We start from the raw sequence: 48,728 nt of genomic DNA, 5'->3' as shown, positions 1-48,728 counted from the left end.
CGGCGCCGCTGTCGGCGGCATGACCGGGCCGGTCGGCGCGGCCGTTGGCGCCGCGGTCGGCGCCGTGGTGGGCGCCGTTGCCGGCAAGGGCGTGGCCAAGGCCGCCGACCCGGCCGTCGAGGAGGCGTACTGGCGCGACAACTACGCCAGCCGTCCCTACGTGACGGGCAGCGCCAACTACGACGACTACGGCCCGGCGTACCGCTATGGCGTGGACTCGTACTCCAAGTACCCGAACCGCTCGTTCGACGAGGTGGAGCCCGAGCTGACCCGTGACTGGAGCCGGGCCCGCGGCCAGTCCTCGCTGGAGTGGGAAAACGCCAAGCACGCCTCCCGCGATGCATGGCACCGCGTGAGCAACGCCGTGGAGCGCGCGGTTCCGGGTGACTCGGACCGCGACGGCAAGTAAGCGTCGATGCGGGAGGGAGTGCCGCGCGCACTCCCTCCTTTTTTTTGGGTCCGCCAACGCGACCCATCCGAACCGCACCCTTCCTTCTTACAGCGGATGAGTTGGCGCGGCGGAATCGCCGGCGTACAGTTCGCCGGCACCCGAGTCGAGTCCACGGCCAGCAGCCCGATCCAGTCGATGCAGGGCCTGCGCGGGTGCGCGGAGGCATCCCATGGCACGCGCGCGTTCGATCCTCACCGGCTTCTTCGTCACGCTCCTGCTCGCGTCGCTCGCGGGCTGCACGTCCCCACCCATGGGCGCTGCGCCATCGGCATCGGGCCTGCAACGCCTGTACATCCTGAACTGCGGAGAAGGGGTGGCCGGCGACGTGTCGCGCTGGTCGCCCGGCGTCAACGTCGGCAAGCCGATGGACTTCGTCGACAACTGCTACCTGCTCCGGCACGCCCAGGGCTGGCTGCTGTGGGACACCGGATTGCCCGACGCGGTCGCCGGCATGCCCGACGGACTGAAGCCCAGCGATCCGCGTGCCGTGCTCTGGCGCCGGCCGCGCACGCTGGCGGCGCAGCTCGCGGAGATCGGCGTGAAGCCCTCGGACATCCGCTATGTCGCCGTGTCCCACAGCCACCCGGACCACACGGGCAACGTCGCGATGTTCCCGGACGCCATGCTGCTGGTGCAGAAGGCCGAGTACGAATGGCCGCAGGCCTCCGGGCCGCGTTTCCCGCCTCAGCTCCGCGTCACCGAGCTGGAAGGCGATCGCGACGTGTTCGGCGACGGCAGCGTCCTGATCCTGGCGACGCCGGGACACACGCCTGGGCACCAGTCGCTGCTGGTGAAGCTGCCGCGCACGGGCGCGGTGATCCTGTCGGGCGACGTCGCCCACTTCAAGGACAACTGGGACGCGCGGCGCGTCCCCGTCATCAATGTCGACAAGGAACGAAGCCTTGCCTCCATGCAGCGGCTGGCGGGGATCATGGCCACGCAACCGGCGCAGCTCTGGATCAACCACGACAAGGCGCAGCGCGACGCCCTGAAGATGGCGCCGGCCTTCTACGAATAAGATGAAGCGACCGATCCGGTAGCTGCTTCGGCCAGCCACCCCGCAAGCGCAATCGCTTGCGCTTGCGGGGCGGGCTGCCGTTACAGCAGGGTCGTCGTGGTCGGCGCGTCGGCGACCAGCTGGATCTGGATCTCGCCGTTGGTCAATACGTCGTCGCCGGGGCCGCCGATCAGCACGTCATCGCCGGGGCCGCCATCCAGCGCGTCGTTGCCCGAGCCGCCGATCAGCACGTCGTCGCCGGTACCGCCGTTGGCGGCGATGCCGATCGGGTCGAGAACGCCGGAAGCGTCCACCACGTCGTCGCCACCCAACCCGTTGATCACCAGGTGGTCGAAGGCGGATTCGAAGTTCTCGATCACCACCTGCTGGGCCAGTCCCTGGATGACCAGCGAGGTGCCGCTCGAGAAGATGACAATGACGTCGTCCCCGGCAGTGGCATTCAGGGTCACGGTGTCGGACTGGCCGTCGCCCCCGCCGCCCGCGACGCCCAGGTTGACGCGCACGCCCGTGACGTCGGTGCCCGACAGGTCGTTCACCACCACGTTGTCGGCCCCGCCCAGGGCGTTGAAGTCGATCTGCTCGACGCCGTTCAGGTCCATCGTGACGTTGGCGATGTCGCGGAAGAAGCGCGCCCGGGTGCCGTTGGCGGAGATGTCGATGTTCTCGGCGATGTTGGCGCCGTTGAACTGCAGCGTGTCGAAGCCGTCCTGGCCTTCGACGGTGTCGTTGTCGTCGCCCGGGTTCCAGACGAAGGTGTCGTCGCCGGCGCCCATCAGTGCCAGGTCGTTGCCGTCGCCGCCATTGACCAGGTCACCGCCCTTGCTGCCGATCAGCGTGTCGACACCCAGGCCGCCATTGAGCGTCAGCGACACGGCGTCGGCCTGCAGGCCGCTGGCATCGATCACGTCGTCGCCGCCGAGACCGTTGAGCACCAGCCCGTCGCTGGACTCCTGGGACACGATCTCCGTACCGGCTGCCAGCCCCGTGACGTGCAGGCCGCCAACGCCGCCGGTGACCTTGAAGACATCGTTGCCCTGCGTCGCCTGCACGGTGACCGTGTCGACGGCGCCGTCGCCGCCGCCGCCGGAGGCGCCCAGGTCCACGTCGACCTCGGACACGCCGGTGCCGGTCAGGTCGCCGACCACGACGTTGTCCGCGCCGCCCAGTGCGTGGAAGTCGATGCGCTCCACGCCGTTCAGGTCCATCGTGATGGCGGCGATGTCGCGGAAGAAGCGCGCCCGCGTGCCGTTGGCGGAGATGTCGATGTTCTCGGCAATGTTGGCGCCGTTGAACAGCAGCGTGTCGATGCCGTCCTGGCCCTCCACGGTGTCGCTCCCGTCGCCCGGATTCCACTGGAAGAGGTCGTTGCCCGCGCCCAGGAAGGCGAGGTCGTCGCCCCGGCCGCCGAGGACCAGGTCGTCGCCGTCGCCGCCGAGGAGGGTGTCCGCGCCCTGGCTGCCCAGGATCGTGTCGGCGCCGGCACCGCCATCGATCGTGAGCTTCATGACGCCGGTCGGCAAGGTGGCCGCGCTGATCAGGTCGTCGCCGCCGCCGCCGTTGACGACGAGGGTGTCGTTGGCGCCCTCCGCACCGGTGATCGACACGACGGCGGGAAGACCCACCACCGCCGCCGACGTGCCGTTGCCGATCACGTCGATGTGGTCGCCGCCGTTCGTGCCCTTGACGGAGACGGTGTCGGCCGCGCCGTCGCCGGTCGTTCCGCCGATGGTCGACCCGAGGCTGACGTCCACCTGCGTCACGTCGGTCCCGCTCAGGTCGTTCACGGTGATGGCGTCGGCGCCGCCGAGCGCGTTGACCTGGATGCGCTCCACGTCGTTCACGTCCATCACGATGCCGCCGATGTTGCGCGTGAAGCGCGTGCGGCCGCCGTTGGCCGAGATGTCGAAGGTCTCCGCGATGTTGGCTCCGTTGAACACCATGGTGTCGGCGCCGTTGCCGCCTTCGACCGTGTCGCTGCCGTCGCCCGGATCCCACTGGAAGATGTCGTCGCCGTCGCCCATCAGGATGGTGTCGTTGCCCTGCTGGCCGTCGATGAAGTCGTTGCCGGTTCCGCCGATCAGGAGGTCGTTGCCGTTGCCGCCCGAGATCGTGTCGTTGCCGTCGCCGCCGTCGACGGTCAGCTGGATCAGCGTCGACAGGTTGCCCGAGGCGCTAAAGCTGTCGTCGCCTCCGTTCATGTTCAGCACCAGTTTTTCGGTGGTGCCAATGTCCAGGAAGAAGGGCGCCGGGGACACGCGGTCGAAACGAACCCGGGTGCCATTGGCGGTGGCGCTGAAGATCTCGGCACCGTTGCCGCCGTTCACCTCCGCCGTGTCGGTGCCGTCGCCCCCTTCCATGAGGTCGTTGTCGTCGCCCGGGTTCCAGATCATGCGGTCGTCGCCCGCCTCGCCGAACATCTGGTCATCTCCGTCGCCGCCGGTAAGCACGTCGTTGCCGGCGCCGCCGAACAGCAGGTCGTTGCCGCCCTTGCCGAGCAGCGTGTCGTTGCCGGCCTGTCCGAACAGCTTGTCGCCCCCGGATCCCCCGGTGATGGTGTCGTTGCCGGCACCGCCGAACAGGTTGGCTGCGGGCAGCGCTCCGTTGACTTCGCTCAGCGTGATGATGTCGTTGCCGCCCTGGCCGAAGACCTGGATCAGGCTGGTGTTGGCGACGGTGGGCTTGCCGCCGATCACGTTGACGGCGCCCCCGTTGACCAGGATGTTGCCGGCCGCGTCGCGGCTGGTGACGATGTTGTTGTCCTGGTTGTCACCGAATTCCGTGAGGGTTCCGGTGCCGGGAGTGAATTGGGCTGTGACGGCCATGAGTCTCTCTCTCTAGGGTGGGTTGGGAAGGAAAGGAAGGACGCGGGGTGCCGGCTCAGGGCTCCCGCATCGCGCGGGTCGCGAACAGGGAAAGGGGTTTCGCGAGGTATTCGATCGGCGTGCGCTGCGCCGTGGTGACGAACAGCTCCACCGGCATGCCGGCCTGCAGCCGGACGTCCGGGCGTTGCCGGAGTGCCGTGGCGTCGACTTCGACGGTGGTGTCGAACCACGCGTCGCGCCCGTCGGGGCTGCTCATGCGGTCCGGCGACACGAAGGTCACGCGCGCCGGCAGCGGGCGCAGCGCGGAGGCCTCGTCGCCCAGCAGGCGCACTTCCGCCGAGCCGCCCTTGCGCACGTGCTCCACGTCCTGCGGCCGCACCCGCGCCTCGACCACCAGCCGCTCCTGCTCCGGCACCACGTCCAGCAGCGGTGCGCGCGGCGCGATCGCCTCGCCGACGGCCGCCACGCGCAGCGCCATCACCTCGCCGGCGACCGGCGAGCGCACCAGCTGGCGCTCGGCCTGGTCGCGCGAGGGCAGCAGCTTCTGCTCGGTCTCGCGCACGCGGGTGGAGGCTTCCTTCAATTCGTCGGCCGCCTGGCTCTGGTACTGGTTGCGCAGCTGCGCGGAGTGGGCGTTCATCTCGCCGATGCGCTGGCGCACGGCCGCCAGCTCGCCGCGAAATTCGGCGAGGCGGGCGCGGTAGTCGGCCGCATTGCGCTGCAGCGCCAGCATGCGCGTGCGGTTGATGAACCCCTCCTTGACCAGCTGCTCGTTCATCTGCAGTTCGGAGGCGGCGTACTGGTTGGAATCGTCAGCGGCATCGATGCGGGCCTGCAGCGCCTCGGCCTGCGACTGCGCCTGGTGCACCTGCTCGCGCAGCGACGCGACCTGGTCGTCGAGCGCGCGGCGGCGCGCGGCGAACAGGGCCCTCTCCCGGCCGACATGGTCCGCCGCATCGGCGCCCTGCAGTTCGGGCGGAATCGTGACCCCGGGCTGGAGCGCGGCTTCCGCCGTGGCGCGCGCGCGGGCGGCGAGCGCGGCCCGCAGGGCATCGCGGTGCAGCGCCAGCTCGGCGTCGGTGCGCAGGTCGCCGACCACCAGCAGCGGGTCGCCGGCCTGCACGTGCTGGCCTTCGCGCACCAGGATCTCGCGCACGATGCCGCCCTCCTGGTGCTGCACGGTCTTGCGGTTCAGTTCGACCTTGATGCGGGCGGGCGCCACCACCGCGCCGGCGATCGGTGCGGCTGCGGCCCAGAAGATGACCGCGGCGCCAGTGATCGCGAGCGTGACAGCGCCCTGGCGTGCCAGGCGTCGCCACTGCGGGCGGTCCGTGGCGTGGTCGCGATCGTTCAGCAAGTCGGCGATGCTGCGGGTGCCTGCGGGATTCATGCGGCGGCTCCCAGCGCCGTGACGGGGGTGGCGGTGGGTTTGCGCTGTCCGGGCGCGGCGCTCGTCGCGAGCTGGGGCAGCAGCGCCGCGGCGGCGGCGAACGCCACGACGGCGCCGTCCTTGAGCACGGCGATCTTGTCCAGGGAAGCCATCAGCGCCGGCCGGTGGCCGACGACGATCACCGTCGTTCCGCGCGCCTTGAGCGTCTGCAGCGCCGCACGCAAGGCCTCGTCGCCTTCGGCATCGAGGTTCGCGTTGGGCTCGTCGAGGACCACGAGCTTGGGATCGCCGTACAGCGCCCGGGCGAGCGCGATGCGCTGGCGCTGGCCGCCCGAGAGGCGCGAGCCGCCGTCGCCGATCGGCGTGTCGTAGCCTTGCGGCAGGCGCAGGATCATGTCGTGCGCATGCGCCAGCCGTGCCGCCGCGACGACGCGCTCGTCGTCCACCGCCCCCAGGCGCGCGACGTTCTCGGCGACGGTGCCGGCGAACAGTTCCACGTCCTGCGGCAGGTAGCCCAGGTGCGTGCCGAGCGCGTCGCGGTCCCAGTGGCCGATGTCGGCGCCGTCGAGGCGCACGGTGCCGGACTGCGGTCGCCAGATGCCCAGCAGCAGCCGCGCCAGCGTGGTCTTGCCGGACGCGCTCGGCCCGATCAGGCCGAGGCTCTCGCCCGCTTCGATGGAGAACTGCGCGCCCTTGATCAGGGCGGGGCGGTTCGCCTCATGCCCGAACACGACGCGCTCGACGTCCAGCCGCCCGCTCGGTGTCGGGAGCGACAGCGGCGGCTCGGCCTGGCTGGTCGACCGCCGCTCGTTCAGGCGGCGCCATGCGCCACGCGCTTCGAGCTGCTGCTTCCAGCCGCTGACCAGCAGTTCCAGTGGCTGCAGCGCGCGGCCCAGCAGGATCGTCGTCGCGACCATCACGCCCGGCGAAGCGCCGGCGCCGATCACCAGCCAGGCGCCCACGCCGAGCATCACCACCTGCAGGCCCTGGCGCAGCATCCGCGCCAGCGCGGCCAACCGCGCGGAGCGTGCCGCAAGCTGGGTCTGCAACTGCAACTGCGCCTCCTGGTCGCTGCGCCACGCATTGACCGCGGACCGGCCCATGCCCATTCCGAAAATCACCTCTGCGTTGCGCGTCAGGGCGTCGGCCCTGCGGCTGGCAACGCGTGCGCTCTTCAGCAGGCGTTCCTGCGGCTTGCGCGTCATGCGTTCGGTGAGCACGCCGAGCGCCGCGAGCACGAGCGCGCCCAGCGCGGCGACGCCGCCCAGCACCGGGTGCATCAGCGTGATGACCAGCAGGTACACGGGCAGCCAGGGTGCGTCCATCAGCGACTGGATCGCCGGGCCGCCCAGGAAGGCGCGCAGTCGTGCGACGTCGCGCAGCGCTTCGGTGTCGGCGCGGCCGCTGCCGGGACGGACCGCATCGCGCAGCGCATCGGCGAGCGCGACCGGCGCCAGGCGCGCCTCGAGTACGCGGCCGGCGTGGGCCAGTGTGCGGGCGCGCAAGGTGTCCATGCCGTACATCAGCACGAGCGCGAGGGCTGCGAGTGCCGACAGCATCACGAGCGTCTCGACGCTGCGGCTGGAAAACACGCGGTCGAACACCTGCGACATGTAGAGCGCGGGCACCAGCATGGCGACGTTCAGCAGCAGGCTGGCAACGGCCGCCAGCAGGAGAAAGGGACGCAAGCGCGAAGCGAAAAGCCAGGTCATGGTGGTTGTCCTTCTCGCAGGGGGAGCGCGTCGCGCAACGGTGGATGCCGGCCCCGCTCCTGGAGTGGGCACAGCTTGGCCGGCCCGTGTATCGCCGCGAGCACGCCCGGCGGCCGACGTGTCGCGGCCTTGTATCCGGCTCGTATCGCGAAAAGGTCGTGGCGCCACGCGGGGAGCTGGCGGGAACTTCGGGACGCATTCGTGATCGCTGCGATCCGCGTTGTCGTCATCCCGTCGGATGCTGCGTGGGTTCCATCGGGCGGCCGTTGCAATCCATCCCCGGCGCTGGGCATAGTCGCCGCAGACAACGAGGGAGAGGGATGTGATGAAGAACGAGCGCTTTCGTATGCGTGCAGTGGTGATCGCCATTGCGCTCACGCTCTCGACCCAGGCCTGGGCGAACTACGCAGCAGGAATGGACGCGTTGGCGGTCAAGGACCATGCACGCGCCCGCCTCGAGTTCGAGGGCGAACCAGCCAATGCCCAGGCGGTCTACCAGTTGGCCCGCATGGCCCAACTGGGCCTGGGCGAACCCCGCAACCCGGCACGCAGGGCCAACCTGCTCCAGCGATCGGCGGACCTCGGATTCCCGCGGGCCAAGTACGAATGGGCACAGGTGCTGGCAAATGGTGCCGGCGTCCCGGCCGATCCTGCTCGCGCCCTGAAGCTGCTGGAGGAACTCGATGCAGCCAACCAGCTGGACGCGACCGTCTACCTTGGAAGGGCCTACCGGTTCGGGTGGTGGGGCATCGCCAAGGATGCAGCGCGCTCCACCGCCTTGATGCGCAAGGCATCGGAAGCGGGCAGCACCACCGCCACGACCTTGTATGCCTCGGCGCTGATCGAGGGCCTGGGCGTCACGCCCGACGTCCCGCGCGGCACCGCGATGCTCAAGGACCTGTCGGACCGTGGGCTCACGGATGCCCAGATGGAATACGCACGCTATCTCAGCTTCGGCATCTCGGGCGTGACCAAGGACGAAGCAGCGGGTACGGCCCTCTACCGCAAGGTGGCGGACCTGGGCGACGCCAATGCGCAGTACGGCGTCTGCCTGGCCCTCCTGAACGGGCGCGGCGTCCCGCGCGATGAAGCGGCCGCCGCGCGCTGGTGCGACGCCGCGGCACGCCAGGGCGACGAGTGGTCCCAATTGCGGCTCGGGGACCTGTACCGCAACGGCACCGGCGTGCCCCGCATGCGCGGCTATGCCTACTACTGGTACACGCTGGCCGCGCGAAGCGCGGGGTCGGCCGGCGAGCAGGCGCGCGAGCGGCGCGCGACGCTGGCGCGCGAGATGACCGCTGCGGAAATCGACGGCCAGGTCAAGCGCGCGGCGACATTCGAACCGCAGCCGGGATTCCGTCCGCGCGCCGAGCCCCTGCCCGCGCTGGCCCACGGCGACCGTGTCACGATGGGCCCGGTCTCCATCGTGGTTCCGATGCCGTCCGGGTACATGAACAACGCGGAGTTCGTCGAGTACCTCCAGCGTGCCTCGCCCAACGACCCCGACCTGTCGCCACGGCTGATGGTGCTGTCCCACCAGGACGACATGAACCGGATGAAGTTGGGCGTGCCCGGCACATTGCGTTCCGTGGAGGTCGGCCGGCATCTGGGCGACGACGTGACGGTCACGCCGGCGCTCTTCGCCGAGATCCGCAAGCAGATGCGCGCCGGCATCCAGGTGGCGCAGGCCGCGGGCCGCTTGAAGATCGAGACGCTGCGGGACGATGACACGGTCTTCTTCTTCGTGCGTTCATCGCAGATCGGCCAGAACCGGGCGAGCGCGACGGCACTCGTCCTCGTGAGCGGCCGGGTCCTGTCCGTGACCTTCAGCGGCTTCGAGCTCGAGCAGTTGCCGGAGTTGCGCGAGCTGGGGGAGTCGTTTGCCAAGGACATGCTCGCGCGCAACGGGCGCGGCGCGCCCAACGTGTTCGGGTCCAACAACCAGTAGCCGGCGCGCCTGCGCCATCGGGCCGCGGCGCGATGGCAAGCCCCCTTACATCCGGAGCCGTAACTGCACGTTTTCGTGCGCGCGCTTCCGGAATGCTCACCTAGAGTGGGGCGATGCACATCAAGGAGTTTTCCACCCGCGTGGTCACTTTCAAGCTGGCAGCCGCCCTGGAGAAATACGAACTGGACCTGCGCACGCTGGCCGATTCATGGCTCGATCCCGACCTGTTCCGGCGCATGCAGGAAGAGTTCGGCGAGCTGCGGATCCTGGGCGCGTCGCTCCCCAGGCTGTCCGTGAGCTGGATCGCCGTGCTCGTCTCGCGGTCCCGACTGCTGAATGCGCTGTTCAGCACGGCATCGGCCGCACCCGCCTTCGAGGAGCACCTGCGCGCCGTCGAGGGCTTGAGGAAGCGCTGCCTGCGCGCCATCGGTGCGCAGACCGTGGCCTTGACTTAAGCGGCGACGGGCGAGCGGGCCGGAGTCTGCGCGGGCCCGCGGTCCGCCTTCACGCTGCGACCCTCGGCGCCGATCCCTCGTCAAGCCGCATCGCCCGAGGACCAGCGCGGCAGGGTGAACCCGGTCAGCAGCGCCAGGACGCGCAGGCCGGTGGCGCAGGCCGCCGCGAACAGCAGCGCCAGGCCTGGGGGCGTACCCGCATGCTGCGCAAGCACCAGCACCCAGCCGCCCACGAACGCGCAGACGGCATAGGGCCGGTGGTCGTGCAGCGCGGTCGGGATCTCGTTGCAGACGATGTCGCGCAACACGCCGCCGAAGGTCGCCGTGATCACGCCCATCAGCACCGCGACGATGCCCGGCAGGTCCTGGGTCAGCGCGAGCTGCGTGCCGCTGGCGCTGAACAGGCCCAGGCCGAGCGCGTCGGGCCACTGCATCGCCCTTTCGGTCGGCGCGAAATGGCGCGCCCGCAGGAACGCCATGGCGACGACGCACAGGGCCAGCAGGATCCACAGCCATTCGGAGTGCGCGACCCAGAAGAACGGCCGCCGGTCCAGCAACACGTCCCGCAGCGTGCCGCCGCCGAAGGCGGCCAGGCCGGCCACCAGGCAGACGCCGACCGCATCCAGCCGCTTGCGCGCGGCTTCCAGCAGGCCGGACAGGGCGAAGGCGAGGGTCGCCGCGGCCTCGACGACCGTCAGCAGGATGGAGAGGAAGGGCTGATTCGACATCCATCGATTCTCGCGCGCTCGCGCAGGGCCCCGTTTGCACCCCGTGGACCTCGCACGCATTCTCGTTGAACCGCAGCCTCGGGCTTCGGCCACTGCGCGGCGCGGCCAGCCGTGTCCACGTCCTTGACCAGAGTATTGCTCTGGAGTGATACTCCAACCCATGGATCCAACTCCGACCCGGGAAAAAGTGCTCGACGCCGCCGCGGCCTTGTTTTTGGAGCTCGGCTATTCCGGGACTTCCATGGACCAGGTGCGCCAGGCGGCGGGTGTGAGCAACGGCAGCCTGTACCACCACTTCCCCACCAAGGAGGAACTCGCCGATGCGCTGTACGTGCAGACGCTGCACGACTTCCACGCGGCCTTGCTGGGCGCCATCCGGGGCAATGTCGGAGCCGAGGCGGGCGTGAAGGGTCTCGTGCGCGCCTACGTCGGCTGGGTCGTGAAACACCCGGACCGGGCGGCGCTGCTGCACAAGCTCAAGCGGGGAGGGGACGTGACGGACGCATCGGAGGGCATCAGCGCGGCGAACGCGCAGGCCTTCACCGCCTTGATCGCCTGGACCGAAGCGCAGCGCGCCAACGGCCACATGCGCGACCTGCCGTTCCACCTCTGGATGGCGCTGGTCTTCTCGCCCGCGATGTCGCTCACCGCGCGCTGGGTGAAGGAGGCCCGTCCCTCGGTGCCGCCCAAGGTGCGCGCCGCCCTGGAACACGCGGCCTGGATGGCCGTCGCCCCCTGAACGCGAAGGAGAAATCGATGCACGTCGTCAACGTCCACCACCGGCTGCTGCACGCCAGCCCCGCGCGCGTCAGCGAACTGCTGGCGTCGCTGGGTTCCCCCGACGACGGCCTGTGGCCGCGCAACGGCTGGCCGCGCATGCGCCTGGACGGCCCGGTCGCGCCCGGGGCCGCGGGTGGCCACGGCCCGATCCGGTACCGCGTCGAAGCCTGGCAGCCCGGCCGGCTGGTGCGGTTCCGTTTCGCCGGGATGCGGGGCGTCGACGGCTGGCATGCCTTCGAGATCCTCGACGCGACGCCGCATCACTGCGTGCTGGAACACCGCATGGATGCACGACTGACCGGCATGGCCGGACTGAAGTGGACCTTCCTGATTGGTCCGTTGCACGATGCCTGCGTCGAGGACGCGCTGTCGCAGGCCCAGGCGTCGCTGGGCGAGACACCGCGCGCGGTGTCGTGGTCGCCCGTGGTGCGCCTGTTGATGCGCTGGCTGTCGCGCGGGGGCCGCGGTCGCGGCGGCCGGAAGCCCCATGCCCCCGCCTGACCTGCTCGCGCTGGGCCGCAAAGTGCTGGGGCGGCAGGCCTTCAGCGTGCTGCTGGGCGCGCGGCTCGATGCGTTCGAGGCCGGGTCGGCCCAGCTTTCGCTGGCCCTCGTGCCCGCGTTGCTGCAGCAAGATGGCTTCGTGCATGGCGGCGTGCTTTCCTATCTCGCCGACAACGCGCTCACGTATGCGGGCGGCTCCGTGCTGGGCAAGGTGCTGACCTCGGAATTCAAGATCAACTACCTGCGCCCCGCCGTCGATGCGGAGCGGCTGGTCGCGGTGGCGACCGTCGTCGCCAGCGGCAAGTCGCAGGCGGTGTGCCGTTGCGACGTCTTCCTGGACCGCGCGGGCCGGCGCGAGCTGTGCGCGGCGGCGCAAGGGACCATCCGCAAGGTCGGCTGAGCCGCTGCCCCTTCGTGCGCGGCTAGTGCCGGACGCCCGTGTCGGAGGCGGCTGGCACGCTTCTCATGTCGGATCCTTGCACCGGTACGAAAGACGGGCCACGCGACGGCAAGACCATACTCCACTACAAGCCGCGCCCGCCGTCGCACTCCGCACTGCGGGCTGGCACGAAGGCTGCATGCCAGCCGTCATCTGGAATGCCCGAGGACCCTCCCATGGAACTGCAATCCCACCAATTGACGATGACGGTGCTGATGACGCCGGACACCGCCAACTTCGCCGGCAACGTGCACGGCGGCCACCTGCTGAAATGGCTGGACCAGGTGGCCTATGCCTGTGCCAGCCGCTACGCCGCGAAGTACGTGGTGACGGTCTCCGTCGACCAGGTGACCTTCCGCGAACCGATCTTCGTGGGCGAGCTGGTGACCTTCCTGGCGAGCGTGAATCACGCCGGGACCAGTTCGATGGAGATCGGCATCAAGGTCCTCGCGCAGGACATCCGCAGCCAGGCGGTCCGGCACGTCAACAGCTGCTTCTTCACGATGGTGGCGGTGGACGACGCCCGCAAGCCATCGGCCGTGCCGCCGCTGCGGCCCTCCACGCCCGACGAGAACAGGCGTTACGAAGCGGCGAAGCTGCGCAAGGCCCTGCGCGAGGAAATGCGGACGCGCTTCGAGGAACTGCGGTCCCGCGCCGCCTGAGGCAAGACTCGCCGCGCCTTAGTCGGCTCGGCGCGGCCGCTCTGCGCGCCGATGCAACGCCTTTCGGCGCTATGCCTCGCGCTGCAGGTAGCTCTGGAACACGCCCACGTGCACCAGGGCCGGATCGCACGCATCCGGCCACAGGTCCTGCGCGCGGAAGCGCACGTCGTACGTGGGTTCCTCCTGCGCCTCGATGCCATGGGCATGCGCGTCCGGGAACGGGTAGGCCGGCGACACGCCCACCACGACGCCGCTCTTGCCGCGGATGTAGCCCGGCATGCGCACGTGGCCGGGCACGTGGTCGTCGCGCACGCGAACCCGGTCACCGGGTTCGAAGCGCTCGCGGGCCGCGACGTTCGCGCGCCCCGCAACGCCCGGCGCGGAGAGCGGGAATGCGCCCTGGGCGCGCCGTTCGAGCTCCTCGCGCGTCGCCAGTCCCTTTTCCACGCACAGCGTGGCCAGTCCCGTGAGGGAGCGCTCGTAGTAGCTCGCGGACAGGTAGTGGCGCGGCTCCATGCGCTCGATCGCGTAGCGGTACTCGTCCATGTTGAAGACTCCGCAGCGCACGGCGAAGGCGTACAGGGAATTGGCGCGCACTTCCCACTCGGCGTGGAAGGCGGGGGCGTCCAGGGTGTAGCGCACCTGGCCGAAGCCCTGCTTGCCGCCGAGATCGTGGATTCCGTCCATGGCCGGTCCTTTGCGCTAGAGGCGCGCGACGCCGATCATCGCGTCGCGCGTGACGAGCGATGCGAGCCGGTCTTCGGGCCAGTCGATGCTGGCGGGCGGCTGCAGCGGCAGCACCATGTAGCGCGTGTCGGCCGTCGTGTCCCACACGCGGATCTCGATCTCCGGCGGCAGGTCGAGCCCCATCTCCCGGAGCACCGTCCTGGACTCGCGCACGACGCGCGACCGGTACTCGAAATCCTTGTACCAGTCCGGGGGCAGGCCGATGAGCGTGAACGCGGTGCACGAGCACAGCGAGCAGCAGATGACGTTGTGGACCGTCGCGGTGTTCTCCAGCACGACCAGGTGCCGGTGGTGCTTGGGCATCGGCAGCCCCATCTCGGTCACCGCGGCCCGCCCATCCGCCAGCAGGCGCGCCCGGAAGGCCGGATCGCTCCAGGCCCGCGCAACCACGCGGGCGCCGTTCTGCGGCACCCATTCTTCCTGCGCCAGGTGATCCAGTTCCTGCACGCCGGCGCTGGCGTCCAGTCCCCGCGCGTCGAGCACGGCCTGGATGGCCTGGACGCGATCGTCGATGGCCGCAGTGCGGGTGAAGTGCTGGGCGTTCGCTGCTTCTATGGTGCCTCCGGTGGTGAGGGCGCTCGGCCGGAACGGTTCGTCGCGGGCGCCGCGTGGGATCGCCGGTCGTCTGCCGCAATGCATGCGGGGTAGGAGAAATGTACCGATTTGCTTGAAACGGAATCAAGCCGCGCCCAGGCTGAGCTTCGGCCAGGGCGACACCGCGCGACTGGACGCCTACCCCACCGACTGGAAGCAGGGCGGTCCCTGGGTGATGTGGAAGGGACGCCGTACGCCCACATCATGGTCCCGCTCACCGGGGCGCCCAAGGCATCCGGCAAGAAGTCGGCCGAGAAGAAATAGCGGCAGGGGAGGGGCTCGACCACCGCAGCCCGGCACCACCACGGTCCAGCTGACGGTGTGCGGGCGGGCGCCACGCTCGTGTCGCATTGCTTAAGCGACGCCCCTCAGCCTTGGATATTCCTCAGGTGCCAACGCAGCCTTCATGCATTGGCACTAAGGGACCCATTCGACGAAGTGCACCCCATGGAAGAGGCAACTCGCCTTAGATTGAAGTCCCCTTCCTCCTTTACCTCTTCCGGGAGCTTCCAATGAAACTGAGATCGCTAGGTGCCCTCGTGGCATTCGCAGGAGTGGCGCTGGCCAATGTCGGCCACGCAGCACCTGTGGGAATCGAGCAGAGCATCACCCTGCTCAACCCCGAGAACGCACTGGTCTACAACATCGCGACCAATGGATCCTCGTCGACGAGCACGCAGAGCTTCTATGAGCTCATCGTCGATCCCTCCTGGAGCGGAACGAACACGAAGTTCACCACCTTCTCGACTGAGCCGCTGGGCACCACCGCGTCGTACTCGCTGTTCGCCGACACGAACGGGGCCGTCGGGGCGGGCAACACGGGCGCCTTGCTGCAGGCTTGGTCGCAGACGGACGTGCCGGGCAACAACCTGATCCCGTTCTTCAACTTCCTGCTCACGACCGGCCAGTACGTCCTGCAGATCAACACCCTGCAAGGCCAGATGAACGTGTCGACCAACATCGCCGCCGTGCCGCTGCCCGGCGCCATGTGGCTGTTCGGCTCGGCCCTGCTGGCGTTCCTCGGGGTGTCGGCGCGCCGCAAGCTCTGACCCTGTAGAAAGCCCGGATGCCGGAGGGTCGCATGCGCCAGCTTCGTCCCTCCCGCCCTCCCGGCCGGGTTGTCTCCGGTCCACTGCGGCCCGCCGCGCCGGGCCGGCAGGCCGGACGCAGGCGACTCCACGCACGCCCCCGCTGGCGCGCGGCTTCTCCCGGGCCCGTGCCACGCTCCACCGCTGCCCACGCACGCCAGCCGCGTGCCCATCGGGCTGCCGCGTCGCTCATTCCGAGATGGCTGGATGGATCGCTACGCGCACCGACATCGTGTCTGCGCGATGGCCGCTTCTCCGTGCGGGCTCGCGCCCGCCGGGTTCGTTTCCAAAACACTCTCCGCAGGATCTGCAGCCGCTGACGCGGCCCTGTCGGCCCCGCACGCACAGCCCGATCGCCTGCCGGAAGATCGGCGCCGTCCCATGCGCCACGGTCCAGCTCAGGGCAAGCCCGAGCTTTCCAGTTCGCGAAACTGCCGTGCCGCAAACGCCCACAGCATGCGGGACGCATCGGGGCCGCGCCCGTCGCTGAACCGCTGGTTGGCGGCTCCGCCGCTCCAGGCATGGCCCAGGCGATCGATCTGCACCAGCTGCGCCACGGTGGCGCGCTTGCGCTTGAAGTCGGTCACGGTCATCGGGTAGCGCTGGCCCCGTTGCACCTCGCGCGCAACCGAAGCCCTGGCGCCCGACGCTTCCGCCCAGACCTGCACCGCAGCGTGGGCATTCACCGACGACACCACGCTGTCCTCCCGGCCGTGGATCACCAGCAGCGGCGGCCAGGCCTGCGCCATCGTTTCGGCCGTGGCGTCCAGCGCACGCGGAACGCGCTTTCCGTGCATGGCGCCGATGGCCGACAGCGTGGAATGCGCAGCGCCGGGCGCGATGCCCGAATGCATCATCAGCGCCTTGAAGCGCTCGGGGTGCTGCGTCACCACGAACGCCGCCATGCTGGCACCGGCCGACAGTCCGGCGACGGCGACGCGCTGCCGGTCCGCCGCATACAGCGAGCACACCTGGTCGATGGCGCGCATGATCAGTTCCGCCTCGCCCTGCGCGCGTCCGGAGCGGGTGTCGAACCAGTTCCAGCAACCCTGGGCGTTGGCGTAGCGGTCCTGCTCGGGATAGAGCACCAGGAAGCGATTGCGGGCCGCGGTCCGGTTCATCCGCGTGCTCTCGGCGAAGCTCTTCGCGTCCTGGCCGCAGCCGTGCAGCATCACCAGCAGCGGCAGGCGCTCGCCGGCCTGCAGGTCCGGCGGGCGGTACAGGCGGTACTTGCGGGCGCCTGCGCGCCCGATGGAAATCCCCGCGACCCAGTCGCCCTCGCCACGCGGTGGCTTGCGCGCGGCGGCCGCTGCGACCGTGGCGGAGAGGGCATTGGCGCGCGCACCGGCGCGCAAGGTGGTGCGCACCATGGACACGTAGCTGCGCCCCAGGGCCTTCACCCACGCGTTGGAACGCCTTCGTCTTGGCATCGGCCATTCTGCGCGGGTCGTGCCCGCCGTGGGCTGACGTGGACCTGTCGTGTGTTTTTCCCATGCTGCGGCCCGAAAACGCCGCGCGGGCGGATCCCGGATGAGCTTATGGCGATATGCAAGTGAGAACTCGATCGTTCTCCCGGACGCAGGAGCTCTCCAGAATCGGCCGGTCCATCGCCTCACCGGAGTCGTCATGATCCTTCGCCGTGCCTTCCAGAAGCCCCTGCCGCTGCGTGTGCAGCGCTTGCTGGACCTCACCGCCGCCGCATGGGGGCTGGCGGCACCTCGCCCCCAACCGTGGTCCCGCTGATCGTTCCCGGCTGGCGCGACTCCGGCGCCGGTCACTGGCAATCACTGTGGGCCCGACGCCTGCCCGGCGCGCTGCGCGTGGCGCAGCAGGACTGGATCAATCCCTCGCGCGATGCCTGGGTCTCCACCCTGGCACGCACGATCCTGCAGGCGCCCGCGCCGGTGGTGATCGTGGCGCACAGCCTGGGCTGCATCGCCAGCGTGCACCTGCCGCGCGAAGCTGCGCGACGCGTGCACGCGGCCTTGCTGGTGGCTCCGGCCGATCCCGAGCGCCGTGCGGTGCTGCACGACTTCGCGCCCGTTCCGTGCGAACGGCTGCCCTATCGCAGCATCGTCGTGGCCAGCAGCAACGACCCCTACTGCCCGGCGCGCCTGGCCGGCGCCTATGCCAGGGCCTGGGGCAGCGAGTTCCTGCGCCTGCCCGATGCCGGCCACATCAACGTGGAGTCCGGGCACGGCGAATGGCCGCTGGGGTTCGCATTGCTGCAGTCGCTGCTCGCTTCGAATGTTTCCCCGCTCGCGGCGCTGCACGAATGAATTCACGCCGGCATATGCATCCAAGTTTTTGTTCGTTCACTTCCTGCGGCAGCAGCGCGACAATGCCACGCATGAGTCCTGTTTCCACCTCCCTGCAAATGCGCCCGCGCGCGCGATGTAGCGGCTGAGCGCTTCCGCGCTCCCGCTTTCCCTCCCCGGTCCCTGCATCTTCCCGTCGGCCCCGCGTGGCCGGCCGGGCGCGGCGTCGGCCGCACGAAAGACAAGAAGAAATGATTCAACTGCAAGGCATCACCCAGGCCTACGGTGCGCACGAAGCCCTGCGCGGCGTCGACCTGGAAGTCGCGCCGGGCGAGATCTTCGGCATCATCGGCCGCAGCGGCGCCGGCAAGAGTTCATTGGTGCGCACCATCAACCTGTTGAACCGGCCCAAGGCCGGCAAGGTGATCGTCGGCGGCCGCGAGCTCACCGCACTGCCGCCGTCACAGCTGCGCGAGGCGCGCCGCGACATCGGCCTGATCTTCCAGCACTTCAACCTGCTGTCGTCGCGCACCGTCGCGGGCAACGTGGCGCTGCCGCTGGAGCTCGCCGGCGTCCCGCCCGCGGAGATCCGCCGGCGCGTGCGCGAACTGCTGGACCTGGTGGGCCTGGCCGAACTGCACGACCGCTATCCCTCGCAGATCAGCGGGGGACAGAAGCAGCGCGTGGGCATCGCCCGCGCCCTGGCCAACCGGCCCAAGGTGCTGCTGTCCGACGAGGCGACGTCGGCCCTCGACCCGGAGACCACGCGCTCGATCCTGGGCCTGCTCAAGCAGATCAACCGCGACTTCGGCCTGACCATCGTGCTGATCACGCACCAGATGCAGGTGATCAAGCAGGTGGCCGACCGCGTCGCCGTCATCGAGGCCGGGCGCATCGTGGAGCAGGGCCTCGTCATCGACGTGTTCACCCGGCCGCAGCACGCCACCACCCGCAGCCTGATCGAGGAGATCGTGCCGCAGGCGCTGCCGGACAGCGTGCTGGCCCGCATCCGCGCCTTGATGTCGGACCGCTCGGACCAGGAAGGCCAGCTGCTGCGCCTGGCCTTCGCCGGCATCGGCGCCGACCGGCCGCTGCTGTCCGACGTGATCCGCCGGCACGGCATCGACCTGAGCATCGTGCATGGCCAGGTGGACGAGGTGCAGGGGCAGCCGTTCGGGTCGCTCGCCGTGTTCGCCCGCGGCGCGCGCGAGAAGCTCGATGCGGCGACCGCGCAGCTGCGCGGCGCCGGCGTCTTCGTGGAGGAGGTGGCCCATGTGGGATAACTTCACCCCCGCCATGCTGGAGCTGTTCGCGGGCTCGCTGGGCGAGACGCTGCTGATGGTGGGACTCTCCGGCGTGGCCGGTGCCATCGTGGGCATTCCGCTGGGCGTGCTGCTGCGCCTGACCGACCAGGGCGGCGTGCTGCAGAACACGCACGTCAACCGCGTGGTGGGCGGCGTCGTCAACGCCGTGCGCTCCACGCCCTTCATCATCCTGCTGGTGGCGATCATCCCGTTCACGCGCCTCGTGACGGGGTCCTCCATCGGCACGGCCGCCGCCGTCGTTCCGCTCACCATCGCGGCCGCTCCCTTCATCGCGCGCCTGGTGGAAGCCTCGCTGCGCGAGGTCGACCACGGGCTGGTGGAAGCGGCCCAGGCCATGGGCGCCACGACCCGCCAGATCGTGTTCAAGGTGCTGCTGCCCGAGGCGCTGCCCGGCATCGTGGCCGGCTTCACCATCACGCTGGTCAGCCTCACCGGCTATTCGGCGATGGCCGGCGCCATCGGCGGCGGCGGCCTCGGCGACCTGGGCATCCGCTACGGCTACCAGCGCTTCCTGCCGGAAATCATGCTGGCCGTGGTCGTCGTGCTGGTGGCCTTCGTGCAACTGGTGCAAAGCCTGGGCGACTGGGCGGTGCGCCGCCTCAGCCACAAGTGAATCCCTTTCCCCTTTCCGTTCTTCATCCAAGGAATACAAGCATGAACAAGCGCAAGTTGCTCCAATCCACCCTCGTGCTGGCGCTGGCCGCGGCCGCGAGCGGCGGCCTGCTCGCGCAGGACAAGCCGATCAAGGTCGGCGCGACCGCGGGTCCGCACTCGCAGATCCTGGAGCAGGTGAAGAAGGTTGCCGAACGCGACGGCCTGAAGATCCAGATCGTCGAGTTCACCGACTACATCCAGCCGAACGCCGCGCTCGCCACCGGCGACCTGGACGCCAACAGCTACCAGCACAAGCCCTTCCTGGACCAGCAGGTCAAGGACCGCGGCTACAAGATCACTTCGGTGGGCTACACCGTCAACTTCCCGATCGGCATCTACTCGAAGAAGGTCAAGAGCCTGAAGGACCTGAAGGAAGGGGCGCGCTTCGGCCTCCCGAACGACCCCACCAACGGCGGCCGCGTGCTGCTGGTGCTGCAGGACCAGGGCCTGATCAAGCTGAAGCCGGGCGCGGGCCTCAAGGCAACGCCGTTGGACGTGGTGGAGAACCCGAAGAAGCTGAAGTTCGTCGAGCTGGAAGCCGCGCAGCTGCCGCGCTCGCTGGACGACCTGGACGCTTCCGGCGTCAACACCAACTACGCCATTCCCGCGGGCCTGCATCCGGGCAAGGACGCGATCGCGCAGGAAAGCGCCAAGAGCCCGTACGTCAACCTGATCGCCGTGCGCGAACAGGACAAGGACAAGCCCTGGGTCGCCAAGCTGGTGAAGGCCTACCAGTCGGACGAGGTGCGCAAGTTCGTGCAGACGGAGTTCAAGGGCGCGGTCATTCCGGGGTTCTGAGGCCCTCGGCGGGGGAAAGGCAGCGCGCGCATACAAGGCGGCAACAAACCGGCGTGCGCATGACGCGAGCCGGTTACGCGCGCGCCGGAGACTGCGTCCATGGCCCCAGGGCCAGATGCCAACCCTTCGCGTAGGAGCCCGCCATGCACACCCTGTCCACCACGACCCACCGGACCTTCGATTGGCACCGTCGCGCGTTCGCTGCGGCTGCGCAGTGGTGCGAGCTGCTGCTCGCCGGATGGCGGCGGGCCAGCGAACGCCGCCGGGCCGAGCGGCAGTTCGCCAACCTCGATGCGCACGCCTTGCGCGACCTGGGCCTGCACCGCAGCGAGCTCGGTTCCTGCTGGGCCGAAGCGCACCGGCAGGCGCCGCTCACGCGGCGTCGCGTGCGTGCCGGCGCGTCGGCGTCATGAGCGGCCGCTGCCGCCCTGGGCCGGGTGCGGCGAAGCCTGCCCAGGCGCGCTCGCGTCCGCTGCCCCCCGCCGGGTCGCCAGCAGCGCGCTGAGCTCGGACCGCAGCTGGCGCGTGTCCACCGGCTTGCGCAGAACGCTGGTGACGCCGCCCGCGCGCAGGCCGGCTTCGTCGAGTTCGCCGCCGTGGCCCGTGACCAGCATCACGGGCAGGCCGGGCCGCAGCCGCTGCACCGCCTGCGCGAGCTCGCTCCCGTTCATGCCGGGCATGGTCAGGTCGGTCAGCACGATGTCGGCGTGGTTCGCCGGCTGTTCCAGCCACCGCAGCGCCTGCCCGGGATCCGGCACCAGGGTGACCTCCAGTCCCCACGCCGCCAGCTGCTCCTGCAGGTAGGGGCCGACCTGCGCGTCGTCTTCCACCACCAGCAGCCGCCCGGCCGGCAGGGGCTGCCGGACCCGACCGGAAACGGGGGCGGCCTGCGGCGCGTCCGCATCGCCCTCGGCCACCGGCAGCAGCACCGTGAAGCGCGAGCCGCCGTTCAATGCGGTGTCCACCAGCAGGTGCCCCTGGTGGTCGTGCACGATGCCGTGCACCATCGCCAGCCCCATGCCCGAGCCGCTGCCCGGTGCCTTGGTCGAAAAGAACGGATCGAAGATGCGGTCGAGCACGGTCGGCGCGATGCCCGTGCCGTCGTCCGCCACCTGCAGGGCGACCCAGGGACCCGCGGGGATCGGCAGGCGACACGAAGCGCACAGCCGGGCCGGCTCCGTCGCGCTTTCCAGTCGCACCGTGATGCGACCGACACCCGCCATCGCGTCGCGCGCGTTGATGCACAGGTTGAAGAGGATCTGCTCCAGCTGCACCGGATCCGCCATGACCAGGGTCGGGGCGCCCGAGGCGTCGGCATCGAGCCACTGTGCGTCCAGCGAGATGCTCGAGGGCAGGGTGCTGCGCAGCAGCCGCAGCGTCTGTCGCACCAGCGGCGTGAGTTCGAGCCGGCGCGGATCGCCCTTCTGGCGCCGCGCGAACGCCAGCATCTGCGCGATGAGGTCGCGCGCGCGCTGCGCGGCCAGGTGGGCCTGCCCCAGTTGCCGCACCAGCGCGCCGTCGCCCAGCGAGTCCGCGCGTTCCTGCGCCATCACGACGTAGCCGACGACGCTGGTCAGGATGTTGTTGAAATCGTGCGCGATGCCGCCGGTGAGTTGTCCGACCGCTTCCATCTTCTGGGCCTGGCGCAGCTGCGCCTCCAGCGCGTTGCGCTCGGCCTCCGCGGCGCGCCGCGCGCTGATGTCGCGCAGGTGGCCGACGAAAATGTTGCCCTCGGGCACTTCCGCGACGCTGATCGCCAGTTCGACCGGGAACTCGGTGCCGTCCGCGCGCTGCGCCGTGGTCTCCACCAGCCGGCCGATCATCGGCCCGCGGCGGACGGCATGGAAATTCGCCAGCCCGTGGTCGTGCGCGGCGCGGTGGCGCTCCGGCAGGATCAGTTCGGACAGGCGCCGGCCCAGCGCGTCGGCCCGGCCGTACCCGAACACGCGTTCGGCCGCGGCGTTGAACTCGAGCACCCGCCCCTTCTCGTCGATGGCCACCACGGCGTCGAAGGCCGCTTCGACCGTGGCGCGCAGCCGCGCCTCGCTGCGCTGCAGCTCGCGTTCGCGCTGCCGCCGCTCGCCGATGTCGCGCACCACCGCCAGCGCGTGCGGCCTGTCCTTGTGCATCGCGGGCATGATGCGCAGCTCCGCATCGAAGGTCGTGCCGTCCTCGCGCACGGCGGGCAGCTCCACGTGCACGTTCTCTCCCGCCAGCGCCCGGCCGATCCACTCACGGCGCTTGCGCGCGTGCTCGGGCGAGACGTTGTGCGCGTAGCTGGTGCCGATGGCCTGCTCGCGCGTCAGCCGGTAGAGCGACAGCCCCGCGGGATTCACGTCGACGACGCGGAACTCCCCGTCCCACAGGAACATGCCGTCGGAGGAGGACTCGAAGATGCGGCGGTACTGCTCCTCGCGGGCCTGCAGCTGTTCGGCCGCCAGCTTCCGGTCGGTGATGTCGCGCGCCATCACGAGCAGCAGCCTTCGGCCATCCAGTTCCACCGGCTTCACGTTCACCTCGTCCCAGTGCAGGCTGCCGTCCCGGTTGCGCCGCAGCCATTCGAAACGCGGGCAGCGGCCTTCGCGCGCCAGCGCGAGGTAGCGCTCGGCTTCCGTGCGCGTGTAGGGCGGCTCGCCGCCGCTCAGGTCGTCGGTGGAGAGCGTCTTCATCTCCGCCGCGGTGTAGCCGTAGGACTCGCACGCCTTCTGGTTGACGTCGAGTACCGCGCCGGACTCCCAGTCCAGGATGAAGATGGCGTTCTCGGACGCGTCGAAGATCGTGCGGTAGCCCGCCTGCGATCGGTCGGGCGGCACAGGGTCCGGCGCGGGCAGCGGGGAGGCCATCGCGCCGAGTCTATCGGCGCTCGTGGCGGGGCGCGCGCTGCGCATTCGACGCTGCCGCTTCAATCCTCCAAACGGCTGAGCCAGGAAGGATGTAAGCTCTTGTTCGCGCTGCCCCGCCGAGCTGTGGTCGCGGGACGGAGGTGGAGGAAACTTGGAACTCGCTGTGCCGCTTGAACCGTGCCGGCGGACGCGCAACCGCGCAGCCGGCCACGAGAACATGACGACGAGGAGGCCGATGCATGGGCCTGCTTGACCTGTTGTTCGGGCGCAAGCCGGCGCCCGCGAAGAAGTCCCGCCTGTTCCTGACCTCGCAGGGCAGCACGTCCTTCGAGCCGTCGGACCAGGCGCCGCAGTCGCAGAGCCGCATCCGCAAGGACCTGTTGCGCCTGGTGCTGCGCGACGTGCTGGCACGCACCGGCATCCCGTCCGAATGGCTGACCGCCGAAATGGTGAGCAGCGCGAGCCCCCGGCGTGGCGACGGCATCCATGTCCGCTTCCTGGTGCGGCACTGGTCGCCGCGGCTGCTGGAGCACGGGCCCGCCTTCCAGGAGGAGTTCACCTTCCGCCTCCTGATGCTGGATCCGCGGGCCCAGGACTGGCTGCATGGCTTTTCCTGGCAATTCAGCCTGCCCGATTCCCAGGCCTGCCCCCGCCTGCCACCCCCGGCCTCGTGGAACGGCAAGGTGCTGGTGACCGAACCGACGGAGCGGCTGCAGATCAAGCCGATCGATGTGGTCACCAAGCCGGCGGAAGGCCGGGCGGGAGAACCCAAGGTCCTCGACAAGGTCTCCCAGCGAGTGGCCGAGCAGGGCGCCGAGCTGAAGCGCCGCCGGCAGGGCATCGAACGTTTCGGGGCGCAGCGGTCGTCGTCGCAGCCAGCCGCGAAGTGAACGGCCCCGCAGCGCGCGGGCCAGTGGCGTTCACCCGGCCAGCAGGCCACGATCGCCATCAGCACGAGGGCAATCCCTGACCGGAACCAAGGAATTAGGGCGAAAACTTAGTGCCATCGTCCGCCAACACCACCATACTGCGCGGACAGTAAGAAAAAGAGTTGCGCGGGGCGTCGTGGAATCACTTCAAGGAGAGGGGATCACCATGGCATTGCCCCACACCGTGGACTTCGTCGGCATGGCCCGCTCGAACGAGCTCGAGTCCGACGTCCAGCAGCAGGTCGCCGACCTCCAGAAGACCTGTCCCAGCATGACCGGCTTGCGCGTGACCTTGCACCAGTCGCGCCAGCCGGCCAGTGAGCGCACGGTCGCGGTGCGCGTCGATGCGGCTTTCCAGAACCGGGACCTCGCCGTGCTGCGGCAGCACGACGAGGACGTGCGGGCGGCGCTGGTCGACGCCTTCGACGCGATCACCCGCAGCGCCCAGGCCATGTTGCGCAGGCCCTTCGATTCCCCTGGCGGTTGCCCCACCTGAGGGCATGCAGGGCGCTGTCGCCGCAAGACGCGCCCGTCGCGCGTTCACTTGGCACCGAGCGCGAGCTTCAACGGAACGGGCCCCTTGGCGTCCACCTCGAGCTTTTCGGCTGCGCCGGTGGAAAGGCGTGCAGGCTCGACCCCCGCGTCCTTCAGCGCAGCCAGCACGGCATCGGCGCGCCGCGAGCCCAGCACCGTCATCGCATCGGCCGGCAAGGCCTGCGTTTCGTTCAGGCGCAGCAGCAGCGCGTCGTAGAAAGCGGCGGCGTCGGGCACCTGGGGCTCACCCTGCATCACCTGCCCGAGCCGCTTCCACAGGGGCACCAGCTGTTTCGAGGACGAACTGCCCGCTGTGCTCGCTGCCGCCGTTGGCGGAGGCGCGCTTTCGGCGGCGCGCTTTTGCCGGTCCAGTTCGGCGTCACCGAAGCGGGCGACGTACAGCTCGCGCACGGCCTTGCGGACGTCGCCGTCCCCGAAGTCCACCGGCGGTGGCGCGTCGTCGGGCGCCAGCGGGATGCCGGCCCGGCGTGCCACTTCCAGCCGCACGGCGCGCGCCTTGAGCGCGGCGGGGTCGGCCGGCTCCGCAACCTGCGGCGGCACCGACAGGCTTAGCTGCGGGCGTTTGGCGAGCAACTGCGCCACCTGCTGGAGCTTCTCGCGTTCCGGCGGCAGCAGGCGCGCGCTGCCGGGATCGAAGTGGATGGCCTCCAGCTTCTCGCCACCGACGCCGAGCATCGCGCCCAGCGTCCGGAACGGCGCGGTGACGATCTTGGTGATCAGCGCACCGATCGCCTTCCAGATGATCGCGCCGTAGCTGAACTGCGGGTCGCTCAGGTCGCCCGTCACCGGGAGCCCCAGCTCGATGCGGCCATCCTTGTCCTTGAGAATCGCAATGGCCAGCTGCAGCGGAAGCTTGAGCGCGTCGGGGCTGTCCACCCGTTCGCCCAGCGTGAGGCGGTCGATCACGATCTGGTTCTCGCCCTGCAGCTGCCGGTTGCGCAGCTTGTACTGCAGGTCCAGCGAGATCCTGCCTTCGGCCACCTTGTAGCCGGCGAACTTGGTCGAGTAAGGCGAGGCCGGGACCATGTCGATGTTCTTGAACACGACGTTGACGTCCGTGTTGGCCGTCGGCGCGAACACGTTCAGGTCGCCTCGCGCGCGCACGGTGCCGAACTCGTCGACGCGGCCATCCAGTTCGATCTGGGTGCGCGATGCCGGATCGGTCGACAGGCCCGTGACGACGCCCTGCAGTTCATGGATCCTGGCCGCGAACTGCGGACGCAGGCTCAGGTCGGCGAACTCCAGCTTTGCGTCGTGCAGGCGCACCCGCCGCACGCGAACCGGAAAGCTCGCACTGGCAACGGGCGCGGCGGCCGAAGCAGCAGCCACTGCCGGCACCGCGACGGCTGCGACCGTCGGTTTGGCACCGGCCGAACCGGCCGCGGTCGCCGGCTTGGCACCGGCTGCGGCCGGTGTTACCAGCAAGCGCGCCGCATTGAGGCTGCGGTCGTCCTCGATGATCAACTTGGCATTCAGGCCGTCGACGCGCAGGTCGGGGATGTCGAGAAGGTCGGGAGCCATGCTGGCCGTCAGGCGTTCAGCCGCCACGTTCTTCCAGGCGACGAACACGTCGCCGTCGTCCTCCTTCAGGGTCAGGCCCGCGACGTTCAGCGAGCCGAGGTAACGCAACCCCGCGTCGGCTGATTTCCCCTGGACCGTCGCGAGGCGTCCCTGGGCCGAGACGCTGCCTTGCGCGATCTTCAGCTTCAGCGCCTGGCGCAGCAGCGGCTCGAACGGCACCAGGCTGAATTGCGCGACGCGCAGATCGGCCTGCAGCACGCCGGTGCCCGGCACCACCTGTCCCTGCGCAGCGAGCCGCCCGCCGTCGCCCATCTGCAGGCCGGCCTGGAACGCGAGGGCACGCGTCAGGTCGGTGCCGGCGCCCTCCAGCATGGCTGTGGCATCGGCCACGCGCAGCTTCACGCCGCTGGCCTCGTCGTGCACGTCGGCATGGAATCCGCCCAGCTCCACGCGCCGGACAGTGGCCGTCCAGGGCGCGCCCGGCTCCACCGACGCCACCACGGGTGCGCCGGCGCCGGGCAGCATGTCGACCACGTTGATGCGGCCCGCGCGGTCGCGCGTCACCTGCAGCGTGCCCCCGCGTGCATGGACGCGCGCGACGTCGATGACGTGGGCGCCGAGGTCGATGGCGGCGTCGTCGAATCCCAGCTCGGCGAGCCGCAAGGGCGTGGCGTCGCCCCGCGACAGCGAGATGTCCTGCGCGGCGCCGCTGGCCTGCTCGATCCGGATATCGGGGTTGGGTCCGGCCAGCCGGCCGACCAGCTTCGCCTGCACCCGCAGGTTGCCGGCGGCCACGCGCAGCGGCGGCTGCACGGTTTCGTCCACCGCACTGAGGACGACCTGGTCGAGCGCGATTCGCTGCAGCGCGAAAGTCCATGCTTCCGCGAGTTCGACAACCGCCGGCGGGGGCTCCTTGGGTGCCGCCGCGGCGATGAGCAGGCTGCCCAGGTCCAGCTGGCCCTTGGCATCGCGCAGGACGGCGAGCTTGCCTGCGGTGGCGCGCAGCTCGCCCACCTGCACCTCGCGCGCGGGCCACCCGGCGTTGATGTCCTTCACGTCCAGTTGCGCGAGCGAGGCGAACGCGTCGCTTGCGCCCGCGCGTGCCAGGGCCACGTTGCGCAGTGCCATCTGGCCGTTCGCAAGCCGGGCATCCCACCGGCCCCCTTCGTACGAGAAGCGGTACGGCAAGGTCATCGACACCTGCCCGGCCGTCAGCCTGGCGTGCGTGTACGCCTTCAGGTACACGGCGGGTTCGGGCAACGGAACGTTCTCCAGGGTCAGCTCGCCGCTGCCGCGCATCGGGTTCAGCGTTGCCGTTCCCTTCCAGCGCACGACGCCGCCGCGCGGCGACATGGCGATGAAACTGTGCGAATCGGCCTCGCCGGGCAGGGTGCTGAAGTTCGCCAGCGTGAAGTCGATCGGCGTGAGCACGTTGCCGTAGCCGACGCGCCGGTCCTGGAACTCGACCTTGCCCCGCTCCACGGCCATCCGGTCGATGCTGAGGCGCGGCGGCCCGCTGTGGTCGTCCGGGTCCGGCGGCCATCGGCGGGTCACCGTCTCCAGCAGTTCGGCGACATTGAAGCGCCCGTCCGCGGCGAAGGTGAGGAAGGCCTGCGGATCGGCGAGGCGAACTTCGGCGAAGCTCCAGGCCCTGCGCACGATCGACCGCCATTTCAGTTGCACCGCGAGCTGGCCCGCGGAGAACAGGGGCTCGCCCGAGGCTTCGGCCAACCTCAAGGAGCCGGCCTCGAACCTGAGCGTGAACGGGTTGAAACGGACGTTGTTGACCGAAGCCTGGCGCCCCAGTTCCGCGGCGGTCCAGCGGGGAAGCTGGCGCTCGACCAGGAAGGGCACGCCCCAGAAGCCGAGGGCGGCATACGTCGCCAGCACCGCGGCGATGACGAGCAACCAGCGCACCCAGCGGGCTGACCTGATTTGCGATCTCCAGTCCACTGTCGTTTCCTGAAGGCGCAGGCCGCGAAGTGCTGCCGGCAGCTTCAGCCCAGGGGCTTCGCGACCTTGATGGGATCGACCGCAGGCACCGCGCCGGCCGTTGCGGGATGGGCCGCTGCCATCGCGGCCATGCTCTCCATCGGATAGATGCGCACCGGCCGCGTGGCCACGGGGAAGCCGGCGGCGCCCAGCGTGTCGGCGATGGCCATGTTGGTGTCGAAGTAGACCTGCCAGTAGTGGTCGTTGTGGCAGGAGGGGCGCACCGCGAGCTTGGGCCCGAACTCGTTGAATTCCAGGATTTCGACGACCGGGGCGGGCGCCGTGCTGGTGTTGGCGACCCGGGATACCGCGGCCTTCAGCAGCAGCATCGCCTTGTGGACGTCGGCGCCGCCGGCGAGCTGCGCGGCCAGATCCACCCGCCGGTAGGGATTGGCCGCGTAGTTGCGGATGTCGTTGCCGATCACCTTGCTGTTGCCGATGACGGTCTTCACGTTGTCGGGCGTGTTGATCGTCGTGCCGAACATGCCCAGTTCCAGCACCACACCCTCGGTGCCGCCGATCATCACGTAGTCGCCGACCTGGTAGGGCCGCAGCACCAGCAGGAAGATCCCGGACGCGAAGTTGCCGAGCAGGCCGCTCCAGGCCGCGCCGATGGCCACGCCGACGCCCGCGACCAGCGCGGCGAAGGACGTGGTCTCGACACCGAAGTAGCCGAGGATGGCCACGACCAGGACGATGTTGAGGGCCGCCGTCAGGAAGTTGCCCAGGTACCGCTGCACCGTCGCATCGACCCGCTGGCGGGCCATCGCCGCGCCGATCATGCGGGTCGCCATGCGGATGAGCCAGCGGCCGACGACGAAGACCGCCACCGCGCCGATCGCCTTGAGCCCGAACGCCACGAGCAGCGGCTGCGCCTGTTCGAACCAGCTTGTCACCTTGGACGTGTCCATGTCGGTTTCCCTTTCTGCGGGCTGCGCATGCGTGCGCGGATCACTCTAACGACGCCAGGCACCATTGCGCCTTGACGTGACGCAAGCCGGTGTGCGGATGAATGCACGGTGCGACGTGCTTCGCGCGATCGCGGATGCACGATAGTCCCGGAGCAACGCGCGTGCAAGGTGCGGCAGCGGCACGACCGGAATCGAAATTCGCGCGTTCGCATGGCGCGCGCAAGCGCAGGTCGTCAGCTTGGAACAAGAGAGCCTGCATCGCGAGGCGCGGCGCGGTTCCCATGCCTGAGCTTGGCATCGCTGGAGGCGTTCTGCAGCCGTCCCTGTCCAAACGGGGGATGTTGCTGCAGCTCGCGCAAGACCACACTTGCGGTGTTCCTTCAGAGAAGATTCCATCGGTCTGGCGAACCCGACACGCTCGGGTGCCGAACGAGTCGGTCCGCCTTTTCTGCAGAGCCCTGCCTGTCCGGAGAACCCTGCATGCCTTTCCAAGCCCGCGGCCTCGCACCTGTCCTGTGCAAGAAACTCGATGACTTCATCGCGACGCACGACATGCCGGCGCTGTACCGCAGTTTCGCCTGGGGCAACGACTTGCACGCGGAAGGCTTCCCGGACATCCTGAAGCTCGAGACCGCCTTGCGTGCGAGCGACCAGGGCAGCGGCGTGTCGGCGCAGGATGCGCAGGACGTCGCGCGCTGGGGCGCGCTGCCGGGTTGGCCGCGCGTCAGGCTGGCGGGCAACGCGGCGTCCGCACTGCCACCGCTCACCCTGCGAGATACGGCCGGCAACACGCAAGCCGCCTGTGACGGCAACCCCGAAGCGGTGATGCGCCTGCTGGCCACCAACACGGTGGGAATCGGTCCCGTCTACGACAGCAAGGTGCTGCGCTTCGCCTGTCCGGAGGACTTCGGTGCGATCGACACGTGGGTCGTCCGCGTGTTCGGTCGGGGCGATCCGCTGTTCGCTGCCGAGGGCAAGTGGCTGGCCCTGAAGGTCACGCAGGACCGGGACAAGCGCTGGGCGATCCCCGAGGACCAGCGCGGCTGGCTCGCCGAGTACGCCCACTGGATCCAGGTCCTGCGCCACATCGCGGCGCGCCTCAACGAGATCGGCATCGCCTGCCCGCACCCGCCTTCCTTCGTGCGCGCCGGGCTGCGGCGGTCTGGCGAGTGGTTCTGTGCGGACGTCGAAATGGCGCTGTCGTCGCATGCCCTCGCGCTGCGCGCGACGCGCGACCGGCCCGACGCGCGGCATTCCGAAAGCCTGGCCGGATCCAGCGCGCTCCAGTAGGCAAGGCCGCGTGGCGTGGGGCGAAACCCCTGCGGCCAGGAGATCTTTGGCCGGCGGCGGAACGGCAAAGCGCCTAGGATGAAGCCATGCCGGCCACCTTGCCGAGTCCCGTGCTCGCGGCAGTCCGGTCCGCTGCCGCTCGCCCGCCATGGGCGATGGGCATGGCTGTGCTGGCGGTGCTGGGCGTCGGCGTGCTCGTCTTCCCCGACGGCGTGAAGACGATGGGCCGCGAGCCGGCGCCGTCGCAGGCGGTGCAGGAGTGCATGGAGGCCGCAGGCCTGTTCCATGACGTGCGCTGGGCGGCCGCCTGCAGCGAACTCGCGGACCAGGGGCAGACCGACGGGACCACGGAGTGCGACCTGCCCAATGCGAGGGCGGGGCGGCTCTACGCCATGCTGGGGCAGGCCGAACAGGAATGCATGGCCGACGCGAGGCCGGCGCGCTGACGCTGTCTCCGATGCAGCCTTGCGAGGCAGCGGTCCGGCGGCTTGCGCGCCCATCTCTTCCGTGAGCGGGGTTACTTCCGCGGTTGAGTTGACGGTTCCGTTATCCTGTCACCAGCCATGATTCAAGCCCTCACGCTCGGGTCGTGGTCAGGGGTCGGTCGGGGGTGATAGGGGACCGACCGGCTCCGCCTCGTTGCGCAGCCAACCGTCCGAAGGAACCCGGCGACGCGCTGTCCAGCTGCACGCCCCGGCTCTCCATGCCGATTTCTCGCGCTGCGTCACTTTATTTTTCGCGCCGCCCGGCGCTGCCTGCGAAAGCATCACCGGCTTGCAGGCCGCGCCCGCGCTCAGGACGCAGCGAACGCGACGGCTTTGTCCACAGCCTTCTCCACGGCTTCTGTGCGCAATCGGCCCACGCGCTTGTGGTAAGGCGCGTGGGTCACAGCATTGCCAGCGGCACGGGCCCCTGCGGCGGGGCAAACAGGCGGTCGAGCTCGTCGAGCTGCTCGCGCGACAGCGGATGCGCCAGGGCGCCGGCGTTCTCCTCCAGCCGTTCACGATGGACCGTCTTCGGGATCGCGATCACGCCGTCCTGCGCCAGCAGCCAGCCCAGAGCCGCCTGCGCGGGGGTCATGCCGTGCGTCTTGGCGAAGTCCACGAGCGCTCGTTTGCGCAGCAGCAGGCCCTGGTCGAAGGGCGAGTACGCCATCACCGGAATGGCGTGCTCGCGCAGCCAGGGCAGCAGGTCCCATTCGATGCCGCGTTCGCCAGGGTGGTACAGCAGCTGGTTCACCTGCATCGCGGTGCCGCCGGGGGTGCGCCACAGCTTGCGCGTGAGGTCGAAGTCCAGGTTGCTCACGCCCCAGTGCTGGATCTTGCCCGCGGCTCGCAAGGCCTCGAAGGCTTCCACCGTTTCCGCCAGTGGCACCGTGCCGGCCCAGTGCAGCAGGTACAGGTCGAGCGTGTCCACGCGCAGTCGCCGCAGGCTGGCCTCGCAGGCGCCGCGCATGGCCGCGCGCGACGCGTGGTGCGGATACACCTTGCTCACCAGGAACACCTCGTCGCGCCGGCCCGCGATCGCCTCGCCGACCAGGTCTTCGGACCTGCCGTCCCCGTACATCTCCGCGGTGTCGACCAGCGTGAGGCCGAGGTCGATGCCGCGGCGGATCGTGGCGATCTCTTCCTTGCGTCGCTCGGGGTGGTCCCCCACGTGCCAGGTCCCCTGGCCCAGGGCGGCGACGCGTTCACCCGAGGGCAGCGCGATCAGCTTCATGTCCGCCAGTATGGCGCGGGGAGGGCGCGCGTGGCAGTCCCTCTTTCGGCCAGCCAGCGAAGGCGACGGTGGCTGCGGCCGCTCGCTCAGCGGGAAACGCGGTCGGGCGCAGGAGCAGCTGGTGCCCCGCGCCTCTCGTCGTCACGCGTCAGCAGCTGCCAGCGCTCGGCACCGAGCCACTGGCGGAATGCGACCGCCCCCGCGGGCATGAGCTCGAGGCTTCGGGTCCCGGGCCTGCGCAGCAGCCAGCCGCGCTCCATGCAATGCGCGCAGAGCAAGGTGCCCAGCCTGCCGGCCAGGTGGACGCGTCGCTCGCCCCAATCCAGGCAGGGCCGGCAGGGCGGCCGCTCGCCGTGCGGCTGCAGGGCCGCCTGCAAGCCCAGGCCTTGCAGCGCCTCGCCAGCGCGCTCGGTCACCACGGCCGTTTCGCCCTCGATCCGCACGGCGCCCAGTTCGACCAGCCGGTCGGCGAGTGCGACCGCGAGGCGTCCCGCGAGGTGGTCGTAGCAGGTGCGCGCAAAGCGCAGCGACGCATCGCGCGGTCCTGTCAGGGGCAGCGGCGCGCGGGGCTGCGCCACCGCCAGCTGCAGGATCCCCTCGAGCATCCGCGCCACCTCGGCGGACGCGAGCTGGTGGTAGCGGTGCCGGCCTTGCTGCCGCACCCGCAGCAGGCCGGCCTCCACCAGCAGTGCGAGGTGCCGGCTGGCCGTGGCGGACGCGATGCGCGCGACCGTCGCCAGTTCGGTCGCCGTGAGCGCGCGCCCGTCCATCAGCGCGAGCAGCATGCCGGCGCGCGCGGGTTCGCCCACGAGGCCCCCGATGCGCGCCAGCTGGTTCGTGTTCATGGCGGCAGTGTGCACGAGCCGCGGCGGACGATGCTTCGTTCCCCAGCGAAACGTTTGCGGGATCCCTGGCCGCAGCATGCCGGCATGTTCAAACCGGAGGCGCCATGCGCATCACCTGCTTCATCCGTTACCAGATCGATCCCGCGCAGCAGGAGGCCTTCCGCGCCTATGCGGCCCGCTGGATGCGCATCATCCCGCGCTGCGGCGGGGACCTGCTCGGCTACTTCCTGCCGCACGAGGGCACCAACGACATCGCCTGGGGGCTGGTCGGCTTCGAGAGCCTCGCCGCCTACGAGGCCTATCGCGCGCGGCTGCGCGACGATCCCGAAGGACGTGAAAACTTCGCGTTCGCGCAGCGCGGTGGCTTCATCCTTCGTGAGGAGCGCAGCTTCTGCGAGGTGGTGGCGCCGGCGACAGCGGATGTCCAGGCGTAACAGTGCGCATCATCCCGGGCCGCCGTCCGCATTGACGCGAAAATTGCCTTTCTATGAAGATCATGTATGCGGCGAATGACGGGGCGGGCCCGACGTACGAGGTCGAGTCGGACCGGCAGGGCAACTACACGATACGGCGGGAAGGCAAGGTCCTCAAGCGCGTCTCGTCCGTGACGAACTATGTCGGCAAGCCACGATGGGGCAGCAAGAAGCTGGAACTGGCCGCGATCGACGACGCGAAGGCCGTGATCGACGCGCACCACGCGCAGGAAGCCTGATGCGCCCTCAGTGGCGCTGATGGTGCGCGGGAGGGCTAGCGTCCGGGTGCAGCGTCCACCGCAGGTCGCCCGAGTCGTCCCCCGCATCCGGCACCGCCGCGAAGTGCTGCGCCAGGAAGCCCGACAGGCGAAGGGCGGCCTCGCCTCCGCTGTGCGGCTGCAGGAGTCCGAGCGGTTCCAACTGGGCGTCCTCGGTGGTCGGCACTTCCACCAGCTCCCCTTGCTCCAGCAGCTCGCGGACGAGGCTGTAGGGAACGAAGGCGAGCAGGTCGTGCGCATGCAGCAGCCACCAGCTCATGGCGGGCACATGGGTGATGACGCCGTAGCAGAGCGGTTCGCTGCGCGTGCGTGCCGTCAAGGCGTCGAAGTGGTCCCGCGCGGGTGAACCGGCCGGAGGCAGCAGCCAGACCTGCCGCGACAGCTCGGACCAGCGCGCCCGCTTGCCATTGGCCAGCGGATGGTCCGCCGCGCACACGACGACGAACCGGTCCGGCTGCAGTTCGCGGAAGCCCCATCCCGCGGGCACCACCAGAGGGCGGCGGCAGGCCACCAGATCGACTTCGCCGCGCGCGATGGCGTCCAGCGGATCGTCTTCCTCGGCCTCGCCCAGCTGGACCTGCACCTGCGGATACCGTTCCGCGAAGGCGGGCAGCACCTGCTCCACGAGCCCGTTGGCGTCCGCCCCGGAGGCCAGCACGCGCACCAGGGTCCGGCCGCGCCGGTCGTGGGCGACCAGGTCATCGGCAGCTTCCGTCAGGCCCCACATCACCTGGCGCGCATGCGGCAGCAGGGCGGTGCAGGCCGGGGTCGGAAGGACCCCGGAAGTTCGTTGCTGGAACAGCTTCGTCTGCACGAGGTCCTCGAGTTCGGCGATGGCCTGCGTCACCGACGCAGGCGTGATGCCGACCGCTTCGGCAGTGCCTTGCAGGCTGCCGCACTCCGCCAGCTTCAGCAGCACCTGGACCTGCCGGAACTTGCCGCGCGCAAGCACGCGGTTGAGCAGGAGGGTGGCGGATGGGTTCACGGGGGCGCAGGCGTGCGGAAGACCGCTTCATCTTAGGGGGAAGGAGGCGCGCGGGTGCTCATCCGCAGCGCACTTGCATGAAAGAACTGAAACCCTTCCCCCACACTCTTCACGCAGCGTTCGCATGCGCTGTCCTCGGCCGCAGCGTCTGGACCGTTGAGGGATGGTCCTCACTGCGTGGAGACGCCGATGACCCCGTCCACGACCGCCACGTTCCAGCTGTGCTTCCGGTCCCTGTTCCAGAGCGGCCGCGGCTATGCGTTTCCCTGCGACGGCGACGGACACGTGGACCTGGACGCACTGAGCGACCGCGCCCGCAACAACTACTTCTATGCCCGTGCGATGGTGGGCCGCGAACTCTCCGTGCCGGCCGTGGAGCTGGAGCCGCACTGACCCTCAGGCATCGACCCTCCTCGCCGCCGTGCGGACCAGCGCTTCCGCCTCAGCACCCAGCTTGAAGGCTCGCAGCAGGTTGTCGACGCCGTAGCCCGCCTGCGCCCGCCGGATCGCGGCCGCGAACTCCCCGGCTTCCCGCATCCGCCCAGCCAATGCCAGGCAGACCATCGCGATCGCCTGGATGTGGACGTGCGCATTCGGCCGCGCGGCGGACCGCACGCCCCAGTCGGCGGCCTCCTCGTAGCGGCCCAGGCGGATCAGCGCCAGGGCGCGCGAGGCCAGCATGCCGAACAGCAAGGGGTCCAGCGGGCTCAGCGCGCGCGCGTGGTCGCATTCCACGATGGCCGCCTGAGGATCTCCCGATTGCGCATGCACGAAGCCCAGCGTGTAGTGGCCCAGGGCGAAGTTGGGGCTCAGGTCGATGGCGGTCTGCAGCTCGCGCAGGGCTTCCTGGTGTCCGTCCTTCAGCCACATCGCCCGGCCCAGCGCCCAGTGGGAGGCGGGATCGCGCTCGTCGGCCATCACGCCGTCGGCGGCCGCGCCATAGGCCTGCTCGATCGCGTCGGCGCGCTCGCGCCAGCCCAGGAAGGCATCCTGGAAGTGGGTGAACGACAGCCCCGCCCGCGGGCGCGCGAAGGTGGGGTCGAGGCGGACGGCCGCCTGGAAGAAATGGCGCGCCTGCTCGTTGTCCTCGCGGTTGAAGCGGAACATGTGCCAGAGGCCGCGGTGGTGGGCCTCCCACGCATCGAGCGAATCGGGGTTCTTCAGGATCGCGCGGTTGCGCTCGGCCACCTCGATCTCGTTGGCGATGGAGGTGACGATGCGGTTGCCGATCTCGTCGAGCACCGTGAAGGTGTCGTCCAGCCGCCCGGAAAATTCCTCGGCCCAGGCCACCTGCGCGCTGCGCGTCCCCACCAGCTGCACCGCCACGTGCAGCCGCGCGTCCGGCCCGCGCCGCAGGGACCCGCTGGCGACGTAGTCCACGTCGAGGCGGCGGCCGGCATCCTCCGAGTCGACCCGCCGCTCGGCCAGCGCGAACATCGTGCCTTCGGCGATCACGAACATGCTGCGCAGCTTGGACAGCCGGGTGATGATGTCGTGCGCCATGCCATCGCCCAGGCCGCCGCGCAGCGCCACGCCGGGTGTGCGGTCGGTGAACGGCATGACGGCCAGCGAGGCGCGGCGGGTCGGCGCCGGCGCTGGCGGCAGCGCTGCCGGTGCCGGTGCCGCCGTCTCCGCGACAACGGTCGCCGCGACGGGCACTCCGCCGGCATGGCCTGACTTGGCGGCCCGCCAGGCATGGCCGATGGGCGCCCAGTCTTGCCCCTCGGCCTCGTATTGCCGCGCGGTCGCGGCCAGGTGCTCTTCACCTTCGCGCAGGCGCCCTTGCGACGCCAGCGCCTGCAGCAGACGCACGTGCGCCTGCCGGTCGAAGGGCGCGATCGCGAGCCAGCGCTCCAGTGCAGCCAGCGCCTGGCCGCTGTCGGGCGGCAAGGCCTGGACCCAGTGTTCGAGCACTGCCGCGTGCGCAGCGCGAAAGTGCCGGCGCTCCGCCACCAGCCAGCCGGAAAACGCCGGGCTGCGGGGCAGGTCCAGGCCGTCCAGGAAGTCGCTGGTGCCGAAGCGCGCGGCCAGCGCCTCCAGCCGGTCCGCGGGCAGCGCGGCGATGCCTTGCTGCAGCACCTCGAGCATCTCGCGTGCGTCGACGCTGCAACCGGCCAGGTCGAGCGCCACGCAGTCGCCGCTGGCGATGACGCGGGGCCGTCCCGGCTCGTCGAGCACGCTCCGCAGCTTGCTGAGGCACCACCGCAGTTCGCCCCGCGGGTCGGTGGGCAGGTCCCACAGCAGTTCGCACAGGTGGCTGCGCGTCGTCGGGTGCCGGGCCAGGGCCAGGTAGGCGAGCAGCGCCCGGACCTTGCGCGAGGGCGGCAGCACCTGGGGCAGGCCGTTGCGGTGGACGGCCAGGGGGCCGAGCAGCCGCAGCGCCATCCCGGAAGCCGGCTGCAGGTCTCCTTGCATCTGTGCTCGCATTTCCACGTGAATTTCCACGCCGTCCACCACGAGGCCTTCCACGTCCGCGGCAGACAGTTCGATCGGACGGCCGGACCGCGACCGCAGCGGCCGTCACGATCCCGCCCGGCGGGTCACTCCTTCAACCTCATCCCACGGGAGCCCATGCTCATGACCGCATCGTCCGCCACCCTCGCGCGCCCGGAAGCCGCCGCCGCGCCCGACTTCGCTGCCATCAAGACCCGCCAGAAGGCCACCTGGGCGTCGGGCGACTATGCCGTGGTCGGCACCACCTTGCAAATCGTCGGCGAGACGCTGTGCGAGGCCGCCGACCTGCGTGCCGGCCAGCGCGTGCTGGACGTGGCGGCCGGCAACGGCAACGCCACGCTGGCCGCCGCCCGCCGCTGGTGCGAGGTCACCTCGACCGACTATGTCCCGGCCTTGCTGGAACGCGGGCGCGAGCGCGCGGCGGCCGAGCGCCTGCACGCCATCGACTTCCGCGAAGCCGATGCCGAAGCCCTGCCGTTCGACGACGCGAGCTTCGACGCGGTGCTGTCGACCTTCGGCTGCATGTTCGCGCCGAATCCTCCCCGCGTCGCCGCCGAACTGCTGCGCGTCTGCCGGCCCGGCGGCAAGGTCGCCATGGCCAACTGGACGCCGGAGGGTTTCATCGGCCAGGTGTTCAAGACCGTCGGCAAGTACGCACCGCCGCCGGCCGGCGTCACGTCGCCGGCCTTGTGGGGCGCCCAGAGCCGCATCGACGAGCTGTTCGGTACCGCAGCCGCCGACATCCATGCCGAGAAGCGGCACTTCGTGTTTCGCTACCGCTCGCCCGAGCACATGCTGGAAGTCTTCCGTGGGTACTACGGCCCGATCCTCAAGGCGTTCGGTGCGCTCGACGCCGACGGGCAGCACGCGCTGGCGGAGGATCTGGTGGGGCTGATGAACCGCTTCGACCGCGGTGGCGGCGCCGGCATCGCGGTCGCCAGCGAGTATCTCGAGATCGTGATCACCCGCCGCTGAGGCGGACGCTTCAGGTGCTCGCGCGGCGCCGCGGGTGCTCGCGGAAGAAGCGCAGCATCTGCTGGGTCGCGTCCGGGCCGGCGGGGTCGGTGTAGGAACCCTGCCGGCTGCCGCCCGACCAGGCGTGGCCGCTGCCATGCACCACCCAGTGCTCCGCGAGCACTTCGCCGTCGTGCGAACGGTGGACGCGGCGGGTGTAGTCGCGTCCGCCGTCGGCCTGCTCACGGTGCGCCTGCGGGTCGCGGTCGCCGCGGCCGGCGCTGGCGCGGATCACGTGGTGCCCGTTGTCCGGGTGCACGGTGGCGTCCGCATCGCCGTGGAAGACGATGGTCGGCACGCCTGCCACCGCGGACGCGGCAGCGTCGGCGCCGGAGCGCATCGCCGCCAGCGCGGAAGGCAGGTCCTTCGCGGAACCCGACGCGAGCCCGGAGTGCACGCCGATGGCGGCGAAGAGGTCGGGGTAGGTCTCGCCCAGGATGGCCGCCATCGCACCGCCGGCGGAGAGGCCGGCGACGTACACCCGCGCGGGGTCGATGTCGTGGCGTTCCATGACCTGCCGCGTCATCGCGGCCAGCAGCGCCGGTTCGCCGCGACCGCGCTCCTGGTGGCTGTGCTTGAACCAGTTCCAGCAGCGTTGCGGGTTGGCCTGCTGCGACTGCGCGGGATAGAGCACGAAGCAGCCTTCGGCGCGGGCCGCCTCGTTCATGCGCGTGCCGGCGGCGAAATCGTCCGGGTCCTGGGTGCATCCGTGCAGCATCACCACCAGGGGCAGCGGCCTGCGGCCGGCCTGCGGCGGGACATACAGCTTGTAGTCGCGCTGTGTGCGGCCATCGCCGCAGCGGCCCGCGACGAACGTGCCGTGGGCCGAGGCGACCGGGCCTTGCGGCTCGGCCCGATGCGGCTCGCTGGCCTCATGCGGCTCGGCCGCTGCGCGCGGGAGCGCTTCGGAGGGAATCTCCCTTGCGGCGACGTCGATGGCGATGTCGCCGGGGGCAGGGGGCACGCCGGCGGCGGTGCGCTCCGGCGTCGAACCCTTCAGGGCGGCCTGGATGGCGGCGGTTGCGGCCATCAGGTCGCCGCCGCGCACGAGTCGGGCGGCTTGCTGCATGAGGCTCTTGAAATTGGGGGGCATGGTGGGTCCTCGTTCAGCGGATGCGTTGGCTCAACGCCTTCTTGACCGCGGGGCTGGCGTGCAGGGCGCCCAGCACGGTCAGCGAAGAGATGGTGGCGAGCGCCAGTTCGGGCGTCACGTCGGGGTCGATGGTGGCCAGGCCGAGCACGCGGATGTCGAGCGTTTCGCCCGCCGCCTTGCGCGCCTGCAGGTCCGCCTTCGTCACGTAGAGCACGCCCAGCGACAGCGTCTTGCGTGCGGCCGCCTGGCGCACCGAATCGGCATGCACGGCCAGCAGGTTCCTGGTCGCCGTGCGGATCAGGTCGGTGCGGTTGGCATAAAAGCCTTCCTGCACCAGCAGGTCGATCTGCCCGAGGTCCACGCAGCCCAGGTTGATGGTGACCTTCTCGTCCTGGGGCTTGGGCGCGGAACTCGCGGACTTGGTGCTGGCTCTCGGCATGTGGCCATCTTAGCACCATCCACTTGGATGGTGGAAGACTCCCCTTCGATCGGCCTTTCACGGCCGGGTCACCCCGTGCAGCGCTGCCGAGCGTGATGCGCCGCCCATGCGACGCGCTGTCCCGGGACGGAACCCGGCGATGACCGAGAATCGACCGGTTCCCCCCGAATCGCGGATCCGCTTGACCCTTTCCACCTTCGTCCACTCGCCCGCTGCATCGCCGGCCGCCTCGGCGCCCCTGCTGCACACCCTGGCCAACGGCGTGACCGTGCTGGCGGTGGCCATGCCCCAGCTGGCCAGCGCCAGCGTGGCCGTCTTCATCCGCGCCGGCTCGCGCGACGAAAGCGCCGACAAGGCGGGCGTCAGCCACTTCCTGGAGCACATGGCCTTCAAGGGCACGGCGACGCGCTCGGTGCAGGCGATCAACCTGGCGGCCGAGTCGCTGGGCGCCGACATGAATGCCTACACCGACAAGGACGCGACCTGCTACTACGTCGAGGGGCTGGGCCAGCACGCGCCGCAGATGCTGGCACTGCTGGCGGACATCGTGCTGGAGAGCACCTTCCCGCCGGACGAGATGGAACGCGAGCGCGAGGTGATCCTGCAGGAGTGCACCGAGTACGACGAGGACCCGCAGCAGCTCTCGTACACCTTGCTGGACGAAGCCTTGTGGGGCGAGCACCCCATGGGCCGGCCCATCATCGGCACGGCGGAAACGATCGCCGCGATGACCCGCGAGGACCTGGTCGCGCACGTGAAGAAGCACTACGTTGCCGACCGCATCGTCGTGGCGGCGGCGGGTAACTTCGACGTCGATGCCTTGTTTGCCCAGGCCGGGCGGCTGTTCGCCGGCGTTCCGGGCACCGGTGGCGCCGGCGCTCCCGATGCCCCGCGCCACGTCGGCGCACCGAAGGCGAAGCGCCTGCCCGGCGTCTCCCAGACCTACCTCAACATCGGCTGGCCGGCGCCCAGCCGCCGCCAGCATCCGCACCTGGCGAGCCTGGCGGCGACCCTGTTCGGCGGCGGCATGAGCGCGCCGCTGGTGGATGCCGTGCGGGAACGCCTGGGCCTGGCGTATTCGGTGGGCGCCACGGCCGACGTGGGCGATGTCCACGGCGCGCTGGTGATCGATGCCACCACCACCCCGGACAAGGTGCCTGCTTTCACGCAGGAACTGACGCGGCTGCTGGCTGCCCAGGTCGCATCCGTGTCGGCGACCGACCTGTCGCGCGCAAAGAATCAGCTGTCGGTGTCGCTGGTGCGCACCGTCGAGCGGCCCTTCCGCGTCCTGCAGCGCTGCGTCGAGCAGCTCTGGGCTGCGGGCACCGTGTTCGACGTGCGCGAATCGATCCAGCGCGTGCAGGACCTGGACGCCGCGACCGTGCGCCAGGCGTTCGAGGACATGCTGGCGTTTGCGCCGGCCACGGTCCTGGTGGGTGCGGGCGCCACCGCCAGGAAGGCCCGGGAGCTGCAGGCGCAGCTGCGGACGGGCCAGGTTTGAAACGGCGTCCGAACGCGGCGCCCCAGGACTGTCGTGATGGGTGAGGCGCCGGGGCGGGACAATGCCGGCATGCGCTTCGAGATTCCCGAGCACGAAGTCGAGATCACGGCGATCCGGGCCCAGGGGCCGGGCGGCCAGAACGTCCACAAGGTGTCCAGCGCGGTGCACCTGCGGTTCGACATCCGGGCCTCGTCGCTGCCGGCGCACGTCAAGCACAGGCTGCTGGCGCTCGGCGACCAGCGCATCACCAAGCACGGCGTGATCGTCATCAAGGCGCAGACCGCGCGCAGCCAGGAACAGAACCGGGCTCAGGCGTTGGAGCGGCTGGCGGAGCTGGTGGACGAGGCCTCGCAGACGCAGGCGGTGCGAAAGCCGACCAAGCCCACGTTCGGATCGAAGCAGCGACGGCTGAAGGCCAAGACCCAGCGCGGGCAGGTGAAGGCTTCGCGCGGCAACGAGCCGGTTTAAGGAGGGCTGCGGTCGGCCTGCCTTTCAGGTGTCGGGCCCATGGGGAAACGGCCCGTCACGACCAGATGCTGCGGTGCTTCAGGGCCAGCTCGTGGCGGCGCAGCACGATCTTCGAGACGTCGGGGTGCATCGGGTCGATTTCGCGCAGCGCCCAGCGGTAGAACGCTTCGGCGACGACGAGGTACAGCAGGTTGAGGACTTTCATGGGGCGGGCTCCGGTGTGCGCTCCTGCCTCTGGCGCCGGCCCTTGGGGGACAAGGGGCGGGGGGTCGGTGTGCGAGGGCGCCTGGCACCGTCTCGATCACCGCAGAGGTAGGAACGTCTGGACACATTTTTCCGGAGCCGGCACGAAGACGGTAGGGCTCCATAGTGCCAATGCACGAGGGGATGAAACGCGCAGCTCGCCGCCGGACGGTCGTCGGGAGGGTCGCGATCCCCTCACGGATGGGCTGGCGCGTGGCTCTTCCGGGCTATTGCGCGGCTGCCGGTGCCAGCTCCACGGCGCCGAACCAGTCCGCGCAACCCTCTCACGCCGAGAACACGAGCAGCAGGTTGTTGGCGGGCATGGCGTGCCGCTCGCGCAGCGCGAGTCCGGCGCGCCGGGCTTCTGCTTCGACGTCCTCCCGGCGGCGGATGCCCCAGGCGGGATGGCGTTCCCGCAGGCTCTGGTCGAAAGCCACGTTGCCCGCCGCGGTCGGCACGTCGTCTTCCAGGTAAGGACCGTAGGTGACCAGCAGCCCGCCGGGCACGAGCTGCCGCGCGGCGCCGCGCATCAGTCCGCCGCAGGCCTCCCAGGGGGCGATGTGCAGCATGTTGGCGCAGAAGATCAGGTCGAAGCGTTGGGCAAACGGTGCGGCAGGGGGCGCCGGCCAATCCGCGGCCATCACGTCCAGTTGCACGGGGGCGCGGACGTTGCCCAGCCCGGCAGTGCGCGCGGCGATGGCGGGCAGCATGGCGGGCTCGGCCTCGGTGGGCTGCCAGGTCCAGTCCGGCAGCGCCCCGGCGAAAGCGGCGGCATGCTGGCCGGTCCCGGAGGCGATTTCCAGCGCGATGCCGCGCGGTTGCAGCACGCGCTGCAATACCGCAAGGATCGGTTCCTTGTTGCGCTCGGCCGCGGGACTGTGGGGAAGATCGCTCATCGGTCCGCTGGCGCGGCGCAGCGCCCGGCGGGGCGCGCCGCAGGCCAGGAGCGCATCAGCTCTTCTTGTCCTGCTTGTCCTTCGGCGGCAGCCCGGCCTTGCGGCGGATGTCGCGCTGCACGTGCTTGAAGATGTCCTTCACGCCTTCGCCGGAGCGATCACCGGGCAAGCGCGATTCTTGCCAACCGGTGTCGGGCGGGGTGTCTGGCTTCCTTCCGGTTTTCATGAGCTTGGTCCCCTGCTGGTCCCGAGTGTCCACCTGTTTCCTCGACAGGACCGTAGGAATTTTCAATCATGCGCGCGCCGGCGTCGAGCACCACGAACGGCTTGAGCGTCAGCCCTCGCTCCAGGTGAAGGACACCTTGGCGGCGCCGGTGCCCAGCTGCACGTCCTTGTGCTGCGCCTTGCCGCCGTACGCGGCATCGATCCGGTAGCGCCCCGGCGCCGGAACGTCGAGCAGCATGAGGGGACCCTCGCAAGTTCCCTGCAGCACCACCTTGCCGTCCTGGCCGGTCACCTTCACTTCGACGCCGGCGACGTAGGCACCGCTGGTGCTGGAAAAGGTCACCAGGGCATGGTGGGCGGCGGCCTCGCTCTTGAAGCGGTCCTGTTCGCCCTGGCCCACGCCGCCGCAGGTGAATCCGGCCGGCGCCCGGTCGGGCCGGCCGGAAGCCGTGCCCTGGGCAAAGGCGAGCAGGCCGGCCTGGCACAAAAGGGCACCGATGACGCACCGCTGGATGAAAGTCTGCATGACGAGGTCTCCTGTAGCCCGAGCGTGCGGCCGTCCGCCGTGCCGCGCCGTCAGCGGCGGGGGAGCGATGGGGTAGGAGCCGGCCGATGGCAGCGCAGCGGTCGCCAGCGCGACCGTCGCCGCGCGCGCTATTTCTTCGTCTTCGGCGATGCGCGGGTGCCGCGCCGGGCGGCCTTGGCGGCTTCCCGCGGCAGTGGCCCGCCCGCGCGTTCCAGCCATTGCAGCGTCTCCACGCCGGCCACGAAGCGCCGCAGGTAGTCCGGCGACAGATCGCGCATCAGCGACAGGGCCTGCAGCACCAGCGCGTGCGAATTGAGCGGGCCCGCGTTGGCCGGCTTGCGGACCAGCGCCCGGTCCAGCTGTTCCAGGGACCGGCCACCGGCCCAGGCCCGGCGGAACCCCCGCACGCTCGCCAGTTCGTCGGGATCGTGGCTTTCCCCGGGCAGGGGCGACTGCACCCGCGCTGCGGCGGCCGCGCGGACGTGCGCGTTCAGCTGCCCGAGCGGCGTCGGGGCGGGCCGATCGCGCCGCGCCTGCGGGTCCGGCGCCACCGAAGTGGAGTGCTGTGCCTCCCGGGTCCTGGCCTGTTCCAGCTTCTGCTGCAGGAGCCGGCGGACCGGCTCCGGCAGCGTGGCCATGCGACGTTCCATCGCCTCATGGATGCGCGCGTGCACCGGGCCGACGGATGCGGCGCTGCCGTCGTCCACCGCGGCCGGCGGCTGCGGCTGCAGCGGGCTCTGCACCGGCGCCTGCGCGGGATCACTCACGGGGCGACGCAGTCTTCGCGCCGGCGGCGCCGGCCGCCCTCGGCACGGGGGCCATCTCCACGCGCCGGTTCAGCGCGCGGCCCTTGTCGCTGGCGTTGGACGCCACCGGCTGCTCGGCGCCGAAGGCCGCGGCGAACACCTGCGGCGACGGCATGCCTTCGTCGATCAGCGCACGCGTGACCGTCAGCGCGCGCTGGGCCGACAGTTCCAGGTTGTCGGTGAAGCGGCGGTTGCCGTCGCCGATCGGCTTGTCGTCGGTGAAGCCGCTGACCATCAGCATCTCGTTGCGTTCGCCCAGGTAGACGCGCAGCGGCGGCACCAGGCTTTGCAGCAGCAGGCGGCCTTCCGGGCGCAGCTGGTCCGAGTTCACCGGGAACAGCACGCTGCCGCTGATGCCGATGCGTCCGTCGCTCACCGTGATGCGGCCCGAGGCCAGCGGAATGGCCAGCGCCTTTTCCAGCGCGATGCGGCGCTGCTCCTCGATCCGGCGCTTGTCCATTTCGGACTTCAGGTTCGCCACCAGGTCCATCTGCACGACGAGCACGCCCAGCAGGATCAGCACGAACGCGCCCAGCAGGCCCGCCATCAGGTCCGCGAACACGGTCCAGATGGGCGCGGCGTCGTGCGTGCCCGGTTCGCCGTCGTCCAGTTCCATCATCCGGCGGCCTCTTCCGCGAGGGCGGCGGGCTTGCGCTGCCGGCCCTGGAGTTCGCGCAGGTTCTCGACCAGGCCTTGCTGCGACGCGATGCTCAGGTCGATCACCTCGCGCGCCTGCGCCACGTAGTAGGCGAGCTGTTCGTCGCTGCGCGCGGTGGAGCGTCCCAGCGCCGCCTCGATGCGCTGCAGGCCTTCGATCATCCGGTCGTTGCTGGCCTGGAACTGCTGCACGCCCTGGCCGAAGGCCTCGGCCACGCTGGACAGTTCCACGGCGCCGGCCGCGATGTGCGCCGCCATGTCGGCGGCCTGGTGGCCCTGCGCGTCGAGCGATTCGGTGAAGCGCGCCCCCGCCTGTTCCAGCACCGAGGACGCGGAGGCCACGAGCGCCTCGGTGGCCACGCTCTGGTCCTTGCTGGCCTGGTTCAAGGTCTGCAACAGGGCATTCAGCCGCTCCAGCAATTCGGTGCGTTCCTGCAGCGCGAGGTTGTCGCGCTCCGCCACGCGGCTCATCTCCTCGCGCAGCTGCGTGATCACGCCGGCGGCGGCCTGCGGCACTTCGGCCGCCGTGTTCAGCAGCCGCGTGATCGGCGCTTCCAGCGCGGCGCCCAGCGTCGCGAGATGCTGCGCGACCGAGGCCTGCAGTCCCTCGAGGCGCTGCACCGCGGCGTCGCCGTGCCGTTGTTCCACGTCGCGCAGCGCGGCCAGCTCGGTGCGCCACACGTTCGCGAGATCGTCCATCCGCTGGCCATGCTGCTGCAGCCAGTGCGCCTCCGACTCGCGCCGCACCCGCACCAGTTCCTGCGAGTCGTCCAGCAGCCCCAGCACGCGCTGCAGCGCCTGGCCGCTCTGCGCGCTGGTCTGTTCGGCGGATTGCCGCCACTGGTCCTGCAGTTCGGCGGACAGCGCCTGCAGCGCCTGCGTCCAGGCCTGCAGCCTGTCCCGTTCCGAGAGCACCTGCGCCGATTGCGCGCGCGCGGCGCTGTCGTCGACGCCCTTGAGCAGCGCGGCGCTGCGTTGCTCGAAGGCCCGCGCCAGGCGTTCCTGCAGGCCTTGCGCTTCGCCGACGACCTGGGCCATCGCCCGCTCGACGACCGGCCGGATCGTGTCGCCCGCCGCCTTGGCGCTGCCCGCCAGGCTGTCCTGCAGCGACGCGCCCACGCTGCGCGCGAGTTCGGTGTAGGCCAGCCCGGCTTCGCGCTGGAACTGGTCGTGCCGCTGCAGCAGGTGCTCATCCAGCTGCTGGCTGCGCGCCTCGATGCGTTCCATCATCGCGTGCAGCGCATCGACCACCGGCGGCAGCGCGGCGGCCTGCGCCTGCAGCGCCCGGAAGCTCTCCTGCCGCTGGTGCACCAGAGAGAACGGCTTCAGCAGCGTGGCGATCGCCTGTTCCAGCTGCCGCGCGACGTCCAGCCGCTCGCGCCGCGCGATGGCCGACATCAGCCCCAGCATCGCCGACGCGGCCACACCGGCCACCGAAGTGCCGAAGGACAGGCCCAGCCCGCGCACCGGCTCGGCCAGCGCGCCGCGGATAGCCTGCAGGTCGGTCGAGCCTTCCAGCGCGAACACCGCGCCCTTGAACGTGACCACCATGCCGAGGAAGGTGCCCAGCATGCCCAGCATCACCAGCAGTCCCACCAGGTAAGGCGTCAACGCGGGACCGGGCAGGACGCCGCGCTCGCCCTCGACGCGCGCGCGCACCGCGGTGCGCAGCACGGGCGGCACGCGCTGCAGCCAGTCCTCGAGCGAGGAGGGCGGCTGCGACAGGCCATCCAGTGCCGTGCGCAGGTCCGCGGTGGCTGCCCGGAACTGGCGCAGCTCGAAGGCGCCCAGCAGGTAGGTGGCGAGGATCACGGCGGTGACCGCGAGCGGCAGCCAGCCGCCGGCGGAAAAACCGGCGGTGATCCAGGCCAGCACGGCCACGCCGGCGGCAAAAGCCACGGCAAAGGAGAACTTGGTCATGGTCGCTTCTTCAATTCAGTGCCGAGCGCATCGATGAGGCCGGCCACCGGCTCCAGGCGCAGGTCGAGTTCGGCCAGCAAGGCTTCCTGCCAGTGGCGGGCGAAGGCCCCGTTGCCGTGGTCGTCGTCGGAAAGGTGCGACTGCTCGAAGCGCAGCTTCAGCAGCGCCGCCGCCTTGGGCAGCAGCGCCTGCTCGCGCGGCGCCAGCAGCGGTTCCAGCGTGGCATCCAGGGCCGCCAGCTGCCGCAGCCGCGGCGACATGCGCGAGACGGCCTGGCGCACGTGGCCCCGCAGCGCGCCGATCATCTGTTCCATCTGGCGCTGCAGCTCCAGGTGGCGGCGGTGGTAGGGCGCGTAGCCGGGATCCGTGCCGTCGGCGGCCTCTTCGCCGGACCCCGAGAGCGGATCCTGCGCGATGGCCTTGGCCAGCACCGAGCGCACCTTCCGGAAATCGTCCGCGAGGTCCGGCGTGCGGAGTCCCCGCGCGGCCGCCGCCTTGCCATCCGCCGCGGTGTCCAGGCCGCGGATGGACTGCAGCGACGCCTGCAGGCCGATCGCGTCGAAGGCGTTGACCCACAGGCTCAGGCGCTCGGCAAAGTCCATGGCGCCGGCTTCGTCGTCCACGGGCACTCCGTCGCCGATCAGGCGAACCAGTCTCGAACTGCCGAAAGTGCTGCGCAAGAAACCGTCCTCGGCACCGCAGGTGCCATCCACATCGTCCAGGGAGGGGCGCCGGCGGCCTGGGGGGCGATGTGACCGACTGAAACAGCCGGCGCCCCACTCCCGGATCCCGGGAAGCCGCTGCGCGACCCGTATTAGAAACGATCCGGGCCGGCGATCCTGACAGACGCGGCGAGGCGGCCGGCCGGCCCCTGGCTGGCAGCGGACCCAGTTGCGCCGCGGGTGCGCCGCCGTGTCTTTTTCCCGTGCCCCGGGCGGGTGGTTGCATCGGCCTCCCGCGTACTTAGGTTCCGCTTGCGCCGCCGTGGTGCGAGGGGTATGAAGGAACAAGAGGCGGCTTCGCCGCCAGGAGAGCCCCATGAAATCCCTGCTCCTTCCGCTGGCCTGCTGCGCGCTGCTGGGGGGCTGCGCCTATCCGTACGGCTACGGTTACGGCTACCCCTATTCCTATCCCTACGCCTACCCCGCCACCACGGTCGACCCGAACACCGGGACGACCCAGACCACCCCACCGTCCGCGGATCCCAGCGCCGCGACCTACGTGGTTCCCAATGGCTATGCCTATCCCAACCCCTATCCCTACGGGTATGCCTACGGGTACCCGTATTACGGCTACCCGTACTACGGCTACGGCTACCCGTACTACGGATACTCGCCCCTGTGGTTCTCGGGCAGCTTCCTCTTTTATGGCGGCGGCGGAGGCCACGGCGGCCATGCGCACGGCGGCCATGGCGGCCATGGCGGCCATTGGGGCGGTGGAGGCGGTGGCGGAATGCGAACCGGCGGCGGCGGACGCCGCTGAACGCGGAATCGTGCCGCGCCCCGCGGCCTTCAGCGAGGCGCCGTGCCGAACTCGCTCTTGGCCTTCGCGCAGGCGGGATCCCAGGGCATCATGTTGGTCACCACCACGTTGCCCGGCGACTGCACCTGTCCCACCTGCCAGCTCTCGCCGGGCCGCAGCGGGCGGCTATCGAGCGCGTCGGTCCATGCGCACTTGGCGACGTTGCTTCGGTTGATGAGCGTGGTGCTCATGTAGCCTGCGTAGTCGGTCCAGATTTCCATGGAGACGCCTGGGTGCCGCTCGAACTGGTACGA

The 48,728-nt window shown here is 70.3% G+C and carries 49 protein-coding genes (1 of these 49 only partly in view); 25 read left to right on the top strand and 24 right to left on the bottom strand.

The features are described from left to right. Positions 1 to 409 (top strand): hypothetical protein (locus tag AC1DSA_RS20880; protein WP_477892764.1); only part of this gene is annotated, 409 nt, incomplete at its 5' end. Between the two features lie 211 nt (positions 410 to 620). Then, positions 621 to 1,469 carry an N-acyl homoserine lactonase family protein gene (locus AC1DSA_RS20875; protein ID WP_477892762.1) on the top strand — a complete coding sequence of 283 codons (849 nt, stop codon included), beginning with the start codon at positions 621 to 623 and terminating at the stop codon, positions 1,467 to 1,469. Positions 1,470 to 1,549: 80 nt separating this feature from the next. Here the strand turns inward: AC1DSA_RS20875 and AC1DSA_RS20870 are convergent, their stop codons facing one another. From AC1DSA_RS20870 to AC1DSA_RS20860, 3 genes are read right to left on the bottom strand one after another with little or no spacing between them, the layout of a single operon-like run. After that, positions 1,550 to 4,291: a beta strand repeat-containing protein gene (locus tag AC1DSA_RS20870; protein ID WP_477892760.1), complete on the bottom strand. Its 2,742-nt coding sequence runs from the start codon at positions 4,289 to 4,291 to the stop codon at positions 1,550 to 1,552. 55 nt (positions 4,292 to 4,346) lie between these two features. After that, complete coding sequence (locus AC1DSA_RS20865) at positions 4,347 to 5,681, bottom strand: HlyD family type I secretion periplasmic adaptor subunit (protein WP_477892758.1); 1,335 nt, start codon at positions 5,679 to 5,681, stop codon at positions 4,347 to 4,349. After that, complete coding sequence (locus tag AC1DSA_RS20860; protein ID WP_477892756.1) at positions 5,678 to 7,393, bottom strand: type I secretion system permease/ATPase; 1,716 nt, start codon at positions 7,391 to 7,393, stop codon at positions 5,678 to 5,680. Before AC1DSA_RS20860 ends, AC1DSA_RS20865 begins: the two co-directional genes overlap by 4 nt. Positions 7,394 to 7,718: 325 nt before the next feature. On the opposite strand from AC1DSA_RS20860, the gene AC1DSA_RS20855 reads away from it, so the two are divergent. Both AC1DSA_RS20855 and AC1DSA_RS20850 read left to right on the top strand, forming a co-directional pair. Beyond that, on the top strand, positions 7,719 to 9,341 hold the full coding sequence (locus AC1DSA_RS20855; protein WP_477892754.1) for an SEL1-like repeat protein: 1,623 nt from the start codon (positions 7,719 to 7,721) through the stop codon (positions 9,339 to 9,341). Between the two features lie 113 nt (positions 9,342 to 9,454). After that, entirely contained in the window at positions 9,455 to 9,796 is a 342-nt protein-coding gene (locus AC1DSA_RS20850; RefSeq protein WP_477892752.1) for a hypothetical protein, read from the top strand. 80 nt (positions 9,797 to 9,876) lie between these two features. Here the strand turns inward: AC1DSA_RS20850 and AC1DSA_RS20845 are convergent, their stop codons facing one another. Further along, positions 9,877 to 10,524, bottom strand: coding sequence for a trimeric intracellular cation channel family protein (locus AC1DSA_RS20845; RefSeq protein ID WP_477892750.1), 648 nt, complete (start codon positions 10,522 to 10,524; stop codon positions 9,877 to 9,879). A gap of 160 nt (positions 10,525 to 10,684) precedes the next feature. Between AC1DSA_RS20845 and AC1DSA_RS20840 the strand changes: the two genes are divergently transcribed. The 4 genes from AC1DSA_RS20840 to AC1DSA_RS20825 all read left to right on the top strand — a co-directional run bounded on the left by AC1DSA_RS20840 (position 10,685) and on the right by AC1DSA_RS20825 (position 12,906). Continuing rightward, complete coding sequence (locus AC1DSA_RS20840; RefSeq protein WP_477892748.1) at positions 10,685 to 11,263, top strand: TetR/AcrR family transcriptional regulator; 579 nt, start codon at positions 10,685 to 10,687, stop codon at positions 11,261 to 11,263. 17 nt (positions 11,264 to 11,280) lie between these two features. After that, a complete protein-coding gene (locus tag AC1DSA_RS20835; RefSeq protein WP_477892746.1) occupies positions 11,281 to 11,805 on the top strand; it encodes an SRPBCC family protein in 525 nt (174 codons plus the stop codon). After that, positions 11,792 to 12,205, top strand: a complete 414-nt coding sequence (locus AC1DSA_RS20830; RefSeq protein WP_477892744.1) for a PaaI family thioesterase — start codon at positions 11,792 to 11,794, stop codon at positions 12,203 to 12,205. Before AC1DSA_RS20835 ends, AC1DSA_RS20830 begins: the two co-directional genes overlap by 14 nt. Before the next feature lie 215 nt (positions 12,206 to 12,420). Beyond that, the gene (locus AC1DSA_RS20825) at positions 12,421 to 12,906 is read left to right on the top strand and encodes an acyl-CoA thioesterase (RefSeq protein WP_477892742.1); all 486 of its coding nucleotides are present in this window, start codon (positions 12,421 to 12,423) and stop codon (positions 12,904 to 12,906) included. A 69-nt stretch (positions 12,907 to 12,975) separates the two neighbouring features. On the opposite strand, the gene AC1DSA_RS20820 is transcribed toward AC1DSA_RS20825, so the two are convergent. After that, positions 12,976 to 13,593 carry an SH3-like domain-containing protein gene (locus tag AC1DSA_RS20820; RefSeq protein ID WP_477892740.1) on the bottom strand — a complete coding sequence of 206 codons (618 nt, stop codon included), beginning with the start codon at positions 13,591 to 13,593 and terminating at the stop codon, positions 12,976 to 12,978. Between the two features lie 15 nt (positions 13,594 to 13,608). After that, entirely contained in the window at positions 13,609 to 14,292 is a 684-nt protein-coding gene (locus tag AC1DSA_RS20815) for a nitrile hydratase subunit alpha (RefSeq protein WP_477892738.1), read from the bottom strand. 494 nt (positions 14,293 to 14,786) lie between these two features. On the opposite strand from AC1DSA_RS20815, the gene AC1DSA_RS20810 reads away from it, so the two are divergent. After that, on the top strand, positions 14,787 to 15,296 hold the full coding sequence (locus AC1DSA_RS20810) for a PEP-CTERM sorting domain-containing protein (RefSeq protein ID WP_477892736.1): 510 nt from the start codon (positions 14,787 to 14,789) through the stop codon (positions 15,294 to 15,296). Between the two features lie 437 nt (positions 15,297 to 15,733). Here the strand turns inward: AC1DSA_RS20810 and AC1DSA_RS20805 are convergent, their stop codons facing one another. Continuing rightward, positions 15,734 to 16,765 carry an extracellular catalytic domain type 1 short-chain-length polyhydroxyalkanoate depolymerase gene (locus AC1DSA_RS20805; RefSeq protein WP_477892734.1) on the bottom strand — a complete coding sequence of 344 codons (1,032 nt, stop codon included), beginning with the start codon at positions 16,763 to 16,765 and terminating at the stop codon, positions 15,734 to 15,736. A 270-nt stretch (positions 16,766 to 17,035) separates the two neighbouring features. Here AC1DSA_RS20805 and AC1DSA_RS20800 point away from each other — a divergent pair, with 270 nt between their 5' ends. The 5 genes from AC1DSA_RS20800 to AC1DSA_RS20780 all read left to right on the top strand — a co-directional run bounded on the left by AC1DSA_RS20800 (position 17,036) and on the right by AC1DSA_RS20780 (position 20,783). Then, entirely contained in the window at positions 17,036 to 17,614 is a 579-nt protein-coding gene (locus AC1DSA_RS20800) for an RBBP9/YdeN family alpha/beta hydrolase (protein ID WP_477892732.1), read from the top strand. A gap of 230 nt (positions 17,615 to 17,844) precedes the next feature. Further along, on the top strand, positions 17,845 to 18,876 hold the full coding sequence (locus AC1DSA_RS20795) for a methionine ABC transporter ATP-binding protein (RefSeq protein ID WP_477892730.1): 1,032 nt from the start codon (positions 17,845 to 17,847) through the stop codon (positions 18,874 to 18,876). After that, on the top strand, positions 18,866 to 19,531 hold the full coding sequence (locus tag AC1DSA_RS20790; RefSeq protein ID WP_477892728.1) for a methionine ABC transporter permease: 666 nt from the start codon (positions 18,866 to 18,868) through the stop codon (positions 19,529 to 19,531). Before AC1DSA_RS20795 ends, AC1DSA_RS20790 begins: the two co-directional genes overlap by 11 nt. 41 nt (positions 19,532 to 19,572) lie before the next feature. Further along, positions 19,573 to 20,370 carry a MetQ/NlpA family ABC transporter substrate-binding protein gene (locus tag AC1DSA_RS20785; protein WP_477892726.1) on the top strand — a complete coding sequence of 266 codons (798 nt, stop codon included), beginning with the start codon at positions 19,573 to 19,575 and terminating at the stop codon, positions 20,368 to 20,370. A gap of 143 nt (positions 20,371 to 20,513) precedes the next feature. Beyond that, positions 20,514 to 20,783, top strand: coding sequence for a YjiS-like domain-containing protein (locus AC1DSA_RS20780; protein ID WP_477892724.1), 270 nt, complete (start codon positions 20,514 to 20,516; stop codon positions 20,781 to 20,783). On the opposite strand, the gene AC1DSA_RS20775 is transcribed toward AC1DSA_RS20780, so the two are convergent. Then, positions 20,778 to 23,213 (bottom strand): PAS domain-containing hybrid sensor histidine kinase/response regulator, encoded by a 2,436-nt coding sequence (locus AC1DSA_RS20775; RefSeq protein WP_477892722.1) that lies wholly within the window; start codon positions 23,211 to 23,213, stop codon positions 20,778 to 20,780. The genes AC1DSA_RS20780 and AC1DSA_RS20775 overlap by 6 nt on opposite strands. A gap of 239 nt (positions 23,214 to 23,452) precedes the next feature. Between AC1DSA_RS20775 and AC1DSA_RS20770 the strand changes: the two genes are divergently transcribed. Continuing rightward, positions 23,453 to 24,103: a hypothetical protein gene (locus AC1DSA_RS20770; RefSeq protein WP_477892720.1), complete on the top strand. Its 651-nt coding sequence runs from the start codon at positions 23,453 to 23,455 to the stop codon at positions 24,101 to 24,103. Between the two features lie 205 nt (positions 24,104 to 24,308). After that, positions 24,309 to 24,638 (top strand): HPF/RaiA family ribosome-associated protein, encoded by a 330-nt coding sequence (locus tag AC1DSA_RS20765; RefSeq protein ID WP_477892718.1) that lies wholly within the window; start codon positions 24,309 to 24,311, stop codon positions 24,636 to 24,638. Between the two features lie 44 nt (positions 24,639 to 24,682). Here AC1DSA_RS20765 and AC1DSA_RS20760 read toward each other — a convergent pair whose 3' ends face one another. Together AC1DSA_RS20760 and AC1DSA_RS20755 are read right to left on the bottom strand one after the other, a co-directional pair. Next, entirely contained in the window at positions 24,683 to 28,171 is a 3,489-nt protein-coding gene (locus AC1DSA_RS20760) for a DUF748 domain-containing protein (RefSeq protein WP_477892716.1), read from the bottom strand. Positions 28,172 to 28,215: 44 nt separating this feature from the next. Continuing rightward, complete coding sequence (locus AC1DSA_RS20755) at positions 28,216 to 29,121, bottom strand: mechanosensitive ion channel family protein (protein WP_477892714.1); 906 nt, start codon at positions 29,119 to 29,121, stop codon at positions 28,216 to 28,218. A 480-nt stretch (positions 29,122 to 29,601) separates the two neighbouring features. Here AC1DSA_RS20755 and AC1DSA_RS20750 point away from each other — a divergent pair, with 480 nt between their 5' ends. Further along, complete coding sequence (locus AC1DSA_RS20750) at positions 29,602 to 30,411, top strand: hypothetical protein (RefSeq protein ID WP_477892712.1); 810 nt, start codon at positions 29,602 to 29,604, stop codon at positions 30,409 to 30,411. Positions 30,412 to 30,497: 86 nt separating this feature from the next. Continuing rightward, positions 30,498 to 30,857 (top strand): hypothetical protein, encoded by a 360-nt coding sequence (locus tag AC1DSA_RS20745; protein ID WP_477892710.1) that lies wholly within the window; start codon positions 30,498 to 30,500, stop codon positions 30,855 to 30,857. Between the two features lie 439 nt (positions 30,858 to 31,296). On the opposite strand, the gene AC1DSA_RS20740 is transcribed toward AC1DSA_RS20745, so the two are convergent. Further along, complete coding sequence (locus AC1DSA_RS20740; protein WP_477892708.1) at positions 31,297 to 32,130, bottom strand: aldo/keto reductase; 834 nt, start codon at positions 32,128 to 32,130, stop codon at positions 31,297 to 31,299. Positions 32,131 to 32,216: 86 nt separating this feature from the next. Continuing rightward, positions 32,217 to 32,975 (bottom strand): ArsR/SmtB family transcription factor, encoded by a 759-nt coding sequence (locus AC1DSA_RS20735; protein WP_477892706.1) that lies wholly within the window; start codon positions 32,973 to 32,975, stop codon positions 32,217 to 32,219. Positions 32,976 to 33,079: 104 nt separating this feature from the next. On the opposite strand from AC1DSA_RS20735, the gene AC1DSA_RS20730 reads away from it, so the two are divergent. Next, positions 33,080 to 33,409 (top strand): NIPSNAP family protein, encoded by a 330-nt coding sequence (locus AC1DSA_RS20730; protein ID WP_477892704.1) that lies wholly within the window; start codon positions 33,080 to 33,082, stop codon positions 33,407 to 33,409. Between the two features lie 53 nt (positions 33,410 to 33,462). Next, complete coding sequence (locus tag AC1DSA_RS20725; RefSeq protein ID WP_477892703.1) at positions 33,463 to 33,687, top strand: hypothetical protein; 225 nt, start codon at positions 33,463 to 33,465, stop codon at positions 33,685 to 33,687. A gap of 7 nt (positions 33,688 to 33,694) precedes the next feature. Here the strand turns inward: AC1DSA_RS20725 and AC1DSA_RS20720 are convergent, their stop codons facing one another. After that, a complete protein-coding gene (locus AC1DSA_RS20720) occupies positions 33,695 to 34,711 on the bottom strand; it encodes a LysR family transcriptional regulator (protein ID WP_477892701.1) in 1,017 nt (338 codons plus the stop codon). Between the two features lie 189 nt (positions 34,712 to 34,900). On the opposite strand from AC1DSA_RS20720, the gene AC1DSA_RS20715 reads away from it, so the two are divergent. After that, positions 34,901 to 35,104 carry a hypothetical protein gene (locus AC1DSA_RS20715; RefSeq protein WP_477892699.1) on the top strand — a complete coding sequence of 68 codons (204 nt, stop codon included), beginning with the start codon at positions 34,901 to 34,903 and terminating at the stop codon, positions 35,102 to 35,104. Positions 35,105 to 35,107: 3 nt separating this feature from the next. Here AC1DSA_RS20715 and AC1DSA_RS20710 read toward each other — a convergent pair whose 3' ends face one another. Next, positions 35,108 to 37,126: a transcriptional regulator gene (locus AC1DSA_RS20710; RefSeq protein WP_477892697.1), complete on the bottom strand. Its 2,019-nt coding sequence runs from the start codon at positions 37,124 to 37,126 to the stop codon at positions 35,108 to 35,110. Positions 37,127 to 37,288: 162 nt separating this feature from the next. Here AC1DSA_RS20710 and AC1DSA_RS20705 point away from each other — a divergent pair, with 162 nt between their 5' ends. Next, positions 37,289 to 38,140, top strand: coding sequence for a class I SAM-dependent methyltransferase (locus AC1DSA_RS20705; protein WP_477892695.1), 852 nt, complete (start codon positions 37,289 to 37,291; stop codon positions 38,138 to 38,140). A 10-nt stretch (positions 38,141 to 38,150) separates the two neighbouring features. Here AC1DSA_RS20705 and AC1DSA_RS20700 read toward each other — a convergent pair whose 3' ends face one another. After that, a complete protein-coding gene (locus AC1DSA_RS20700) occupies positions 38,151 to 39,272 on the bottom strand; it encodes an extracellular catalytic domain type 1 short-chain-length polyhydroxyalkanoate depolymerase (protein WP_477892693.1) in 1,122 nt (373 codons plus the stop codon). A gap of 13 nt (positions 39,273 to 39,285) precedes the next feature. Then, positions 39,286 to 39,711 (bottom strand): CopG family transcriptional regulator, encoded by a 426-nt coding sequence (locus AC1DSA_RS20695; RefSeq protein ID WP_477892691.1) that lies wholly within the window; start codon positions 39,709 to 39,711, stop codon positions 39,286 to 39,288. 181 nt (positions 39,712 to 39,892) lie between these two features. On the opposite strand from AC1DSA_RS20695, the gene AC1DSA_RS20690 reads away from it, so the two are divergent. Further along, complete coding sequence (locus tag AC1DSA_RS20690) at positions 39,893 to 41,212, top strand: M16 family metallopeptidase (protein WP_477892689.1); 1,320 nt, start codon at positions 39,893 to 39,895, stop codon at positions 41,210 to 41,212. 69 nt (positions 41,213 to 41,281) lie between these two features. After that, on the top strand, positions 41,282 to 41,680 hold the full coding sequence (gene arfB, locus AC1DSA_RS20685; protein ID WP_477892687.1) for an alternative ribosome rescue aminoacyl-tRNA hydrolase ArfB: 399 nt from the start codon (positions 41,282 to 41,284) through the stop codon (positions 41,678 to 41,680). A 55-nt stretch (positions 41,681 to 41,735) separates the two neighbouring features. Here arfB and AC1DSA_RS20680 read toward each other — a convergent pair whose 3' ends face one another. The 7 genes from AC1DSA_RS20680 to AC1DSA_RS20650 all read right to left on the bottom strand — a co-directional run bounded on the left by AC1DSA_RS20680 (position 41,736) and on the right by AC1DSA_RS20650 (position 47,993). Then, complete coding sequence (locus AC1DSA_RS20680) at positions 41,736 to 41,885, bottom strand: hypothetical protein (RefSeq protein WP_477892685.1); 150 nt, start codon at positions 41,883 to 41,885, stop codon at positions 41,736 to 41,738. A gap of 322 nt (positions 41,886 to 42,207) precedes the next feature. Further along, positions 42,208 to 42,819 carry a DUF938 domain-containing protein gene (locus AC1DSA_RS20675; RefSeq protein WP_477892683.1) on the bottom strand — a complete coding sequence of 204 codons (612 nt, stop codon included), beginning with the start codon at positions 42,817 to 42,819 and terminating at the stop codon, positions 42,208 to 42,210. Positions 42,820 to 43,153: 334 nt separating this feature from the next. Further along, positions 43,154 to 43,570: a hypothetical protein gene (locus tag AC1DSA_RS20670; protein ID WP_477892681.1), complete on the bottom strand. Its 417-nt coding sequence runs from the start codon at positions 43,568 to 43,570 to the stop codon at positions 43,154 to 43,156. A 128-nt stretch (positions 43,571 to 43,698) separates the two neighbouring features. Then, a complete protein-coding gene (locus AC1DSA_RS20665; protein WP_477892679.1) occupies positions 43,699 to 44,337 on the bottom strand; it encodes a DUF2894 domain-containing protein in 639 nt (212 codons plus the stop codon). After that, entirely contained in the window at positions 44,330 to 44,995 is a 666-nt protein-coding gene (locus AC1DSA_RS20660) for an OmpA family protein (RefSeq protein WP_477892677.1), read from the bottom strand. Before AC1DSA_RS20660 ends, AC1DSA_RS20665 begins: the two co-directional genes overlap by 8 nt. Then, positions 44,992 to 46,953 (bottom strand): coiled-coil domain-containing protein, encoded by a 1,962-nt coding sequence (locus AC1DSA_RS20655; RefSeq protein WP_477892675.1) that lies wholly within the window; start codon positions 46,951 to 46,953, stop codon positions 44,992 to 44,994. The genes AC1DSA_RS20660 and AC1DSA_RS20655 overlap by 4 nt, the downstream gene beginning before the upstream one ends. After that, positions 46,950 to 47,993 (bottom strand): DUF3348 family protein, encoded by a 1,044-nt coding sequence (locus tag AC1DSA_RS20650; RefSeq protein WP_477892673.1) that lies wholly within the window; start codon positions 47,991 to 47,993, stop codon positions 46,950 to 46,952. Before AC1DSA_RS20650 ends, AC1DSA_RS20655 begins: the two co-directional genes overlap by 4 nt. On the opposite strand from AC1DSA_RS20650, the gene AC1DSA_RS20645 reads away from it, so the two are divergent. Then, entirely contained in the window at positions 47,992 to 48,435 is a 444-nt protein-coding gene (locus AC1DSA_RS20645) for a hypothetical protein (protein WP_477892671.1), read from the top strand. The two genes, AC1DSA_RS20650 and AC1DSA_RS20645, sit on opposite strands and share 2 nt — an antisense overlap. A gap of 29 nt (positions 48,436 to 48,464) precedes the next feature. On the opposite strand, the gene AC1DSA_RS20640 is transcribed toward AC1DSA_RS20645, so the two are convergent. After that, positions 48,465 to 48,728, bottom strand: the 3' portion of a protein-coding gene (locus tag AC1DSA_RS20640) for a hypothetical protein (RefSeq protein WP_477892669.1). 84 nt of this gene lie beyond the right edge of the window; only the last 264 of its 348 coding nucleotides appear in the window; its start codon lies beyond the right edge, outside the window — the gene reads right to left on this strand; its stop codon occupies positions 48,465 to 48,467.

The sequence above is a fragment of the Ramlibacter sp. P4_H7 genome, assembly GCF_056400765.1.
This window is presented reverse-complemented; position numbering and strand designations above follow the sequence as displayed.

Excerpts from the sequence above, each read along its gene's own strand:
- AC1DSA_RS20715 (WP_477892699.1), top strand. The coding sequence starts at position 34,901 with ATGACCCCGTCCACGACCGCCACGTTCCAGCTGTGCTTCCGGTCCCTG.
- AC1DSA_RS20700 (WP_477892693.1), bottom strand. The coding sequence starts at position 39,272 with ATGCCCCCCAATTTCAAGAGCCTCATGCAGCAAGCCGCCCGACTCGTG.
- AC1DSA_RS20670 (WP_477892681.1), bottom strand. The coding sequence starts at position 43,570 with ATGCAGACTTTCATCCAGCGGTGCGTCATCGGTGCCCTTTTGTGCCAG.
- AC1DSA_RS20785 (WP_477892726.1), top strand. The coding sequence starts at position 19,573 with ATGAACAAGCGCAAGTTGCTCCAATCCACCCTCGTGCTGGCGCTGGCC.
- AC1DSA_RS20675 (WP_477892683.1), bottom strand. The coding sequence starts at position 42,819 with ATGAGCGATCTTCCCCACAGTCCCGCGGCCGAGCGCAACAAGGAACCG.
- AC1DSA_RS20800 (WP_477892732.1), top strand. The coding sequence starts at position 17,036 with ATGGGGGCTGGCGGCACCTCGCCCCCAACCGTGGTCCCGCTGATCGTT.
- AC1DSA_RS20875 (WP_477892762.1), top strand. The coding sequence starts at position 621 with ATGGCACGCGCGCGTTCGATCCTCACCGGCTTCTTCGTCACGCTCCTG.
- AC1DSA_RS20870 (WP_477892760.1), bottom strand. The coding sequence starts at position 4,291 with ATGGCCGTCACAGCCCAATTCACTCCCGGCACCGGAACCCTCACGGAA.
- AC1DSA_RS20705 (WP_477892695.1), top strand. The coding sequence starts at position 37,289 with ATGACCGCATCGTCCGCCACCCTCGCGCGCCCGGAAGCCGCCGCCGCG.
- AC1DSA_RS20770 (WP_477892720.1), top strand. The coding sequence starts at position 23,453 with ATGGGCCTGCTTGACCTGTTGTTCGGGCGCAAGCCGGCGCCCGCGAAG.
- AC1DSA_RS20695 (WP_477892691.1), bottom strand. The coding sequence starts at position 39,711 with ATGCCGAGAGCCAGCACCAAGTCCGCGAGTTCCGCGCCCAAGCCCCAG.
- AC1DSA_RS20680 (WP_477892685.1), bottom strand. The coding sequence starts at position 41,885 with ATGAAAGTCCTCAACCTGCTGTACCTCGTCGTCGCCGAAGCGTTCTAC.
- AC1DSA_RS20735 (WP_477892706.1), bottom strand. The coding sequence starts at position 32,975 with ATGAACACGAACCAGCTGGCGCGCATCGGGGGCCTCGTGGGCGAACCC.
- AC1DSA_RS20840 (WP_477892748.1), top strand. The coding sequence starts at position 10,685 with ATGGATCCAACTCCGACCCGGGAAAAAGTGCTCGACGCCGCCGCGGCC.
- AC1DSA_RS20725 (WP_477892703.1), top strand. The coding sequence starts at position 33,463 with ATGAAGATCATGTATGCGGCGAATGACGGGGCGGGCCCGACGTACGAG.
- AC1DSA_RS20835 (WP_477892746.1), top strand. The coding sequence starts at position 11,281 with ATGCACGTCGTCAACGTCCACCACCGGCTGCTGCACGCCAGCCCCGCG.
- AC1DSA_RS20845 (WP_477892750.1), bottom strand. The coding sequence starts at position 10,524 with ATGTCGAATCAGCCCTTCCTCTCCATCCTGCTGACGGTCGTCGAGGCC.
- AC1DSA_RS20730 (WP_477892704.1), top strand. The coding sequence starts at position 33,080 with ATGCGCATCACCTGCTTCATCCGTTACCAGATCGATCCCGCGCAGCAG.
- AC1DSA_RS20645 (WP_477892671.1), top strand. The coding sequence starts at position 47,992 with ATGAAATCCCTGCTCCTTCCGCTGGCCTGCTGCGCGCTGCTGGGGGGC.
- AC1DSA_RS20865 (WP_477892758.1), bottom strand. The coding sequence starts at position 5,681 with ATGAATCCCGCAGGCACCCGCAGCATCGCCGACTTGCTGAACGATCGC.
- AC1DSA_RS20740 (WP_477892708.1), bottom strand. The coding sequence starts at position 32,130 with ATGAAGCTGATCGCGCTGCCCTCGGGTGAACGCGTCGCCGCCCTGGGC.
- AC1DSA_RS20855 (WP_477892754.1), top strand. The coding sequence starts at position 7,719 with ATGAAGAACGAGCGCTTTCGTATGCGTGCAGTGGTGATCGCCATTGCG.
- AC1DSA_RS20790 (WP_477892728.1), top strand. The coding sequence starts at position 18,866 with ATGTGGGATAACTTCACCCCCGCCATGCTGGAGCTGTTCGCGGGCTCG.
- AC1DSA_RS20815 (WP_477892738.1), bottom strand. The coding sequence starts at position 14,292 with ATGCATTGCGGCAGACGACCGGCGATCCCACGCGGCGCCCGCGACGAA.
- AC1DSA_RS20750 (WP_477892712.1), top strand. The coding sequence starts at position 29,602 with ATGCCTTTCCAAGCCCGCGGCCTCGCACCTGTCCTGTGCAAGAAACTC.
- AC1DSA_RS20820 (WP_477892740.1), bottom strand. The coding sequence starts at position 13,593 with ATGGACGGAATCCACGATCTCGGCGGCAAGCAGGGCTTCGGCCAGGTG.
- arfB (WP_477892687.1), top strand. The coding sequence starts at position 41,282 with ATGCGCTTCGAGATTCCCGAGCACGAAGTCGAGATCACGGCGATCCGG.
- AC1DSA_RS20755 (WP_477892714.1), bottom strand. The coding sequence starts at position 29,121 with ATGGACACGTCCAAGGTGACAAGCTGGTTCGAACAGGCGCAGCCGCTG.
- AC1DSA_RS20830 (WP_477892744.1), top strand. The coding sequence starts at position 11,792 with ATGCCCCCGCCTGACCTGCTCGCGCTGGGCCGCAAAGTGCTGGGGCGG.
- AC1DSA_RS20655 (WP_477892675.1), bottom strand. The coding sequence starts at position 46,953 with ATGACCAAGTTCTCCTTTGCCGTGGCTTTTGCCGCCGGCGTGGCCGTG.
- AC1DSA_RS20795 (WP_477892730.1), top strand. The coding sequence starts at position 17,845 with ATGATTCAACTGCAAGGCATCACCCAGGCCTACGGTGCGCACGAAGCC.
- AC1DSA_RS20805 (WP_477892734.1), bottom strand. The coding sequence starts at position 16,765 with ATGCCAAGACGAAGGCGTTCCAACGCGTGGGTGAAGGCCCTGGGGCGC.
- AC1DSA_RS20825 (WP_477892742.1), top strand. The coding sequence starts at position 12,421 with ATGGAACTGCAATCCCACCAATTGACGATGACGGTGCTGATGACGCCG.
- AC1DSA_RS20765 (WP_477892718.1), top strand. The coding sequence starts at position 24,309 with ATGGCATTGCCCCACACCGTGGACTTCGTCGGCATGGCCCGCTCGAAC.
- AC1DSA_RS20775 (WP_477892722.1), bottom strand. The coding sequence starts at position 23,213 with ATGGCCTCCCCGCTGCCCGCGCCGGACCCTGTGCCGCCCGACCGATCG.
- AC1DSA_RS20660 (WP_477892677.1), bottom strand. The coding sequence starts at position 44,995 with ATGATGGAACTGGACGACGGCGAACCGGGCACGCACGACGCCGCGCCC.
- AC1DSA_RS20850 (WP_477892752.1), top strand. The coding sequence starts at position 9,455 with ATGCACATCAAGGAGTTTTCCACCCGCGTGGTCACTTTCAAGCTGGCA.
- AC1DSA_RS20780 (WP_477892724.1), top strand. The coding sequence starts at position 20,514 with ATGCACACCCTGTCCACCACGACCCACCGGACCTTCGATTGGCACCGT.
- AC1DSA_RS20710 (WP_477892697.1), bottom strand. The coding sequence starts at position 37,126 with ATGCAAGGAGACCTGCAGCCGGCTTCCGGGATGGCGCTGCGGCTGCTC.
- AC1DSA_RS20860 (WP_477892756.1), bottom strand. The coding sequence starts at position 7,393 with ATGACCTGGCTTTTCGCTTCGCGCTTGCGTCCCTTTCTCCTGCTGGCG.
- AC1DSA_RS20650 (WP_477892673.1), bottom strand. The coding sequence starts at position 47,993 with ATGGGGCTCTCCTGGCGGCGAAGCCGCCTCTTGTTCCTTCATACCCCT.
- AC1DSA_RS20745 (WP_477892710.1), top strand. The coding sequence starts at position 30,498 with ATGCCGGCCACCTTGCCGAGTCCCGTGCTCGCGGCAGTCCGGTCCGCT.